A 54,314-nucleotide genomic window follows, 5' to 3' on the forward strand; every position below is an offset into this window, starting at 1 on the left:
AAGTCCAGAAACTCGGCGGCGCGATGACGCTTGTAGCATTTGCCGATCACGAACCCCGAAGCGATGTCGAGCGCTGCGAACAGCGAGGTCGTGCCGTGACGGACGTAACTGTGAGTGCGCCGCTCGGGTACTCCTGGCATCATCGGCAGGACCGGCTGCTCTCGATCGAGCGCCTGGATCTGGCTCTTCTCGTCGACGCTGAGCACCAACGCGCGGTTAGGCGGGGAGAGATAGAGCCCGACAATGTCGCGGACCTTTTCCACGAACAGGGGATCGCTCGACAGCTTGAACGTCTCCGACCGATGCGGTTGCAGCCCAAAGGCCGACCAGATGCGCCGGATCGTCGTGTGGGAGAAGCCGGTCGCACCCGCCATCGAGCGTATCGACCAGTGGGTCGCGTCAGTTGGCGTGGAGCGGAGTGTGCGCTCGATCACGGCAGCAACCTGATCATCGTCGATCGTTCTCGGTCGTCCGGGCCGAGCCTCGTCCATCAGTCCCTCAACTCGGTCCTTCAGGAAGCGCCGTCGCCACTTACCGACTGTGTGCTCGTGCACGCCCAACTCAGCAGCGACAACCTTGCTCTGAATACCGTCCGCACAGCGAAGGATAATACGGCACCGCTCCGACATCGAGCGAGACACCCGCCGCCGGCGAACCTGCCGCTCCAGATAGTCCCGCTCCTCCGCCTCCAACACCAGAGGCATCGTCGGTCGGCCGCCCGCGTTCGCCATGCCAAGCTCCTCATCAGCGGAGCCAGCATACAATGCGACTTACTTCAGTTCCAGGTGACTAGGGTCAGGACTCGTTGATCACAGCCAGAAGATGACGGTGGCAGCGAGGGCGATTGCGGAGAAGAAGGCGGTGGGGCAGCGGTCGTAGCGGGTAGCGACCCGGCGCCAGTCCTTGAGGCGGCCGAACATGATCTCGATGCGGCTGCGACGCCGATAGCGGCGCTTGTCGTACCGGATCGGTTCGTTGCGCGACCTGCGGCCTGGGATGCAGGGTTGGATGCCTTTAGCCTGGAGGGCGTCCCTGAACCAGTCGGCGTCGTAGCCGCGATCACCAAGCAGCCACTGCGCCTTCGGCATGTCATCGAGTAGCGCTGCCGCGCCGGTGTAGTCGCTGACCTGGCCCGCGGTCATGAAGAAGCTCAAGGGGCGCCCGTTCGCATCGGCGATGGCGTGAAGCTTGGTGTTCATGCCGCCTTTGGTGCGGCCGATCAGGCGGCCAAGATCCCCTTTATGGATGGCTCGCCCCTTATCTGAACCGTTGTTGCTTCACGACAGCGGGTCGTTTGCGGAAGGAGCGAAGGTCATGGACATTTCTGTGCTCGGGATCGATCTTGGCAAGAACAGCTGCAGCGTGGTTGGGCTGGACGCAATTGGCAAGGTTGTCGTCCGCCGACGAATGCGGCGCGAGACAGTCATCACCTACGCGGCGACCTTGCCGGCCTGCGTTGTGGCGATGGAGGCCTGCTGCGGTGCGCATCACATGGGACGTGCCTTGGCGCGACAAGGCCATGCGGTACGATTGATGTCGCCGGAATACGTCCGCCCTTACGTCAAGGCGCAGAAAAACGATGATCGTGATGCCGAGGCGATCGCCGAGGCGGCGACACGGCCGACTATGCGGTTTGTCGAGCTAAAGACCGAGGAGCAACTCGACATGCAGACGCTCCATCGTATCCGTGACCAGCTTGTCGGAGACCGCACCTCCCTGATGAACCAGATCAGGAGCCTCCTCCTCGAACGCGGTTACATCGTCCCACAGGGGCGTGCAAAGCTTGCCCTTCGGCTGGGTGAGATGCTGGATGGTGACGAACCGGTACTCGGCTCCCGCATTCACCGGCTGGTGAGCGACATGCGCCTGCGCTGGAGCGCGCTCGACGAACGGATCGCAGATCTCGATGCCGAGTTCACCGATGCGGCTCGGGCGGATGAACGGACACGGCGATTGCTGACCATTCCCGGCATCGGTGCGCTTAATGCCACTGCGCTGGTGGCAGCGATCGGGGATGCCCGGACCTTCGGGCGCGGGCGCGACCTTGCCGCATGGCTGGGCTTGGTGCCGCGGCAGGCAACGACCGGAGGCAAGCCGCGGTTGCTCGGTATCACCAAACGTGGGAGCCGTTACCTGCGCAAGAACCTGATCCAAGGTGCGCGTGCGTCCCTGCCGGTCATGAGCAAGAGCGATACGCGACTTGGCGCCTGGCTGCGCGGTCTCCTCTCACGTTCTCATCACAACACCGTCGTGGTGGCATTGGCCGCCAAGATGGCGCGTATCGTGTGGGCGCTGCTGCGACACGAGCGCACCTACGATCCGGTTGCACAAGCAGCCTGAACAAGCTCGGCCGGCGCGCCTTGCGCCAGCTAAATGATGTCTGCGGGAGGTGAGTGAAAGATGGCCTGACAGTCGACCGGTGTCCCGGAACCCTATGGCTAAAAATGGCACTCGATGCCGGCCCCTTTATGAGGACCAGGACGCGCGGATCTCCATCTTGGCCAACAACCTCGTGTTGGAAGGCCGGATACGTTTTCGCAGACTGCTCAGAACATCAGACACAAACCGCTTGCCGACGGGGCGAGCCATACGTTTTAACCCGCAGGCTCGATGCCGTGCGGTGAGCCTTCAGGTAGGTTGCGTCGATCATGACCGTCTGCGGCTCGGCGCCGGCTGCAGCCAGACCTTCCATCATTCGCGTGAACACACCGGCCTCGCCCCAACGCTTCCACCGATTGTACAGCGTCTTGTGCGGGCCGTACTCGCCGGGTGCATCTCGCCAGCGCAGCCCGTTGCGATTGACGAATACGATGCCACTCAGCACCCGCCGATCGTCTACCCTCGGCCTCCCGTGGCTCTTGGGAAAGAACGGCCGCAGCCGCTCCATCTGCTCGTTCGTCAGCCAAAACAGGTCACTCATCCCGGTCTCCTTGCGGAGCCTGAATCAGATCGCGACGCTCACATCAATGGGTCCTGACCCTAGAGCAGCGGCATTTCCTACCGATCGTCTATAACAGCCCGTTCGTGGAAAACGGCTATCACCACACATTCTCGCTTGGCTTCGCGCGGATGTTCGAAGGCGATTTTATATCCGCGGCGAATATCCTCATTCCCCAGCTTGAAAACGCCATTCGCTATGTCCTGAAGAATGCCAATGTGCATAGCGCAAAGATGATGTCTGACCTCACGCAGGACGATCGATCCTTGAGCGGTCTCCTCGTCCACATGCGCAAAGAGATGGAGGGCGTTTTTGGCGTGGATCTCGTTCACGAGATCGACTTGCTGTTTAACTACCGCCCCGGTCCTGCCCTTCGCCACGAAGCTGCGCATGGCAAACTCACGGATGGTTTGAGCTTTAGCGCGGATGCAATCTATGCGTGCTGGCTAATCTATCAAATGACGGTCGCCCCGCTCGTGCCCTATTGGAAAGAGCACATCGCACCGCAAATTGAGCAGTATGCATTTTAGGCGGAGACTACCGATCTCGGTGCTTCGACCAAGATAGGTAAGGCCTGACAGACTGCTTACGCCGCTGTGACTTCAGGAGCAGACCGTCGGCAAACGGCCCAATCATAGCCGCCCGCGCTCACCACCTGACACCCTCCGCCGCCTTCGCGCGTTCAGCATTGCTTCAATGCCGGTAGGGAACGGCACCGGGTGCCGGTGCGATGGGTCGCTGCCGGCGGAACGGGTTGGAGAAGGATGCGCATGGGATCGCCACGACGACCGATCGATGTTGCCAGCCGGGACCGGGCGGGCCTGCGGCCGGGGCTTGCCGCGCTTGGGGCTGCGGTGGGGCTGCTCGCCGGGGTGCCGGCCGTCGCGGGCGACTATGCGACGCGCGAGGTGGGGGCCTGGACGGTGGCGGCGAGCCGGGACGGCAAGGGCTGCTTCCTGACGCGCGAATATGATCGCGCCGGGCGGACGACACTGCTGCTGGGGCTGGAGGTCGACGGCACCAACCACCTGACGGTGCTCAACGCCAACTGGTCGATCAAGCCGAAGGACCGGCTGGAACTCACCTTCCGCCTCGCCAAGGCGAGCTTTCCCAAGCATTTCGCGGTGGGCATGGCCTCTGGCGGGAAGCAGGGGTTCGTCACCGATTTCGGCGCGAAGTTCCCGGCGCACTTCGCCGCTTCCCCCACGCTGCAGATCTTTCGCGGGAACGTGCCCGTCGAGCGGCTGAGCCTGGATGGAAGCGGCGCCGCGGTCGCCGAACTGCGCCGCTGCGTCGAGGGCCAGCGCGGCAAGCCCGCGGGCGGTGCGCGCGAAAAGGAACCGTCCAACGGGATCCCGATCGACCCCTTCTCGGCAGGAGCCGGACGCAAGGGCAAAAACTAGCCGCGATCTTGGTTGTGATGTGCAGAGATGAACAGCCGTTCAGCTAGATGAACAACAGTTCAGGTAGATGAATAGATGTTCAGGAAAGTGTTGAAACGGTGCAACACTGTCGGTTGATCTGACGCAATGCACATCCGAACCCAATCGGGATTGTTGAACTTTCCTCCGTCAGCTTGGTTGTTCCGGCAGATCAACGAGTGAAAGAACTACGATGTCATTCAATGCCTCTAAATTCGCACCTGCCCTGATCGTCCTGGTGGCTGGTGTGGGGCTGAGCGGCTGTGCGACCAAGTCGTACGTCCGCGAGCAGATCGCGCCGGTGAGCCAGCGGGTCGACACGCTGGAGGCGCGACTGCAGGAGACCGACGGCACCGCCAAGGCGGCGCTGGCCGAGGCGCAGGCGAACGGCCAGCGGATCGACCAGATCAACGGCCGCGTGGATGGCGTGGAGCAGCGGCTCCAGGCGCAGGAGGCTCGGCCGAAGCGCCCGCGCCACTGATCGCACCGCCCGTCAACAGCATCCGGTCGTCCCTTACGGGACGGCCGGATTTCGAGTATCTGCATTTGATGACCTTTTTTCTCCGGGTGCTGGCCGGCATCGCACTGGCCGCTCCCGCCGCAGCGGTTGCGCAATCCCAGGAAGCACCGGCTCTGGAAGCCCCCAGCTTCGAGGCCGAGGCCGGGACGGTTCGTTCGGCCGACGCCAGCCGCGTCGCCGACTGGGTGACGGCATCGGGCGACAACCACGGGCTCCCGTTCGCGATCATCGACAAGCCCAATGCCACGATGCTGCTGTTCGACGCGAAGGGCGAGCAGCTGGCGCAGGAGCCGGTGCTGATCGGCATCGCGCTGGGCGATGATGCCACCGCGGGCGTCGGCAGCAAGAAGCTGGCGGAGATCGGCCCTGCCGAGAAGACCACGCCGGCCGGGCGCTTCCTGGCGAAGTTCGGCATCCCGTTCCGCAAGGAGCGGATCCTGTGGGTGGACTATGCGACCTCGGTGGCGATCCACACGATCCCGGCGGATGCGGCCAAGAAGGAGCGCCGCCGCGAGCGGATGCTGTCGCCGACGGCGGAGGACAATCGCGTCACCTTCGGCTGCATCAACGTGCCCCGGGCGTTCTACGGCAAGCTCCTGCGGCCGCAGTTCGCCAAGAAGGGCGGCTATGTCTATGTGCTGCCCGACAGCAAGCCGCTGGAAGAGGTGTTCCCGCGGTTGCGCGTGCACGAGTTGCGGACCGCGGCGGTTCGCTAGCGCCTCCTGTTGAGCCGCCCTGCGACCAAGGTGGACCTCGCGCCGGGGCGCGGGTTCGCTACAAGGGGGCGACAGGGGGAGAAGGCGATGAAGGCGATCCTGCGGCTATTGGCGGTGCTGGTCTGGGGGCTGATGCCGGGCACGGCGTCGGCCGAGGACCAGTTCAAGCTGCTCGTGATCGCGACGCCCAGCACCTATCACTATGAATACATCCCGGTCGCGCGCGAGAGCCTGGAAAAGCTGGCGCGGCTGCACTCGATCGGGCTGACCTGGACGAGCGACCCGGCGGTGTTTGACGGCGACCTCAGCCCCTATGCGGCGGTGCTGTTCCTGAACACGCCGGCCGAGCAGCTGAGTGCGACGCAGCGCCAGCGGTTCGAGGCCTATATGCGCGGCGGCGGCAACGCGATGGTGGTGCACCGGGCCGCGATCGTGCCGCCGGGGGCGTGGCCCTGGTACGAGCGGCTGGTCGGCCGGTCCTTCGTCAACCACCCCAAGATCCAGACGGGCGTGGTCACCGTCGCCGACAAGGGCTTTCCCGCCAGCTTCGGCCTGCCGGATCGGTGGATCTGGAGCGACGAGTTCTACGTGACCGAGAACCCGCACCGGGTGGCGGTGAACCCCGTGCTGGAGGTGGACGAGGCGAGCTATGACCCGACGCGGATCTGGCCGGGGCAGGTCGGCCGGCGGATGGGCGCGCACCACCCGGAGGCCTGGTACCACCGGCATGAACAGGGGCGCGTGTTCGTGACGCTGCTGGGGCACCAGGCGGAGATGTACCGGGACGAGCGGTACCTGCAGCACCTGCTGGGCGGCATCTATTGGACGGCGACGGGGCTGGGGCAGGTGGGGGCGAAGCAGCGGTGAGTGCGCCTTCTCCCCTCCCTCTTAGGGAGGGGCTGGGGGTGGGTGCCGCCGAGGTACTCGGCGGCGTTCCGCGTTGCCGGATGGCGGCGGGCTTTCCGTTGGCGCCGCGCCGCACGGGGCTGGCGTTGAGCGGCTTCGCTTCGCTTGCCAACCCACCCCCCGGCCCCTCCCTTGCAGGGAGGGGTGTTGGTTGGTGCCAATTCCACCGGCGGCGGAATCGCTCTACAGGCTCGGCGCATGACCCTTACCACCCGCTTCGCGCCGAGCCCCACCGGGCGGCTCCACCTCGGCAACCTGCGCGCGGCGCTGATCAACTGGCTCTATGCCAAGGCGAATGGCGGCCGGCTGCTGCTGCGCATCGACGATACCGATGCGGCGCGATCCGAGGAGCGGTTCGTGGACGCGATCCGCGCCGATCTCGCCTGGCTGGGGATCGACGTGGCGGGCGAGGAACGCCAGTCGGCACGGTTCGATCGCTATGAGGCCTGCCTTGCCGATCTGGTCGCGGCGGGGCGGGTGTATCCGGCGTACGAGACGCCGGAGGAGCTGGACCTGCGGCGCAAGGTGCTGCTGGGGCGCGGGCTGCCGCCGGTGTACGACCGTGCGGCGCTGGCGCTGACGGACGCGGACCGCGCGCGGCTGGAGGCCGAGGGGCGGCGGCCGCATTGGCGGTTCCGGCTGGACCACGACGCGCCGATCGGCTGGCAGGACCTGGTGCGGGGCGAGCAGCGGTTCGAGGCGGCGCGGCTGAGCGATCCCGTCGTGCGGCGCGCGGACGGCAGCTGGCTCTATCTGCTGCCCTCGGTGATCGACGACATCGACATGGGCGTGACGACGGTGATCCGCGGCGAGGACCATGTCTCCAACACCGCGACCCAGATCCAGATGTTCGAGAGCCTGGGCGCGGAACTGCCCGAGTTCGCGCATGTCGCGCTGCTGACCGGTGCGGAGGGCAAGCTGTCGAAGCGGCTGGGGGCGACCGGGGTCGACGAGTTCCGCGCGATGGGGATCGAGCCCGAGGCGGTGGTGGCGATGCTGGCGCGGCTGGGCACCAGCGATCCGGTGGAGCCGCTGGTCGACCGGGCGCCGCTGATCGCCGGCTTCGACTTCGCACGCTTCGGGCGGGCGCCGGCGCGGTTCGACGAGGCGGAGTTGCAGGCGCTCAACGCGCGCATCGTCCACCAGCTCGACTTTGAGCGGGTGCAGGCAGAGCTGCCCGAGGGCATGGACCGAACGGGCTGGGAGGCGATCCGCGCGAACCTGTCGACCGTGGCCGAGGCGGCGGACTGGTGGCAGGTGGTGACCGGGCCGATCGCGGTGCCGGCGCTGTCGGACGAGGATCGTGCGTTCGTCGCCGAGGCCGCTGGGGTGGCCGAGTCGATCGACTGGGCGGAGCCGAGCTGGGCGGCGCTCACGGGGGCGCTCAAGCAGGCGACCGGGCGCAAGGGGCGGGCGCTGTTCCTGCCGCTGCGGCTGGCGCTGACGGGGCGCGAGCATGGGCCGGACATGGCGGCGCTGCTGCCGCTGATCGGGCGCGACGCGGCGATCGCACGGCTGCGCGCCGCGGGGTAGGTGGAGGTCGGCTAGGGCGTATCCTCCGCCGTGGCAGGGGCTGCCTTTGGTCATCCGTATTCCTGCGCAGGCAGGAATCCAGGGCCAAGCAGAGCAACGACGTGCGGTGCTTGGACCCTGGGCTCCTGCCTTCGCAGGAGCACGTCAGCGCTTTGCAGAGGTTTCGCCTGCGGCGGTATAGGAGGCCGGGAGGGTGGAGTGCTCCCGAAGTGGCGCGAAGACGCGCGCCATTGCGTCTGCAGTGTTATGATGTACCATCGCCTGCTCGGCCCTTGGAGGGCCCGAACGAGGAGAAGCCGATGTACGCGAATCGCTATGCTTCCGAACGCCGCTTCCACCCTGCCAGCATGGGCGTTGCCTTGGCGATCAACGGCGGCCTGCTCGCCGCGATGCTGCTGGCCGGATCGGTCTCCGTGGTCCGCTATGAGGACCCGGCGCTGAACACGACCGCCATCCCGCTGCCGCCGACGCCGCCGGAGGTGAAGCCGGAGCCGCAGCCGGTGGAAAAGACGGTTCAGCCCCCGCCCCAGACGCTTCCCTTCCTGCCGAAGCCGCTCATCGACCTGCCGCGGCCTGACGAAACGGTGATGGCGAGCGATCCGACCCTGCCGATCACCCCGCCGCCGACCACGACGGGGACGCCCGGCGGGACGGGCACGGGGGTCGCCGTCGACCCGCCCAAGCCGATGCCGGTGCTGGTCGATGCCGCGCCCGACCCGCGGTACAAAGACGCATTCCAGCCGGCCTACCCGCCCGCCGAGCGCCGCGCCGAGCGGGACGGCGTGGTCACGGTGCGGGTGCGGATCGGCGCCGATGGGCGGGTGACCGCGGTCGAGCCGGTGCGCGCCACCAGCGACGCGTTCTGGGAGGCGACCCGGCGGCAGGCGCTGTCGAAGTGGCGCTTTCGTGCCGCGACGCGCGACGGCGTCGCCGTCGAGAGCTGGCGGGTGATGACGGTGCGTTTCGAGATGGAGAACTGAAGGGACGGCGCAGGGGCTGGTGGCCGAGGGCGGTGACGCCTATCTGGAAGGCCCATGAGAATCCTGCGCCACCTGTCGCCGCTGCGTGCGTACCATGACCTGCGACTGTTCCTGTCGCACCGGCGGCCGCATCAATGGGCGTTCCTGGCGCTGGCGGTGACGATCACCGGCCTGTGGATCTGGGCCTTCGTCCATGATTCCCACTTCGAGCGGCCGTACAAGCGCGAGATCATCTACGTCCAGGATTGGCGGCTCGACCGCACGGACGAGGAGATCCGCGCCCAGCAGAAGATCGACGAGGCCAAGCGCCAGAAGGAGATCGCCGAGCTGGAGAAGCGGCGCGCGCGGATCCAGGCCGAGTTCAAGAAGCTCGACGACGGCATGACCGCCTGGGGGCTTTGACCTCCTTGGCCCACACGACCGACGATGTACGCTGGATGGGCGAGGCGGTGGCGCTGGCCGAGCGCAGCCGCGGCCAGACCGCACCCAACCCCAATGTCGGCTGCGTGATCGTCGCCGAGGGTCGCGTGGTCGGGCAGGGGCGGACCCAGCCGGGCGGGCGCCCGCATGCCGAGGCGGTGGCGCTGGCTGAAGCGGGCGAGGCCGCAAAGGGCGCGACGCTCTATGTGACGCTGGAGCCGTGCGCGCATGTTTCCGCGCGGGGACCGGCCTGCGCGGACCTGATCGTCGCGGCACAGCCGGCCCGCGTGGTGGTGGCGCTGACGGACCCCGATCCCCGCACCAATGGGCAGGGCATCGCCCGGCTGCGTGCTGCCGGGATCGCGGTGACCGAGGGCGTGTGCACGGGGGAGGCGCGGCGCAGCATGGCGGGGTTCCTGACCCGCCTGGCGCTGGGGCGACCGCATGTGACGCTGAAGCTTGCGACCTCGCTCGACGGGCGGATCGCGCTGCCCTCGGGCGAGAGCCGCTGGATCACCGGGCCGGAGGCGCGCGCGGACGTGCATCGCGAGCGTGCCCGGCACGAGGCGATCCTGGTCGGGCGCGGTACCTATGAAGCGGATGCGCCGCGGCTGGACGTGCGCCTGCCCGGGCTGGAGCATCGCAGCCCGCGCCGGCTGCTGCTGACCCGCGGGACGGTGCCGGAAGGGTGGGAGGCGCTGCACGATCTGGCCGATCTGGGCGCGCTGGACGGTGTCGATCATCTGCTGGTGGAGGGCGGGGCGGGTGCGGCCGCTGCCTTCCTGACCGCCGACCTGGTCGACCGGCTGCTCTTCTATCGGGCGCCGATCCTGATCGGCGCGGGGACGTCGGCGGTGGGCGACATCGGCCTGTCCAGCCTGGCCGAGGCCCATGGCCGATGGCGGTTTATCGAGGCGCGTTCGCTTGGCAGCGACCGGCGCGAAGTCTACGAGCGCGAGCGAGATTGATATGTTCACCGGAATCGTCACCGACATCGGCACCATCGAGGCCGTAGAGCAGACGGGCGACCTGCGCGTCCGCATCGCCACAAGCTATGACACCGCAACCGTCGACCTGGGCGCGTCGATCGCCTGTTCGGGCGTGTGTCTGACCGTGGTCGACAAGGGGCCGGGCTGGTTCGCGGTCGACGTGTCCGGGGAAACCGTGTCGCGCACCGCCCGCGACCAGTGGACCGCCGGCCGCCGGCTGAACCTGGAACGCGCGCTGAAGCTCGGCGACGAACTCGGCGGGCACATCGTCACCGGCCATGTCGACGGGCTGGGCGAAGTGACCGAGGTTACCCAGGAGGGTGGGTCGCATCGCGTCACCATCCTGGCCGGCCCCGAGATCGCGCCGTATCTGGCCGCCAAGGGTTCGGTCACGGTCGATGGCGTGTCGCTGACCGTCAACAGCGTCGAGGACGGGCCGGAGGGGACGCGCTTCGGCCTCAACATCATTCCCCATACGGCCGAGGTCACGACCTTTGCCGACATCACCGAGGGGCAGGCCGTCAATCTCGAGATCGACGTGCTCGCCCGCTATCTCCAGCGCATGGAGCGCTATCGTGAAAGGACGCAGCATGGCGCTGCCTGAACCCGGCTCCCTGGAACCCGCGCGGCTCCGCCACGGCTTCCTCTCCTCGCCCGAGGAGATCATCGACGAGGCGCGCAACGGGCGCATGTTCATCCTGGTCGACGACGAGGACCGGGAGAATGAAGGCGACCTGGTGATCCCGGCGCAGATGGCGACGCCGGAGAAGATCAACTTCATGGTGACGCACGGCCGTGGCCTCGTCTGCCTGGCGCTGTCGAAGCCGCGGGTCGAGGAACTCGGCCTGGAGCTGATGAGCCGCAACAACGGCACCCGGCACGAGACCGCCTTCACCGTCTCGATCGAGGCGAAGGAAGGGGTGAGCACCGGCATTTCCGCGGCCGATCGTGCGCGCACCATCGCGGTGGCGGTCGATTCGACCAAGGGCGCGGCCGACATCGTCACCCCGGGCCATGTCTTCCCGCTCATCGCGCGCGACGGCGGCGTGCTGGTGCGCGCCGGCCATACCGAGGCGGCGGTCGACGTGGCGCGGCTCGCCGGGCTCAATCCCGCGGGCGTGATCTGCGAGATCATGAACGAGGATGGCACCATGTCGCGCCTGGACGACCTTGTCGGCTTCGCGCAGCTGCACGGCCTCAAGATCGGGACCATCCGCGACCTGATCGCCTATCGCCGCCGCCATGACCATCTGGTCGAGAAGCGGGCGGAAAGCCGCTTCACCAGCCGCTGGGGCGGCGAGTGGACGGCGATGACCTTCTGGAACAAGGCGACCGGCAGCGAGCAGGTCGCGCTGGTGAAGGGCCGCATCGACCCCACCAAACCCACCCTCGTCCGCATGCACGCGATGTCGCCCTTCGCCGACATCTTCGGCGAGACGGGGCGCCGCGCGGAGCTGCTCAGCCGGTCGATGGAGATCATCGGCGAGGAAGGTGCGGGCGTGATCGTGGTGATCAACAAGCCGCGGCTCGACCAGTTCACCGTTGCCATGCAGGCGCGCACCGGCGAGCTTGCGCCCACCGACATGGACCAGCTGCGCGACTATGGCGTAGGCGCCATGATCCTCAACGAACTGGGCGTCGCCGAAATGGTGCTGCTCACCAACACCCATCACACCCTCGTCGGGCTCGACGGCTATGGCCTGTCGATCGTCGGCGAGCGTCCCATCGACACGGAGCGCTGACATGGCCCGCATCTTGATCGTCGAAGCGCGCTTCTACGACCACCTCAACGACCTGCTGCTCGACGGCGCGCGCACCGCGCTGCAGGAGGCAGGGCAGGATTACGAGATCGTCACCGTGCCGGGCGCGCTGGAGATCCCGGGCGCGGTGGCGATGGCGGCCGAGACGGGCCAGTTCGACGCCTATGTCGCGCTGGGCGTGGTGATCCGCGGCGAGACCTATCATTTCGAGATCGTCGCCAACGAAAGCGCGCGCGGGCTGATGGCGCTGGCGATGGACGGCCTGCCGATCGGCAACGGCATCCTGACCGTCGAGAACGAGGCGCAGGCGCTGGCCCGCGCCGATCGCAACGACAAGGACAAGGGCGGGGAAGCCGCCAAGGCGGCGCTCGCCATGCTGGCGCTGCGCCAGCGCTTCGCCTGATCCGGCGCCGCGGCTGAGCCGATGACGTCGGAGAGCCGCGGAATGGGGCTGGCGGCCGCGGTGGTCGCCAACCTGACGCTGGCGATGGGCCCGTGGCTGGTGCGACTGGCCGAGACCGGGCCGGTCGCCGCCGGCTTCTGGCGGCTGGCGCTGGCGATGCCGGCGCTGCTCGCCTGGTCGGCGATCGCCAATCCCGGGGCGTTGCGGCGGGGGCTCGCCTTCTGGCCGGTGCTGCTGGTGGCGGGGCTCGCCTTTGCCGCGGACCTCGCGACGTGGAACGTGAGCATCCACCGCACGACGCTCGCCAACGCGACGCTGTTCGCCAATTCGGCGACGCTGATTTACCCCGTCTATGGCTTCCTGATCGCGCGCGCCTGGCCGAGCCGACCGCAGGTCGCAGCGCTGCTGCTGGCGATGGTCGGTGGGGGCATGCTGCTCGGCCGGTCGGCGGAGCTGTCGCACGCGCATCTGGTGGGAGACCTGCTCGCGCTGTTCGCGGGGCTGGCTTACGCGGTCTATTTTATCGGCATGGCGCGGGTGCGCGCGGCGGTGCCGCCGATGCCGGCGCTGGCATTGTCGGGAGTCGCGACCATGGCGCCGCTCTTGGTGCTGGCGATTGGGCTCGGCGAGCGGCTGGTACCTTTGGACGTGGCCGGCTGGGGGCCGCTGATCGGGCTGGCGCTGGTCAGCCAGGTGTTCGGCCAGGGGCTGATGATCTATGCGCTCGGCCGCCTGCCGCCGCTGGTGATCGGCATCACGCTGCTGCTCCAGCCGATCGTGGCGGGCGGGATCGGCTGGGCGGTCTATGGCGAGCGGCCGGGTATCCCCGACCTGATCGGCGCGCTGCTGGTCGCCGCCGCGCTGGTGCTGGTCCGGCGCGAGCCGAAGGTTGCGCCTGCCGCCGGGCAGACTAGATCGGTGGCCTGATCCCATGAAGGAGGCCGCGATGGCGACCGCAGCATTCGAAGACGCGACGCTGGACGAACTGCGCGCTGCGCTGGCGCCGGTGGTGGCCGCGAACGCCGCGTTCGACGGCTGGGCGCCGGCCGCGGTGACCATGGCGGCCGAGCAGCTGGGTATCGACCCGGACGTCGCCCGCGCGGCGATGCCGAGCCCCCTCGACATGATCGACGCCTGGTTCGCGCATATCGACCGGCTGATGATGGAGCGGCTGCCCGCGGACACGCTCGCTGCGATGAAGATCCGCCAGCGCATCACCGCGCTGGTCGAGGCGCGACTCGCGGCGGTCGCGCCTCAGCGGGAGGCACTGCGCCGGGCGCTCGCCATCCTGGCGATGCCGCAGAACCTGGCGCGTGCCACGCGGCTGGGCTGGCGCAGCGTCGACCTGATGTGGCGGCTCGCGGGCGACACCGCGACCGACTATAACCACTATACCAAGCGCGCGACGCTGGGGGCGGTCTATGGCAGTACGGTCACCGTGTTCCTGGACGACGAGAGCGAGGGCTGGGCGGATACCCGCGCGTTCCTGTCGCGGCGGATCGACAACATCATGCAGTTCGAAAAGGCCAAGGCGCAATGGGTCGGCCGGGCGTCGAGCGAGCGGCGGCTGAGCCTGTCGCGCTTCATCGGCCGGCTGCGCTATCCGGCCGTTTGAAAACGAAAAAGCTGGCCTTCCGCGTCAACTATTGATAATCACTCGCAATGCTTTCGCCCAACGCCAGCCTCTCGCACCTCGCCCAGCGCCAGCATGCGCGCGTGGCGGGGGTGGATTGGGATGCGCTGCAGCCCGCCGAGGCGCGGCGGCTGCGCGAGTTCGGCCTGGACGAGGGCGTGGAGATCGAGCTGCTGCACCGCGCATGGCTCGGCGGCGGGCCGGTCGCCTGTCGCATCGGGCGGATGATGGTGGCGCTGCGCCCCCATGTCGCCGCCGCCATTCGCGTCACCCTGGCCGTCGACTGAGGCCTTTTCGGACAGGATCATGAACCACCCACCGCTGGTCGCGCTCGTCGGCAACCCCAATGCCGGCAAGAGCGCCTTGTTCAACGCGCTCACCGGCGCGCGCCAGAAGGTGGGCAATTATCCGGGCGTGACCGTGGAGCGCCATTCCGGGCGCATGGCGCTGCCCGACGGCCGGCCGGTCGAGCTGGTCGACCTGCCCGGCACCTACAGCCTCGACCCCTCCAGCCCCGATGAGGCGGTGACCCGCGACGTCGTGCTCGGCCGCCAGCAGGGCGAGCGGCTGCCCGACGTGCTGGTGGTGGTGGCGGACGCCACCAACCTCGACAATCACCTGCGCTTCGTCCTCCAATTGAAGGCGCTGGACCGGCCGATGCTGGTCGCGCTCAACATGGTCGACATGGCCGAGCGCGACGGGCTGAAGTTCGACCTCGACGCGCTGTCGGCCGAGATCGGCTGCCCGGTGGTGCCGACGGTGGCGGTGCGCAAGCGCGGGCTCGATGCGTTGCGCGACGCGCTGGCCGAGGTGCTGGCGGGTGCGCCCGCGACGCTGCCGCCGCCGCTCGACAGCTTCGACGCCGACATCCGCCATTTCCAGCGCGAGGCGCGCCGCGTCGCAGGCGTCGCGATCACCGAGCAGCCGCGTGCGCGTGCCGTGACGCGATCGATGGACGCCATCGCGCTGCACCCGGTGTTCGGGCCGATCATCCTGCTCACGCTGATGTTCGTGATGTTCCAGGCCGTGTTCAGCTGGTCGGAAGCGCCGATCGGCTGGATCGAGGGGCTGCAGGGCTGGCTCGCCGACACGGCGGTGGCGACGCTGCCGGAGAATTTCCTACGCGACCTTTTGGTCGAGGGCATCATCAACGGCGTCGGCTCCGTCGTGGTGTTCTTGCCGCAGATCCTGATCCTGTTCCTGTTCATCCTGGTGCTGGAGGCATCGGGCTACATGGTCCGCGCCGCGTTCCTGATGGACCGGCTGATGGCGAGCGTCGGGCTGTCGGGGCGTGCGTTCATCCCGCTGCTCTCCTCCTTTGCCTGCGCGATCCCCGGCATCATGGCGACGCGCGCGATCGACGATCCCAAGGAGCGGCTGACCACCATATTGATCGCGCCGCTGATGACCTGTTCGGCGCGCTTGCCGGTCTATGCGCTGATCATCGGCGCGTTCATCCCCGCGCGGCAGGTGGCGCCGGGAGTCGGCTTGCAGGGGCTGGTGCTGTTCGTCCTCTACCTCGCCGGCATCGTCGGCGCGGTGCTCGCCGCCTTCGTGCTGCGGCGGACGCTGGCCAAGGGCCAGGGCGGCGGCTTCATGATGGAGATGCCGCGCTACCAGATGCCGTCGCTGCGCGACGTGGCGCTGGGGCTGTGGCATCGCGGCTATGTGTTCCTGCGGCGTGCGGGCACGACGATCATGACCGTCACGATCGCGCTGTGGCTGCTCGCCTCCTATCCGGTCGCACCGGAGGGCGTGAAGCAGAGCGAATATTCGGCCGCCGGGCGGATCGCGTCGGGGCTGGAGGTCGTGCTCAAGCCGATCGGCTTCAACCACGAGATGTCGCTGGCGGTGATCCCGGCGATGGCGGCGCGTGAGGTCGCGGTGTCGGCGCTCCAGACCGTCTATGCGATCGATGCGGCCGACGAGGAACAGGGTGCGCAGGAACTGGGCGGGCGGCTGTCGGGCCGGTGGAGCCTGCCGACCGCGCTCGCCTTCCTCGCCTGGTTCGTGTTCGCGCCGCAGTGCCTCTCGACGATCGCGGTCACCCGGCGGGAGACCAACGGGTGGCGGGTGCCGGGGCTGATGCTCGCGTACCTGTTCGGGCTCGCCTATGCGGCGGCGGGGATCACGTACTGGAGCGCGGTGGCGCTGGGGTTGTAGCCGTATCCCCGCGCAGGCGGGGATCCAGGGTCCAGCAGAGCAACGACGGGTAGGTTCGGAACCCTGGGCTCCCGCCTTCGCGGGAGCACGAAGGATCGCGAAGCATAGCGTGGGTCGTACCCCGGCAAAGGCCGGGGTCCAGTTGCGATGGAATTTGAAGCGGCGCGCGCCCTTACAGCCAGCTTTCCAACTGGGCCCCGGCCTTCGCCGGGGTATTGGGTTGGGGATTACTCCGGTGTTTCGTCGCGCCTCGCCCCGTCGAGGGTGCGCTCGGCCCGGTCGCGGTCCTGCGCTTCCGCCGCCTTCTGCGCATTGGTGCGGCCGAAGCGGTGGCGGTTGGCGTCGGCCTCTGCTGCCTTTTCGGCGCGGGCGCGTGCCTTGCGCGCGCGGTTCAGGTTGATGATCTCGGCCATGCCGCCTAGTCTAGCGCACCCGCGCCGGCCGGCATACGTCGCTGCGACCGATTGCCCCGCGCGCCCGCATTTTCAAAGTTAATGGAGACATCATGGCCGGCAGCGTCAACAAGGTCATTCTGGTCGGCAACCTGGGCCGCGACCCGGAATCGCGCAGCTTCCAGAACGGCGGCAAGGTGGTGAACCTGCGCATCGCCACGTCCGAATCGTGGAAGGACCGCAACTCGGGCGAGCGCAAGGAAAAGACCGAGTGGCACTCGGTCGCGATCTTCAACGAAGGCCTGGCGAACGTCGCCGAGCGCTTCCTGCGCAAGGGATCGAAGGTCTACATCGAAGGCCAGTTGCAGACCCGCAAGTGGCAGGACCAGAACGGCCAGGACAAATACTCGACCGAAATCGTGCTGCAGGGCTTCAATTCGGTGCTGACCATGCTCGACGGTCCGGGCGGCGGCCAGGGTGGCGGCGGCGGTAGCCGCGGTGGCGACGACTTCGGCGGTGGTGATGACTTCGGCGGCGGCTCGGGCGGTCGTGGTGGCAGCTTCAACAGCGGCGGCGGGCGTAGCGGTGGCGGTGGTGGTCGCTCGGGCGGCGGCAGCAGTGGTGGCGGCTTCGGCGGCGGCTTCGGCGACGACCTGGACGACGACGTGCCGTTCTGATCGCGATTCCGATGCGAACGAAAAGGGGGCCGCGCGGCCCCTTTTTTGTGCGTGCGATACGCCCGGCAAGAACCGTACCCCTGCGCAGGCAGGGATCCAGGGCCAAGCAGGACAACGGCTGTTGGCGCCCGGGACCCTGGGCTCCTGCCTTCGCAGGAGCACGTGAGAGGGGAGGCAGGCGGGTGCCCCAGTCGGGCGACACCGCAACTGGGCCCCGGCCTTCGCCGGGGTTTGAGTTACGTGTGGAGCGCCCTAGTCACCTGAATCTAAAGTTCGCCGCATAACGTACGGTCTGCGGCTTGGCAGAAGCGCTTTACGGAGGCGAGTATCTCGTCGGCGGACTTGGTCCATCGGTAGGGCTTCGGGTTCTCGTTGTGGCGCTCGATGAAGGCACGGATGTCCTGCTCGAGCTGATTGGTGGAGGTATGGACGCCGCGGCGCAGTTGCTTGCGGGTAAGTTCGGCAAACCAGCGCTCGACCTGGTTGATCCACGAAGCCGAAGTCGGCGTGAAATGCACATGATAGTGCGGCCTGCGGGCGAGCCAGGCCCGGACGAGCGCGGTTTTGTGGGTCGCGTAATTGTCCATGATGATGTGGACATCGAGATCGGGCGGCACCTGGGCGTCGATCTGCTTAAGGAAGTCCAGAAACTCGGCGGCGCGATGACGCTTGTAGCATTTGCCGATCACGAACCCCGAAGCGATGTCGAGCGCTGCGAACAGCGAGGTCGTGCCGTGACGGACGTAACTGTGAGTGCGCCGCTCGGGTACTCCTGGCATCATCGGCAGGACCGGCTGCTCTCGATCGAGCGCCTGGATCTGGCTCTTCTCGTCGACGCTGAGCACCAACGCGCGGTTAGGCGGGGAGAGATAGAGCCCGACAATGTCGCGGACCTTTTCCACGAACAGGGGATCGCTCGACAGCTTGAACGTCTCCGACCGATGCGGTTGCAGCCCAAAGGCCGACCAGATGCGCCGGATCGTCGTGTGGGAGAAGCCGGTCGCACCCGCCATCGAGCGTATCGACCAGTGGGTCGCGTCAGTTGGCGTGGAGCGGAGTGTGCGCTCGATCACGGCAGCAACCTGATCATCGTCGATCGTTCTCGGTCGTCCGGGCCGAGCCTCGTCCATCAGTCCCTCAACTCGGTCCTTCAGGAAGCGCCGTCGCCACTTACCGACTGTGTGCTCGTGCACGCCCAACTCAGCAGCGACAACCTTGCTCTGAATACCGTCCGCACAGCGAAGGATAATACGGCACCGCTCCGACATCGAGCGAGACACCCGCCGCCGGCGAACCTGCCGCTCCAGATAGTCCCGCTCCTCCGCCTCCAACACCAGAGGCATCGTCGGTCGGCCGCCCGCGTTCGCCATGCCAAGCTCCTCATCAGCGGAGCCAGCATACAATGCGACTTACTTCAGTTCCAGGTGACTAGCGCCGGAGCAGGAAGACGGCGTGTTCGGCGCGGAAGTTGGCGGCGGCGGCGCTGGTGCGGCGGTCGCCCTTCAGGAACCAGGCGTCCTCGACGGTGATCCCGCGCGCTTTCACGAATGCGCGGAAGTCGTCGATGGTGACGTGGTGGATGTTCGGCGTCTCGTACCACGGCACCGGCAGCAGCCGCGTGACCGGCATGCGCCCGCCCCACAGCAGCGATGCGCGCACCCGCCAGTGCGCGAAGTTCGGGAAGGACACGAACGCGCGGCGGCCGATGCGCAGCAGATGGTCGAGCACCACGTGCGGGCGCATCGTCGTCTGCAGCGTCTGGCTGAGGATCGCATAGTCGAAGCTCGCGTCCGGATAGCCGGCGAGATCCGCGTCCGCATCCCCCTGCACCACCGACAGCCCGCGCGCGACCGCGGCAGCGACGTTGCCGGCATCGATCTCCAGCCCGCGCGCGTCTACGTGGCGGCTGTCGCGCAAGGCTGCCATCAGCGCGCCGTCGCCGCAGCCGACGTCGAGCACGCGCGCGCCCTCTGCCACGTTGGCGGCGATGACGGCGAGGTCGGGGCGTAGCGCGGTCATGCGTTTGCTACGGCCAGCGGTGCGGCGTTGGCTGGCCGCTCCATATAGCGGGTGGCATCGTCGAGCGGCGCGAAGCCGAGCGACTGGTAGACGCCGTGAGCGTCGCGGGTGACCAGCATCCAGCGGCGCAGGCCGGCAAGCTTGGGCAGCTCCACCAGGTGCGACACCATCGCACGGCCGACGCCCTGGCCCCGCGCCGCCTCGTCCACGAAAACGTCGGCGAGCCAGGCAAAGGTCGCGCCGTCGGTGATGGCGCGGGCAAAGCCGATCTGCGTGCCGTCGCAATAGGCGCCGGCACAGGTCGAGCCGGCGATCGCGCGCTCGACCAGATCGCGGGCGATGCCGGGCGACCAGTAGGTGGTGGAAAGCCAGCCGTGGATGCGGTCGAGTTGCAGGCGGCTCTTGTCGATGGAAATGTCGGTCATGCGCGACCCCAGGTCAGGAAGCCGCGCACCACCCGGTCGAGCTCGGGCGATTCGAGCAGGAAGGCGTCGTGGCCGAAGGGGCTGGAGAGCTCGACGAAACTGGCGCGGGCGCCGGCGGCGTTCAATGCCTGGACCATCACGCGCGACTCGGCGGTCGGGTAGAGCCAGTCGGTGTCGAAGCTGACGATGCAGAAGCGCGTGGCGGTGTCGCGAAACGCGTTGGCGAGCATGCCGCCATGCTCCTCGGCGAGGTCGAAATAGTCGAGCGCGCGGGTGATGTAGAGGTAGGAGTTGGCGTCGAACCGGTCGGTGAAGGCGAGGCCCTGGTGGCGCAGATAGCTTTCGACCTGGAAATCGGCGTCGAAGCCGAAGGTCTTGGCGCCGGCTTGTCCGTCGGGGCGCGCCTGGAGGCGGCGGCCGAACTTGGCGGTGAGTCCGGCCTCCGACAGATAGGTGATGTGCGCGGCCATGCGCGCGACGGCGAGGCCGGCGGCGGGCGGGTCGCCGCTCTCGTAATAGGCGCCGTTGCGCCATTTGGGGTCGGCCATGATCGCCTGGCGCCCCACTTCGTGGAAGGCGATGTTCTGCGCGGAATGGCGCGCGGTGGCGGCGATCACCACGGCGGCCTCGACGCGCTCGGGGAAGGTGGCGGCCCAGGACAGCGCCTGCATGCCGCCCATCGACCCCCCGACCACCGCTGCCAGCCGGCCGATGCCGAGGTGGTCGAGCAGCAGGGCTTGTGCGCGCACCATGTCGCGGATGGTGATGACCGGGAAGGCCATGCCCCACTGCTCGCCCGTCGTGGGATCGACCGACGCGGGTCCCGAGGAGCCCATGCAGCTGCCGAGCACGTTGGAGCAGATCACGAACCAGCGATCGGTGTCGATCGGCTTGCCGGGCCCGACCATGCGCGTCCACCACCCAGGCTTGCCGGTGACGGGGTGGTCGGAGGCGAGATACTGGTCGCCGGTCAGCGCGTGGCAGACCAGCACCGCATTGTCGGCCGCGGGCGACAGCGTGCCATAAGTCTCATAGCCGATCTCGACTGCGGGCAGCGACGCGCCGCCGTCGAGCGGCAGCGGGCCGGCAAGCAGCGCGCGGCGGCGCAGACCGAAGCGTTCGTCCGACATGCTAGCGTAGCTGGCTCACCGGCCGCTCAGCGCGTCCAGGGTGGGACGGATACCGGACAGGTCGTAGCCCGCACCCTCGGCCTTCGCGACCAGCTCGGCCGGGTCGCCGCCGGCCTTCGCCTCGGCCAGCGCCCACAGGTTGCAGGAGCGCGTGCCCGAGCGGCAATAGGCGAGCACCGGGCCATCTGCGGCATCGAGCGCGGCGCGCATCGCGTCCAGCTGGCCGTGGCCGAAGCCGGCGTGGGTCACGGGAATGGCGGTGTAGGCGAGGCCGGCGGCTTCGGCCGCCGCATGGATCTCGGCTCCGGAGGGCTGGCCCGGCTCTTCGTCATCGGGGCGGTTGTTGACGATCGCGACGAAGCCGGCGGCGGCGATGTCCGGCATCTGCTCAGGGAGGATCTGGGGGGCGACGGAGACCTTGCTGTCGATGGTGCGGATCATGCTGCCTCGCGGATGACCTGGAGAAAGGCGTCGCCATACGCCTCCAGCTTGCGCGCGCCAACGCCGGTGATGCGGCCGAGCGCCTGAAGGCTCGACGGGCGCATCGTCGCCATGTCGCGCAGGACGGAGTCGTGGAAGATGACGTAGGGCGGCACCGACGCCTCTTCGGCAAGCTCACGACGGCGGCGGCGCAGCGCCTCGAACAGCGGATTGCCGATCGGGTTGGGGGTAGCGCCGGCAGCACCGCGGCGGCGGCGCTCGCGCTTGGGCGGGAGGACGAGCTTGAGGGTCGCCTCGCCTTTCAGCAGGCCGCGCGCGCCGGGGCCGAACTCGAGCCCGCCGTGCGGATTGGCGCGGATGGCGTCGCGCAGCAGCAGGGCGCGGGCGACGGGTTTGAGGAGATGCGCTTCCTCCGCCTCGACGATGCCCCATACCGACAGCGCCTCATGGCCGTTGGTCATGCTGCGCTCGGTCGACTGGCCCTGGAGCACCTGCTCGATATAGCCGACGCCGAACATCTGGCCGGTGCGGAACACCGCCGACAGGAACTTGCGCGCCGTTTCCGTGGCGTCGACGGCAGCGGGCGGGTTGAGGCAATTGTCGCAGTTGCCGCAGCTGTCGGGCGGCGTCTCACCGAAGTGGGCGAGCAGGATCGCGCGGCGGCAGCCAGCGGTCTCGACCAGCGCGCCGAGCGCATTGAGGCGCGCGCGTTCGCCGGGCTGGCGCTCGGGCTCGACCTCGCCGATGCGCTGGCGGGCGCGCGCGAAGTCGTCGGCGCCCCAGAACAGATGCGCGACCGCCGGGTCGCCGTCGCGGCCGGCGCGGCCGGTTTCCTGGTAATAGCCCTCGATCGACTTCGGGAGCCCCGCGTGCGCGACGAAGCGGACGTCGGGCTTGTCGATGCCCATGCCGAAGGCGACGGTGGCGACCATCACCATGTCCTCGCTCGCGACGAAGTCCGCCTGGTTGCGCTGGCGGACGGCCGGGTCGAGGCCGGCGTGATAGGCGCGCACCTCGCGCTTGGGGGTCGAGAGTGCGGCGGCCAGCCGCTCGGTCGCGGCGCGGGTCGGGGCATAGACGATGCCGGGGCCGGGATGCTCGGCGAGGATGTCGGCGATCTGGCGCGTGGTGTTGTCGCGCGGGGTGATCGCGTAGCGGATGTTGGGCCGGTCGAAACCGGCGACGATCATCCCCTCTTCGGGAATGCCCAGCTGCTCGAGGATGTCGGCGCGGGTGTGGGCGTCGGCAGTGGCGGTGAGCGCGAGGCGTGGCACCTCCGGGAACTGGTCGAACAGCGGGCGCAGCAGGCGATAGTCGGGGCGGAAGTCGTGACCCCATTCGCTGACGCAATGCGCCTCGTCGATCGCGAACAGGCTCAAGGGCGCCTGAGCGAGCAGGTCGCGGAAGTGGCCGCTGGAGGCGCGCTCCGGGGCTACATAGAGCAGGTCGAGCTCGCCGGCGCGGAAGCGGGCGATCGTCTCCTGGCGGTTTTCGTCGACGGAGGTCAGCGTGCCGGCGCGGATGCCGACCGCGGTCGCGGCACGCAGCTGGTCGTGCATCAGCGCGATGAGCGGCGAGATCACCACGCAGGTGCCGTCGAGCACTACCGAGGGCAGCTGGTAGGTAAGCGACTTGCCGGCGCCGGTGGGCATGACGGCGAGGGTGCGCTGGCCGGCGAGCACCCGCTCCACCACCTGGCCCTGGACACCGCGAAAGCCGGGGAAGCCGAAGGTCGACTGGAGAACGGACACGGGATCGGCGGGCATGGGGGCGCTGTAGCGGGCGGGGTCGGGGCGTGTCGAGGTTTTGGGGTGGGTGTCGGGGTCCGTTCTCTTCTGCTTCGTACCCCGGCGGAGGCCGGGGCCCAGGTGGGGAACGGTAGCGATGGAGCTGGGACGTCTCCCAACTGGGCCCCGGCCTCCGCCGGGGTACGAAAGAAGGGCAGGCGTACCGCTCAGGCGGCGCCGATCGCGGCTTCGACAACCGCCGGCCGCGCCTCTTCCTCCAGCTGTTCGAAGGTGCATTGGGCCGGTGCCTTGTCGGGGCGCCAGCGCAGCAGGGCGGTGCCGTGGCGGAATCGGCGGTCGGTGATCTGGTCGTAGCGGACCTCGACCACCAGCTCGGGGCGGAGCGGCTGCCATTGGGCGGAGCGCTCGGTCGACCAGCGGCTGGGGCCGCCGGGCGCGTCGCCGGTGAAGCCGGGCGCCTCGACCAGCGCCTCCAGCCGCGCGGTGAGCTCGGCGCGCTCGGCCGCCGGGATGCCGCTGGTGAAGCCGACGTGGTGGAGCAGGCCGGCATCGTCGTAGAGGCCGAGCAGCAGCGAGCCGGCCTCCTGCTTGGCGGTGGCGTAGCGGAAGCCGCCCACCACGCAATCGGCGGTGCGCAGGCGCTTCACTTTGACCATCGCGCGCTCGCCGGGGCGGTAGGGCTCGGCGAGCGGCTTGGCGACGACGCCGTCGAGTGCGCTGCCGGTGCCGCCGAGCCAGCGCCGCGCGACGACGGGATCGTCGGTGACGGGCGAGAGGCGCAGCGTCGGCGAACGGTGGCGGGCGTGGAAGCGCTCCAGGGCGGCGCGGCGTTCGGAGAGGGGGCGGTCGGCCAGGGTCTCGCCGTCGACGGCAAGGCAGTCGAACAGCATCAGGCGGGCGGGGGTCTCTGCCGACAAGCGGCGGATGCGGCTTTCGGCCGGGTGGAGCCGCAGCTGGAGCGCGCCGAAGGAGAGGGTAGGGCCGACGGGGATCAGCAGCTCGCCGTCGAGGACGAAGTCGCCGGGAAGCTCGGCGAGGGCGGCGGCGACTTCGGGGAAATAGCGGGCGAGCGGCTTGCCCGACTTGGACCAGAGCAGCACGGCCTCGCCCTGCTTCACGGCGAGGCAGCGGAAGCCGTCCCACTTGGGTTCGAACTGCAAGCCGGGGCCGTCCGGCAGATCGGCGGCGAGCTTGGCTTCCATCGGTTCGAGCGGGGCGGGATCGGCCATGAAGCCACAAACGCAGCAAGGCGCGGAATCGTCCAAGTCTCCGCGTCGTTTCGGCTGGCGTCCCGCCATTCTCCCGCTAGTCTGTTGGGAAACGGGGGGAAATGATGAAGCATTCGCGGTGTGGGTTGGCGTTGAGCGTGCTGGCGTTGCTGTCGGCCTGTGGCGGTAACGACGGCGGCGTCTTGGGCGGATCGGTGACCACGCCGGCGCCGAGCCCCACGCCGACCCCGACGCCAACGCCCACCCAGACCGCGGGCTGCTCGCTGCGGGAGCGGCAGGACTGGGCGGCCGCGCAGCTCAACGAATGGTACCTGTTCCCCGAGACGCTGCCGGCGCGGCTGGACCCGACGCCCTATGCGAGCGTCGATGCCTATGTCGACGCGCTGACCGCGACGGCGCGGGCGCAGGGACGCGACCGCTTCTTCACCTATCGCACCTCGATCGCGGAGGAGGATGCCTATTATGAAGCCGGGTCGAGCGCCGGCTATGGCTTTCGCCTGGGGCTGACCAGCGACGGGCGGCTGTTCGTGACCGAGGCGTTCGAGGACGCGCCAGCACTGGCCGCGGGGATCGACCGGGGCACGGAGATCGTCGCGATCGGGACGAGCACGGGCACGCTCCGGACGGTCGCCAGCCTGATGAGCAGCGGCGGGACCGATGCGCTCGACGAGGCGCTGGGGGCGAGCGCGGCGGGCACCCGGCGGGTGATGCAGGTCCGCGACGCATCGGGCACCCGCAACGTGACGGTGGCCATGGCCGACTTCGAGCTGCAGCCGGTGTCGAACCGCTATGGCGCCAAGGTGCTGAACGACGGCGGGCGGCGGGTCGGCTATCTGAACCTGCGCACCTTCATCAACACCGCGGACCCGCAGCTGCGCCAGGCCTTCGCCAGCTTCCGCGCGCAGGGGGTCACCGAACTGGTGGTGGACCTGCGCTACAACGGCGGCGGGCTGATCAGCATCGCCGAACTGATGGGCGACCTGATGGGTGCCAACCGCCGGACCAGCGAGGTGTTCACCAAGGTGAGCTTCCGCGCCTCCAAGTCCGAGAACGACGAGGCCCGCACCTTCGCGCCGCAGCCCCAGTCTATCGCCCCGACCCGCGTCGCCTTCATCGGCACCGGCGGCACGGCATCCGCCAGCGAGATGGTGATCAACGGCTTCGTGCCGTACCTGGGCACCGGCATGGCGCTGGTGGGGACCAACACCTATGGCAAGCCGGTCGGCCAGATCGCGCTCGACCGGAGCGCCTGCGACGACCGGCTGCGAGTGGTCGCGCTGGCGGTGCAGAATGCCGACGGCAACGCCAACTACTACAACGGCCTCGCCAACACGGTGCCTGCCACCTGCGAGGCACCGGACGACATCAGCTATCCGCTGGGTGACCCGCGCGAGGCGTCGCTGCGCCAGGCGCTCGACTTCCTGGCCGGACGCAGCTGCAGCCCGATCCTGGGCATGGCCGCGACGGCAAGCGGCCAGCGCACCGCCGGGCTGGGCCGAGCACCCGAGCGGCAGCTGCTGCGGCCCGCGCGGCCGACGCCGGCACAGCGCGAGGTGCCCGGACTCTTCTGAGGCCCCTCTTGCGAGGAGCCTCGTCCGAGCCGGGACCCCGCGCCGCTGGTTACGAGGCCTGCATCTCCGCGGCGCGGTTGATGCGGGCTTCGGCGAGGTCGGTGAGCTTGGCGTCGGTCGCCTTTTCCTCGGCGAGGTTCTCGTCGAGGACGGCGGCGCAGTCGGAGCGGCCGAGCTCGCGCGCCCAAGCGATCAGCGTGCCGTACTGGGCGATCTCATAATGCTCGACCATCTGCGCGCCGAAGGCGAGGGCGGCGTCGAGCACCTGCTTGTCGTCGATGTCGGCCGCGGTCGCGTTCGCCGCCTTGATGATGCCGTCGATCGCGGGGCATTTGGTCTCGTCCGCCTCGACGCCGTGCATGCGGAACACCTGCTCCAGCCGCGTGCGCTGGCCCTCCGTCTCGCGCAGATGCTGCTGGAAGCCGGCCTTCAGCTGCGGGTCGGTCGCCATCTCGATCATCTGGGGAAGCGTCTCCAGGATCTGGCGTTCGGCGTAATAGATGGTCTTGAGGCCGTGGACGAACAGGTCGTCGAGCGTGTGGGTATCGGCTCCGAAGAGGCTCATGGCGAAAGCTCCTGGGGTTTGTGGGACGCTCCCTGCACATTTGCCGAGGGGGCGTGCCGGGGAAACGCACGGACGTGCCGGCGGTGCCGTTGAAATCATGCGGTTTTTCGCACGGCTGGGCGATGCTGCGGCGCGGAAGGTTAGGCAAAGGTTAGGCCAAGAACAGGCGCCGCTTACGGTGCGGGATCGCGGCGGCGGCCGGTGCGATCCCGCCGCCCGCCAGCGAGCGGTGCGGGGCGAGCGAGCGCAGCCGGGATGGCCGGCTCGCGCGCAGCCGGCACGTAGCGCTTGCGATCGAGATCGGGATAGGCGCGATAGAGGTCCGCCATGGCGCCCGCGCTTTCGAGCGCCTGTGCCAGCCGATCGGGCGACATGCGCAGGTGCGGATCGGCCGGCGGCACCGGGCCGAGCGCGGCCATCGCCTGGGCAAGCGCGGGCGGGGTGCGGGGCGCCGCGGCGGGGGCGGCAGGGCGCGCGGGCGGGGTGCGCTGCGGCCGCTCGACGCCGCCGAACCGCTCCGGCCGATAGGCGCGCAACAGGAACATCAGCAGGCGATCGTTGACCTGGCGGCGCGCGCCGATGCGGCAGCCGTCGCGGTCGAACACCGGCACCTCCACCCCTTCGAGCGCGCGGGAGAAGGCGACGGCGGCGAGATGGTCGGCGGCGGCATCGAGCGCGGCGTCCCAGGCGCGCGCGAAGCTCTCCGCGCCGGGTGCGCGGCGCAGGCGATAGGCGCTCTGCACCGACATATCGACCGCCTCGCACGCGGCGGTGACGAGGCCGGTGTCGGCCAGCGCCTCCACGAAGCGGCGCTGCACGTCGGGCGACCAGCCGTCCGCGCGGGGGCGGCGCGCGACCGGGCGCCATTCATAGTCGTCGGGATCGAAGCCGTGCGCGTCGCGCGGTGGTCCGGGCGGCTGGGCTGCGGGCTGGGTGGCGAGGGCATCGCAGGCCGAAGGGCCGGCGGATGCGGCGGGCGGGGTGGCAGGGTCGCGCATCCAGGAGGATACACCAGAAACGCCGCCTGTAGGACAGGGCTCGCGTTGACATTGGACAGGACGTTGCCCAACTTCGGTGCATGCAGGCAGTCAGCTATTCCGAAGCACGCGAGAATCTGAAGGCGATGATCGACAAGGTCGTCGCCGACCGCGCGCCGCTCGCCATCACCCGCCAGCGCGGCGAGGGGGCGGTGCTGATTTCGGCAAGCGAATGGGCGTCGATCGAGGAGACGCTCTACCTGCTGCGCTCCCCGGCCAATGCCAAGCGGCTGCTGGAGGCAGTGCGCGGTTTCGAGGCGGGTGAGGAAGGCGTGCCGCTCCCGTGAAAGTCTCGTTCTGGCCGACGGCGTGGGACGACTATCGCCATTGGCAGGAGCATGACGCGAAGCTGACGGACAAGATCAACGCGCTGATCGAGGAATGCTGGCGCCATCCGTTCAAGGGTACGGGCAAGCCCGAGCCGCTGGGCGGCAATCTGGCCGGCTGGTGGTCGCGCCGGATCAGCCACGAGCATCGGCTGGTGTATCGGATCGCTGGGTCCGGCGCGGAACAGGTGCTGCAGGTGGCGCAGTGCCGCTATCATTATTAAGCTCGCCACTGCGCTGACGCGCTAGCGGACCTGGCGGACCTCCAGGCTGCCGGGGGCAAGCGGCTGGCAGAGCTCGGCGGCGGGGACGGCGGGGTCGAGCCAGCGGGCGCAGCGATCGAGCGGGAGCACCACGACCTGGCGGTGGTGATAGGGCGCGACGTCCGGGCCGGGCGGGCAGGTGAGCATCGACCAGGCCTCTCCCACCTGGGGATCGCTGCGCCAGATGCCGGCGATGCAGAACCAGGGCTGGTCCCGCAGGGAAAAGGCCCATTTGGACTTGGGCGCGCGCTTGGGCTTCTTCTCGCCGGGCGGGGGTGCGGGCGGATCGGTGAATTCGAAGAAGCCGTCGACCGGGATCAGGCAGCGGCTGGCCTGCGCGATCTGCCGCCCGTCGGAGCGGAAGTTGTAGACCGGCTTGCCGCCGGGGCCGGGCCAGCTCCAGCGGCGGGTGACCATCTCCGCTTCGTTCGGCGCGTCGGCGGCGGGGCGGATGATTTCCACCCGGTCGGTGATCTTGAAGCCTTCGAGCGGCGCGAAGTTGGGAATGCCCTCCGGGAAGCGCAGGGGCACGCGCAGGTCATGCCAGTCGTCGCGGAGCTGGCCGATCTGGGTGCGGCGATAGGCTTCGTTGCACATGGGGGTGGCGTGGTGGGGTGGAGTGAAAAGCAGCTCGGGTTACAAAAATGTTACTATTCGGCGCCTATCCCAGACGACTTCACAGAGTTCTTTGTATCAAAAAAACCCGCCAGCTACCCGTTTCACTGGTTCCGCTGTCTTGCGCTCACTCAAAATATCGAGCCAAATTGCGTAAGTCTCATCGATCATCTTTGAGAGTTCCGAAGGCGAGTAGAGGTCATCATCAAGCAACGCGTGGTCAACGATGGAGCGCCCGCTCTTCCATTGCGGGAACTGAAGTATCAAGAGGCTTGCGTCGTGCAGATCAGGATCGGAGACCCTGATCTGCTGATGCATCATTGAAAACACGAACTTGCGAGCGGCTTTTGTAAGTCCCTTCTGTCGCCGATAATCTATGAATAAGAAGGTGTTCTGATCCCGCACGCGCGCAAAAAAGTTTTCCCAGTACCTGACGAGTCCAAGCGAACCGATTGCCATCGAAGGTATCGCGCGTTCAACAGCACCTGTTGCGTTTCGGCGGTACCACTCTTCGAAAAGATCGACCACCTCTAGGCAGCTGTCCTCCTGCGCATCACACGTGCACCGATTCGCAATGAGCTTGCGAATGGCTTCCATCGAGGGGCGCTTGGACAAAAGACCTAACGGGCTGACGGGGTTTACGATGTTGAAGTTCTGAGCACGTGCCGGATCATAGGACCAGCTACCACCACCAGAGGTGAAGGATTTCAACGCCTTGCGCTTCTCGTCAGCCGCCAGCGGCGCGATCCTTGCGAGGTCAGTCTCCGGCAAACGGCGCAGCTTCATCGAACCTCTCTTGTGGCTGCGAAGATCGTAGCGCGATCTTCAACTTTCCAAATGTAGCTTTGGTTAATTCATCGTCAATCCGGTTCCCGAGTGTAGCACCTGTTTTGGCTTTGTTCCAGACGATTGACCAAGCTCCCCCGGGCACATGGGAGAGGCTTATCAACTGACTAGGTGACAGTCCGCCCAGAGCCCTCATAACGTTTTCCAGGTGCCGAACGGCTAGGTCATCCTCCAGCGGCGGAAGGTCAGACACCACGCCAGTGTAGGGGTCTCTGCGCTTAATCGGAGCGGTTACCTCGTCTCTGCCGTAAGCTTTGAGTGCGTCGTAAATTGGCCGGCAAACGGGCCCGTACTCCCAAGCTTCGAAAGCTCCTCGAATGAGCGGGCGCCGGTGGTGGGCAAGGTATGCGGCGTGAGCGAAATAAAGCAGCTTCTGAAGCGAAACATTGCGGACAGGGATCTGCATGCTTTGCGCACACTCGATTAGCGCATTGACGACCACGCGAGGGTCATGCCCCACGCCAGTTTCGATCCCGCTACCGCTGCCCATTACGCATGCCGATGCGCCTCTGATTCTACCTCGTCAACGAAGTTGCGTTCGAAAGAGAGTGCGACGAGTCGAGGTGCATGCACGATGCGATGCGAGACGAATTTATCAAGACGCGACGTCGTAGCCCTGCCAGTGTTTTCGCGGGTAGCAAAAATACGGCCCCTGCTAAATCTCACTCGATATAAACCCCACCACCTTCCAGCTCCCGCCTTCGCGGTCGAGCGACACGGTTTCGGTCGCGCCGCGCTTGTTGGCAAACTCGGTCCGGAAGCGGACCAGGTGGTAGCCGTGCGGGGTGCCGGAATGTCCTGGGCGCTGAGCAGCTGGCGCGACAGCATGCGGCCGAGCGGCACGCGCGCCTGTTCGGAGGCGGCTTGCCCGCCGGCGGCGGTGTTGAGCGACCGGAGAAACTGGCCGGTCGCGAACCAGCTTTCCTGCCATCTGCCTGCATCGAGCAGGCCGAGCCAGTCCGACGCTGTGCGGCGGCGGTGTCACCGGCGAGATGCGCCGGTACATCCCCAGGGTTGCGACCGGCGTGGACCTGCGTGGCTTCCTCAAGGGAACGAAGCGCTCCCCAACATTGTTCGGGTCGCTGTCGTCACGGAAGTGCGAATGGAGAGGGAGAAACATCATGGTCCATGCATCGGCTATTTTCGACACCCACGCGGAAGCAGAGCGCGCGGTTTCCGAACTGCGAACTGCTGGCGTGAACGACACCGATCTTTCGATCATCGCTCACCATGGCGGCACCACGACCGCCACGTCGGGTGAAGGCGAGATCACGGACGAGCATCATCGCAACGTGCTGCGCGGCATCCTGGGTGGCGGCGCGCTGGGCGCCGGCCTCGGCGTTGCGGCACTCGCCATTCCCGGCGTGGGCCCGCTTGCGGCAGCGGGCGCGATCGCTGCTTCCGCGGTGCCGGAGGCGATGGCGATCGGCGCCGGCCTGGGCGCATTGACGGGAACGTTCAACGAGGTGCTGACCAAGCACGGCGTCAGCGAAGACGATGCCAGCTATTATGGCGGACGCATGAAGGATGGCGGCGTCGTCGTGACCGTCGGCGGATCGGGGATCGACGGCGATCGCGCTCGCGAGATCCTGTACCGGAACGGCGGACACAATTCGACGCAGGCTCGCGCCTCCGCATACTGACCAGCAAAGGGCCGGGGCGTACGCCTCGGCCCTCCCCTTGCCGCGCGGCAGGGACGCGTGACAGGCTTCGGCCGTTACCGGACGCCGCGGCGGATGCGTTCACGACCCGGCGAGCACGCCTTCGCGCTCACTGGATATAGATCCCGACCACCTTCCAGCTGTCGCCTTCGCGGTCGAGCGAGACCGTCTCGGTCGCGCCGCGCTTGTTCTCGAAATCGGTGCGGAAGCGGACCATGCGGTAGCCCTTGGGCGGGGCGGGCACGTCGGCTTCGCTGAGCAGCTGGCGCGACAACATGCGGCCGAGCGGCACGCGCGCCTGTTCGGAGGCGGCTTGCCAGGCGGCGACCGTGTTGAGCGACTGGAAGGACTCGCCGGTCGCGTCCCAGCTTTCCTGCCAGTTGCTCGCGTCGAGCAGGGCGAGAAAGGCGGACGCTGCGCGGGTGACGGGGGTCTCGGTTACGGGCGCGGCGGCGACGGCCAGTGGCGTGCCGGCTTGCGGCGCCTGGGTGGGGGCGGACAGGGCGAGCAGGGTGACCAAAAACGGGATCATGGCGAGTCCTCCGATGGCCCAGGCCGTCTTCGGGGGCGAAGGCGGCTCGGTGCTGGGCTGGCCGGACTGCTGGTCGATCGGCGGGGGCGGGGCATCCCCGAACCTTGTGTCCCCGAGGCTTTGGGGGGCGGCTTCGCCTTGGCGGAGCAGGCGGGCGGCCTCCTTGCTGGTGGAGACGGAGAGCTTGCGGCGGGCGTCGCGCAGGCGCTCGTTGATCGTGTGCACCGACAGATCGAGGTGGCGCGCCATCGACTTGGCGTCATGCCCCTCCAGCAGCAGGCGGAGCGTCTGCTTCTCCTTTTCGGTGAGTGCCTGGAGCCCGTCGGCCATGACCGCCATTTCCTGTCCTTTCGCGGGCGGATGCTAGGGCGCGGGCGGGGTGCGGGTCACCCCAAAATCCTTGTACCTGCGGTGGGGCGTCGTGCGATCAGGCGGCGGGCGCGTGGCCATAGAAGTGCAGAAGGGCGAGCAGTCGCTGCGCGGTGACGCCCTCATGCTGGGCGATCGCGAGCGGGTGGGAGTCGTCCTGCACCAACAGGGTGGGACGCTGCCGGCCGGGCTGCGGAAAGACGAGGAGGGCGAGCGGTTCCTCATCCGTGAAGTGCTCGAGCCGGTTGCTGAGCCAGCCGGACCACGGGCCCCCGTCGGGGAAGCGGCCGTCGTCGAAGCCCGCAAGGTAAAGGTCGAAGTTCGCACGGGACAAGGTGGACCAGCACCCGAACCCGAACTTTTCCGCGAGGCCGTGCACCGGAATCTCCAGCACCGCGCGAACGAAGAAGTAGCGCCCCTCAAGCACGCAGAAATCTTCCGAAAGGAAGTCTCCGTCGAAGCGGATTGCGCCGTTGGGCTCGCGATCGCCGTCGTGCGGCCACGGGTCTGGAGCGGCCGCGGCGAGATCCATCAGCCCGCTGTGGCGTTCGCCGCAACCCGCGCAGCGCCACTCGCCCGCTAGGGAGGCGAGCGGCGATGCGCGCTTGCGGCGGAACCAGCTCACTCGGCGGCGGGGAGGTAGACCTCGCTGCCCTTTTCCCGGAAGCGCTCGCTCATTTCGGCCATGCCGGCTTCGGCAGAGGCTGCGTCCAGCGGTGACACCCCTCCACCATGCTTCGCATGGTCCCACGGCTCGCCGTGCGAGCCGGCTTCGCGGCTGCGACTTGCCCCCGGCAAGTCGCTGCTCGCCGCTTCGCCCCCTTGCAGGGGAGGATGGGCGGCGACGAAGGTTTCGACGGGGGCGTTCTGGCGGGCGGCGAACTCGCGTACTTCCTGGGTGATCTTCATCGAGCAGAACTTCGGCCCGCACATCGAGCAGAAGTGCGCGGTCTTGGCGCCTTCGGCCGGGAGCGTCTGGTCGTGGTAGCTCTCCGCCGTGTCGGGATCGAGGCTGAGGTTGAACTGGTCGCGCCAGCGGAACTCGAACCGCGCGCGGCTGAGCGCATCGTCGCGCAGCTTGGCCGCGGGATGCCCCTTGGCAAGATCGGCGGCGTGGGCGGCGAGCTTGTAGGTGACGACGCCGACCTTCACGTCGTCGCGGTCGGGCAGGCCCAGATGCTCCTTGGGCGTCACGTAGCAGAGCATCGCGGTGCCGTACCAGCCGATCATCGCCGCACCGATGCCGCTGGTGATGTGGTCATAGCCCGGCGCGATGTCGGTGGTGAGCGGCCCGAGCGTGTAGAAGGGCGCCTCGCCGCACGCCTCGAGCTGCTTGTCCATGTTCTCCTTGATCTTGTGCATCGGCACGTGGCCGGGGCCTTCGATCATGACCTGGACGTCCTGGTCCCAGGCGCGCTTGGTGAGCTCGCCCAGCGTGTAGAGCTCGGAGAACTGGGCCTCGTCGTTGGCGTCGGCGATGGAGCCGGGGCGCAGGCCGTCGCCCAGCGAATAGGCGATGTCATACGCCTTCATGATCTCGGTGATCTCGTCGAAGCGCTCGTAGAGGAAGCTCTCCTTGTGGTGCGCCAGGCACCATTTCGCCATGATCGAGCCGCCGCGGCTGACGATGCCGGTGACGCGCTTGGCCGTCATCGGGATGTAGGGCAGGCGGACGCCGGCGTGGATGGTGAAATAGTCGACGCCCTGTTCGGCCTGTTCGATCAGCGTGTCGCGGAAGATCTCCCAGGTCAGTTCCTCGGCGATGCCGCCGACCTTTTCGAGCGCCTGGTAGATGGGGACGGTGCCGATCGGCACGGGCGAGTTGCGCAGGATCCACTCGCGCGTGTCGTGGATGTTGCGGCCGGTCGACAGGTCCATGACCGTGTCGGCGCCCCAGCGGATCGACCACACGAGCTTGTCGACTTCGGCCGCGACGTTGGAGGCGACGGCGGAGTTGCCGATGTTGGCGTTGATCTTGACCAGGAAGTTGCGGCCGATCGCCATCGGCTCGGATTCAGGATGATTGACGTTGTTGGGGATGATCGCGCGGCCGCGGGCGACCTCGTCCCGGACGAACTCGGGCGTGACGAAGTCGGGAATGGCGGCGCCCCAGCTGTTGCCGTCGCGGGTCGCCGCCTCGTGCATCGCTGTGCGGCCGAGGTTCTCGCGGGCGGCGACATATTCCATCTCGGGCGTGACGATGCCGCGGCGGGCATAGTGCATCTGGCTGACGTTGGCGCCGGGCTTGGCGCGCAGGGGCCGGTGGATGCGGCGCGGGAATTGCGGCACGCCGCCGGAGCGGTCGGGGCCGAGCTGGCCATTGTCCTCGGGCCGGATCTCGCGCGCGTCATAGGCTTCGACGTCGCCGCGCGCTTCGATCCAGGCGCGGCGGAGCTGGGGGAGCCCGGCCATGATGTCGATCTCTGCGGCGGGGTCAGTGTAAGGCCCGGAGGTGTCGTAGACGCGCAAGGGCGGCTCGCCCGAGCTCGGATCGAGGTCGATCTCGCGCATCGCCACGCGGATTTGCGGGTTGCCGGGGGCGGGGACGTGCACCTTGCGCGAGCCGCGGATGGGGCCGGTGGTTACGCCGATAGAAGTCTTTGCCGGGATGTCTGCCATGGTTCCACTCCACATGGAGGAAACGGGCGTTGGCCGACCGCTCCCTCCCTACGCCGGTGTCAGCCGGATCAGGTTCAGCGGGTCATGGGCTCCTGCCCACCTCTCAACCGCGGCATAGCGGTCCCCCGGGGATGGCCATGGTGTACGCGGGTTCGGGGCGGACGCCAAGCGATAGTGGGAGCGGCCCATCCCGACGCGAAAACGGCTGGCGTCGACGCGCGCGCTTTGCTAGGCGCATCCACCGGCCGGCACCCGTAGCTCAGCTGGATAGAGCGCTGCCCTCCGAAGGCTCACGTCCGACGCGAGAGCAGTGATTTTATACAGGATTTTCGAGGGCTTAGGAAGACGGAAGAAAGGACGGACGAAAAAACTCACCAGAAACTCACCGCGCTCGGGTAAGCCGATTCCGATCGCGGATTGACCTTCATCGGCGTAAAACTTACGGCTCACGCCACACGCACCCATAGCTCAGCTGGATAGAGCGTCGCCCTCCGAAGGCGAAGGCCAGAGGTTCGAATCCTCTTGGGTGCGCCAAAATATCTCAATAAAATCAGTGAGTTAAGACTGCCGCAGCGCCCTTGGTGCGCCGCCTCTCAAAGTCGGAAACTCACCACGCTCGCGGCGGCACAACGCGAAACCCTTGGATTTCCGCAGAAAACTCGCCGAACCAAACTCACCATGCCCTTTTGCGGTCGTGATGACCCGATGGGGGCGTCCAACTATGGGCTCGGGGGGACGTCGGTCATTAGCCAGTCGATACCGACGGATTGCGGCCGGAACAGCGGACCATGGGCGCGGGCTAAATGCTGTGTTGGCGAAGGGCAGAGGGGGCAGTAACGACCCCTTGTACGAATTCGCGTTACACAGCGAATCACCGACGCTAGATTCCTTAAAAGTTCTCCAAACCCGAGGCGGAATTTTGAACTGACCTATGACAACCGCGCGCCACATCGTTGCACTGCTGCAAAGCCATATCGACGGGGATGAAGATCGCTTCCTCTCCGTGGCGACGCAGCTTGCCGCGCATGAGGCGAGGCAAGGGCATGGGAAGCTCGCTCAGGAGCTGCGCGAACTGGTCGACGCCGCCAAGGGTAAAAGCGCGACGGTGGCGCGGCGCGGGGCCGGCCCCGTGCCAATGGCGCAGCCGAAGGGTGAACTCGCCGGGCTTCTGGAAGCCCGCTATTCCGATGTCCGGTTGTCGAGCATGGTGCTCAAGCCGGAACTTGAGGAGCGGCTTGCGCGCGTGCTTCGGGAACAGCGCCAGCAGGAGCGGCTTCGCGCGCGGGGGCTCGCGCCGCGCCGCAAGCTCCTGCTCGTCGGCCCTCCTGGCGCAGGCAAGACAATGACCGCCGCCGCCCTGGCCGGCGAGTTGAAGCTGCCCCTTTTCACGGTCCTTTACGACGGCCTGATCGGCAAGCTCATGGGCGAGACCGCCACACGGCTGAGACTTGTCTTCGACGCCGTTGCCATGCAGCGCGGTGTCTACTTCTTCGACGAGTTTGACGCGATCGGTGCGCAACGGGCCGGGCCGAACGACGTCGGGGAAATTCGCCGGGTGCTCAATTCCTTCCTCCAGTTTCTGGAGAATGACGATGGCCCGAGCCTCATCGTCGCCGCGACCAATCACCCCGAATTGCTCGACAAGGCGCTTTATCGCCGGTTCGACGATGTCATCAGTTACGATCTTCCCGATCCCTCGGTTGTGCAGGGCATCCTCGAAGCCCGGCTCGCGACCTTCGATCTCAAGCCGATCGAATGGGGGCCTGTTCTCGAATCCGCTGCCCATCTCTCCCAGGCCGAAGTCGCCAGAGCTGCCGACGAGGCGGCAAAAGTCGCGGTGCTGGATGGCCACGACGGCGTGACGACCGCGACGCTGCTGACCGCTCTGACGGAGCGGCGCGCGGCCATCCTCTAAGCAACGAGGCCCGATGGCTGTACCTCCCCGCGACCGCCCCCATTTCCACGTCGAAGGCGGCGGCCAAAGCGAGGCTTACACGTCACCGCGCCTGGTCATAAGCGGCCTCCCTCCCGCGCGGGCGCGAGCCGCGCACGCCGCACGATTGGAACAGGCGATCGGAACGGCGCTGGCCGCCGGCCGCCAACGGCTCGCCGATCGGGAAGATGGCGTAGCCGAGGGCCAGCCAGGCTTTTATCTAGAGTTCGATATTCCTATCGCCGAGCGCGCCGCTGTCGAAGCCCTGGAGAACAAGCCGAAGGCTATCGAACTGGTAGCCGTGCGGCCCACTGCGGAGGGCGACGAAATGGTCTCGGCCACTGTGTTTGTCCCGGAAGCCGCTGCCGATTTCTTCGTCAAGAAGATCGAAGCCTATCGCGACGAGGAGACGCGCACCGGCAAGCCCAAGAACGAGGCCCTGATCGCTCGGATCGACGATATCAGGGTCGCGGTCGCTCGCTCGCTATTCACCGATGAAGCGCAGCACTTTCCCGCCGACGGCCGTCAGGTGTGGTGGGAAGTCTGGCTTCGGGATGGCGGTCTCGCAATCTTCCAGTCTGTCGCTGCCAAGCTCGATGTCGCGATCAAGGATCACGTCATCAGCTTTCCCGAGCGCGATGTCGCGCTGGCGCTCGCCGATGAAGCGACGATGGATCGGCTGATACGCAATTCCGATGTCGTCGCTGAACTGCGCCTCGCCAAGGACACGCCGTCGCTCTTTCTCGAAATGCGCACGGTCGATCAGGCCGCTTGGGCGAACGACTTGGCTGATCGGATCGCACCGCCGTCCCCCTTGGCACCGGCGGTCTGCATACTGGACAGCGGAGCGACCCAGGCCCACCCCCTGCTCGCGCCTGGCCTCGATCCTGCCGATCAGCATAGCTACGACGGTGACTGGGGTGTCGGCGACAGCGCCTTCTGGAATGGTCACGGCACCTCGATGGCTGGTGTCGCGCTTTATGGCGATCTCGAAGCGGCGCTTTCCCACGGCGAGCCGGTCGCGCTTGGTCATCGCCTCGAAACGGTGAAGATCCTGCCGCCAACCGGGCAGAACGAGCCGCGACTTTACGGGGCGATCACGGCAACCGGCATCGCCCGCGCCGAAGACCATGCTCCCCGTCGCCGGCGCGTGTTCTGCATGGCCGTGACCAGCGACGTCGGCCTGGGCCGAGGCCGGCCGTCCTCGTGGTCCTCGTCAATCGATCAACTCTGCTATGGCGGCGGTGACAGGCGACGCCTCATGGTCCTGGCGGCGGGCAATCTCCGCGGGGACATCAATCCGGCCGACTATCCTGACCGCAACGACCTCGAAGAGGTCGAAAGCCCGGGGCAGGCGTGGAATCCGCTCGTCGTTGGGGCCAGCACCGACAAGATCATGATCACCCATCCCGACTATGACGGATGGACGCCCGTCGCCCCGGCCGGCGACCTCTCACCGGCAAGCCGAACGTCCGCAATCTGGGATCGGCAATGGCCGATCCGTCCGGATGTCGTGTTCGAGGGCGGTAACTTCGCGCATGACGGCGCCAACCCGGCCTCGGCGATCGACGACCTCCAACTCCTCACGACCCACTATCGTCCCGCCATGCGCCTGTTTGAAGCGTTCGGCGACACCAGCGGCGCTGCCGCGCTCGGCGCGAATCTTGCCGCCGGCATTATCGCAGCGCGTCCGACACTCTGGCCGGAAACGGTACGCGCGCTCATTGTCCATTCCGCCGAATGGACGCCGGCGATGCGCCAGCGCTTCGACGCGGCCGGCTCGCAAAGTCAGAAGCTGGCCATGCTGCGCCGCTACGGTTGGGGCGTGCCTGACCTTGGCCGGGCGCTGATGAGCGCGTCCAACGACGCGACTTTGATGGTCGAGGACGCCCTGTTGCCGTTCCGCAAGGATGGCTCGGCGATCAAGACGCGCGACATGAATCTGCATCGACTGCCCTGGCCGCGCGCCGAACTGGCCGCGCTTGGCGATCTCGATGTGGAACTGCGGATCACCCTGTCCTATTTCGTCGAGCCCAATCCCGGAGAACGGGGCTGGACGCGGCGCCACCGCTACGCTTCACACAATCTCCGCTTTGCGGTGAAGCGGTCGCTCGAAGGTTTGGAAGCGTTCCGGCAGCGGATCAACAAGGCGGCTCAGGACGAAGAGGCTGGCGCTGTCGGCGCTGTCGCAGGCGGCGACTCCTGGGTTCTGGGGACGATCCGTGACCGCGGTTCGATCCATAGCGACATTTGGCGTGGGAGCGCGGCAGCCCTCGCCGAGCGCGACGCGATCGGCGTCTTTCCCGTCAGCGGATGGTGGAAGGAGAAGCCTGGTCTCCAGCGCTGGGATCGTTCCGCCCGCTATGCATTGTGTGTGTCGATCCGCGCGCCCGAGACCGACATCGACCTTTATACCGCCGTCGCCAATCAGATCGCGGTTCCGATCCCGGCAGCTTAGCGGGCCGCGCGGTCAGTCGAGCCACGCGGCATAGGCACCCACATCGATCATCGGAACCGTCGCGCTCGCCTGGAGGCGAGCGATAAGGTTGAGCAGGAAGCGCGTCGCCGCTCGCACGCCGACCTCCGCTTGCGAGCAGCCGTCCGTGTCACAGCCGAACACCCCATGCGCCGCGACGCATCCAATATCGAGGCGGTGCTGCCCATCGAGGGCTGCGAGCGCATCGGTCAGCGGTTGGCCCAGCGGCGGATTCCATACGCTTTCGAACGTAAGCAATCCGCCGATAATGTCCGGCAGCGGTCGCGGATCGTAGACACCGCCGGCGTAGGGTATCGGCAGGCTCGTCCGATGGAGCGCGCGAACACTGGCCACCTTGTCCGCTGCATAAGCGACGTGCTGGGCATTGATCGCCTGCTTGGTCTCGAACACGGCATAGACGCTCTCTGCCGGTACGATGAACTGGCCTTTGAAATTGAAGATAAAGGGCGAATATTGCCGATCGAAAATGACGATATCGATCTGGTGGCTGAAGGCGCCCTTGCTGTCGACGACATGGGCGCCGGCAGCGCGATACCGTTCCGGCAAATAGGCCTGCAACAGCTCTAGCCAAACAGCTTCGCTGGCGTCACCCTTCGTTCCGCCGTGGCCGAAGCTACCGCGCGCGATGCCCAGCTTCGCTTCGATCTCGTCGTGCAGGCTTTGCAGCAGAGTTTTGAGGGACCAGTCGGTCATTGGACGAAACCGCTCCAATTGCCGCTCAGCGCAGCTTCCGCCAATCGCCGCACCGCTTGCTTCTCCGTGTCGGTGAGATCGTCCGATATGACGTTGTTGCCATTGGCGGGATCGACCACCCGTGCTGCGGCGAACCTGTCTCGGAGATACTCCAGCACCTTCACAACATTCTGCGCCAGATCCTGCGATTGCCTACCGTGCAAGGCGGCGATCACTGTCAGCTCCAGGTAGAAGGACGGGAATTCGAGCCGCTTCTGGTTGCGCCATAGCTTCAGGAGCCGCGACTCGCGCTGATGGCCGGCCATGACGACGGTGTTGATATGTGTCGTCACATTTGTCTTCGTCCAGGTATCGGCTTTGCGACGGTAAAGGCTGTGATCTGTCGTCCAGGCGGTCTGCCGTTTGCCAGGGACGAGATCGACATCGAAGCCGCCGATCGTCGCGTTGATCGACACATTCTGCCGTTTTGGCGCATAGCCGGCACCCGCAATGGCGTTGAAGAGCGAGCCGCAAATATCCTTCAAGGTTTCGGGCGTGTCTTCGTGCAGAGAAATGAAAAGGTCGATGTCGGTGCCGCTTCGATTGGCCGTGCCCTTGGCAAAAGAACCGCTTGGAGAGATCGACAGCAAGAAACGGTTTGCCCATCGTTGAAGCACGGGCGCGATAATTGTTTGGACCTGCCGAACAGGGGAGAATGCGCTGGTATCGACAGCCTCCCGAGCCAGAATCGCGTTTAAGTAGGCTGTGCTCATCACATATGACTAGCGCTGCAATCAGACTCCCGGAAGCGCCGAAGCAACCGTAATTACAGGATGACGTCACCGACCGGTTGGGGAAGGACTTCCCCTACTGACGAGCCACGCGGGTCTCGTCAGACCCCTTCAAGCGGGGGCAACCCCGCAACGCCCCAAACGTCGGCGTATCCACGCCGATCGGCAAATCCGCCGTGGCGGATTCCAGCTTTTCCAGACTGCGGAGATCGGGCCAGGGCGTGCGCCGTCCCGATCGCTTTGTTGGGTCGCTACGCTCCCCTCCCGCGGGGTGGGCGTCGCTTCCCTTTAGGCCCGCCGCGCCGGGCCGCAACGCGCGTTGCGCGTCCTCCTCTTCTTTCCGGCCCCTTGGGTGCTGCCCGGCTCCGCCGGCGGGCCTGCCGGTCGCTCTTTCGCCGCCCACCCCGCTCCGGGGTGCGTGTGCTTTTGAAGGAGTGAAGACAATGAACGCTGTTACCCAAACCGCAGCCGCCGAGCCTGTGTCTGGCGTCGAGATTTTCGTGCCGCTCGCCAAGCTCAAGAAGTCCCCGCGCAACGCGCGCAAGGTGCCGCATGGGGAAGCCGCTATCGAGGCGCTGGCCGCTTCGATCCAGCATAAGGGGCTGATCCAGAACCTTGTCGTGGAGCCGGAAACCAAGGAGGACGGGACGCCGACCAGCTACTATCTCGTCACCGCTGGCGAGGGCCGCAGGCTGGCGATGCTGCTGCGCGCCAAGCGCAAACAATGCAAGAAATCCGAACCTGTCCGGTGCTGGCTGGATACGGCGAATGATCCCGCCGAGGTAAGCCTTGACGAAAATGTCACCCGCACCCCCATGCACCCCGCCGACCAGTTCGAGCGGTTCGCCGAGCTTTCCAACGACAAGGGTTGGGGCGCGGAAGAGATCGGGGCGCGGTTCGGCGTGTCGGCCTCCGTGGTGAAGCAGCGGCTTCGCTTGGGCGCTGTCAGTCCGAAGCTGTTGCAGGTCTATCGCGAGGACGGCCTTACGCTGGACCAGCTTATGGCCTTCGCCATCACCGAGGACCATGCCCGGCAGGAGCAGGTGTTCGAGGGCCTGCATCACAATCGCGAGCCGTGGATCATCCGGCGTGACATGACCGCGAGCAATGTTCCGGCGACCGACCGACGCGCGGTGTTCGTCGGGGCCGACGCCTATGTCGAGGCGGGCGGCAATATCATCCGCGACCTGTTCAGCGAGGACCGGGGCGGCTTCTTCGAGGATGCGGGCTTGCTCGACATGCTTGCGGTCGAGAAGCTGCGCGAGGTTGCCGCGACGGTGCAGGCCGAAGGCTGGAAATGGGCCGAGGCGCATATCGACTACCCCCACGCCCACGGGATGCGGCGCTTCTATCCGCAATCCGTTTCGCTGTCCGATGAGGACGAGGCGCGGTTGGACACCCTGTCCGCAGAGCATGACGCGCTTGCCGAAGGCTATTCGTCCTACGACGAAATGCCCGAGGACGTAGCCGAGAAGCTGGAGGCGATTTCCGACGAGATCGACGCCATTTCCGAGAAGCGCCATGCCTATGACGCCAACGTGATCGCCTACGGCGGCGCGTTCGTGGTGCTGCACCATGACGGCGCGGTCAGGATCGAGCGCGGCTTCATTCGGGCCGAGGACGAGGCGCTGGCCTTCCCGCAGCCCGAGGATGAGGTCGACGGCGAAGGGATCGACCCGGAGGGCGTGGAGGACGAGCAGGCCGAGGATGAGCCCGAAGCCGAGGACGTGGAGGACGAGGAACCGGGCAAGCCGATTTCCGACAGCCTCACGTGCGACCTGTCCGCCCATCGGACCTTGGCGCTCCGCGTGGCGCTGGCCGAGCAACCCGATATGGCGTTGGTCGCCTTGACCCATACGCTCACGGCGCAACTGTTCTACAGCTACGCCGAGGCCGGTTGCCTTGAGGTTCGTCCGACCGTGACGCCGCTTGGCAGTCATGCGGACGGGATCGAGGACACCCCCTTGGCGGCACGGGCGAGCGAGCAACACGAGGCATGGGCCGAACGGATGCCGCGTGACGTGGCGGACCTGTGGGGCTTCATCGTGGCGCTGGACTGCGAGAAGCGGACCCTGCTGCTGGCGCATTGCGCGGCCCGCACCGTCAACGCGCTGCGCCTGCCGTGGGATCGCAAGCCCCTGTCGCTACAAACGGCGGACAGGCTGGCGACCGCGCTGGCGCTGGACGTGGCGAAGGACTGGACGCCGACCGTGGAGAGCTACCTCGGCCGCGTCACCAAGGGTCATATCGTCGAGGCCGTCACTGAAGGCGTGTCCGAGGATGCCGCCCGCCGTATCGCCGACATGAAGAAGCCGGACATGGCGCAAGCCGCCGAGCAGCTTCTGGCCGGGACCGGATGGCTGCCCTCGATCCTGCGGACGCCCGAGCCGGAGACCGAGCAGCCCGCGTCGGTCGAGGACGAGGATACGGGGACCGTGGAACCGTCCGAGGCGGAGGCTCCCGAAGCGCAGGCTGAGGATGGCGAAGCCGCCTACGCCGTCGCCGCCGAATAGCGGCATCGGGCCGGGGCCGCGTCAGCGGTCCCGGCTTCACCCGCACCTTCGCGCCGGCCTTCGGGGCGGCGCTCTTGCTGCAAGGAGGCCGTCATGCGCCGCCTGTTCCGCGTCATCGCCCGCCGCAACAACCAGCCGGGCACGTTGTGCTGCATCCGCTGCGGCAAGCCGATCAACGACTTTTCCGACGATCAGATCGTCACCCACGATTATGTCCTGCACGGTTGCGCCGCCTTCGTGGTCGAGCATCGCGCCTGTGTAGACCGCCCGCTGTTCAGCGCGGCGGCGGCCCGGCGCTGGCGCGAAGCGCAGCGCTGATCCGCACAGCCTTTCGCAATCGGCCCCAAAAAATCGCGGCCGCGCCCCAATCGGGCGCGGCCGCTTTGTCGTTTGAGTCTGCAGCTCGCCGGGGCTTGCCCGGCTCGCCACTTACACTTGAAATTGTAAGTGCTTTGGACAACAACAGCCGCAGGCTTACAGGCAGAGTTGTTATCGCGCATCGCGATATAAGACACCGATGTTAGGCAGTGATGCTTCCATCTACCCTTATTGCAGCATTTCCGCTGAGCGGACGATCTGATCGTACGCATAGGAGTGCCTGTAAGCCGCCTGTTAGGGGGGTGGGGTGTCGAGTCTGGCGAAACTACAAGCGGCAAAGTCGCTCGACGATCTAGCTGCGATCCTGGGATATAAGCCCGCCGCGCTTGCCTACCTGCTCTATCACCTCCCAGACGCGCAGAAATATACCGCGTTCACGATCCCGAAGCGCGACGGCACGCCGAGGGCGATTCTTGCCCCGACGCCCAAGCTGAAGCTGCTGCAACGGCGTCTAGCCAATGTCCTCTACCTGGCGCTCGCCGACATCGACAAGGTGGGTTCACCGCGCCGGCAGCTCTCCCACGGCTTCGCCAAACATCTGTCCATCGTAACGAACGCCGCGGTCCACAAACGGCGGCGCTACGTGCTGAATCTCGACATCAAGGATTTCTTCCCGTCGATCAATTTCGGCCGCGTGCGCGGTATGTTCATTAAGGACAAACGGTTCGCCCTCGATCCGAAAATCGCGACTTTGATCGCACAGATCGCCTGCCACGATCATGTCCTTCCCCAAGGAAGTCCCTGTTCCCCGGTCATTTCAAATGTCGTCGGGCATCTACTGGACATCCGGCTCGTGCGCTTCGCCAAGGCGCAGAAATGCACCTACTCACGCTATGCCGACGACATCACCTTTTCCACGAACGCCAAGGCATTCCCTCCTGACATCGCCGCCCCGGTCGCAGGCTCGGAGCATGACTGGACACTCGGCGCCGCGCTCCTGAAGGAGATCGAAAAGGCCGGGTTTGAGGTAAATCCTACCAAGACTAGGATGCAATATCGCGGGTCACGACAGGTCGCCACCGGCTTGCTCGTCAACGAGAAGCCGAACGTCCGTCCCGAATACTACCGCACGGTGCGGGCCATGTGCTGGTCGCTGTTCAACAGCGGAACCTACTATCGGATGGTCCCTGCGGCGCTGGCGGGCGGCAAAGCAGGCGATCCCGATGTGCCGGAGCCGGCAACATCCCTCGCGCCGCTGCAAGGGATGCTCGGCCACGTCTATCATGTGCGCGATCAGGTCGATACGCGACCTTCCGCTGACAAAAAGAAGGACGCGACGGCCACGGCGACCCGTAAGCTCTACATCCGGTTTCTGTTCTACCGAAACTTCGTTGTGGCGCCCAAGCCCCTCATCATCCCGGAGGGAAAGACGGATACCGTCTATCTGCGTGCGGCGATGGAGAAGCTCACTGCCTACCATCCCAGGCTGGGCGCGATGGACAAAGGCAAGTTTAAACCCGCACTCAAGTTCATGAAGTTCTCCAGCACGATCCATGACGTGTTGCAGCTCGGGAATGGCGCAGGCGATCTTTTCCACTTTATCCGCCGCTACCCTGACGCCCTCAAGCGTTACCGACATCGCCCGCTGCCCAACCCCATCATCGTGCTCATCGACAATGACGACGGAGCGAAAGAGATTTTTGGTGCCGCCAAGGGCCTCGGCGCCGCGCATATAGCTCGGACCTCCACGGACCCATTCTATCGGCTCGCACCCAATCTTTATCTTATCAAAACACCGGAAATCGGTGCGCAAGGCATAAGTTGCATTGAGGACTTGTTCGATCCCGCGCTTTTGAAAACCGTCATTGATGGTAAGGTGTTCGACCCCAACAAGAAGCACGGAGAGGCCGGGAAATACGGCAAAGCCAGGTTCGCCGAGAAGGTTGTGCAGCCGCAGAAGGACACGATCGATTTCTCGAAATTTGCCGGGTTACTCGACCGGATCGTGGCTGCGCTCGACGATTACGTTGCCAATCCGCCGCCACCCTGAAGGGATCAGGTACGCGGTGGCATCATAGAGGTATCGAGCCTGCGATGGATCAGCGATACGAGCGTCAGCAGATCCTCGGCGTCGGTCTTGGTCATCGGCCAGTGGATGCGCGCCTCGTGGGCAGTTGGGTTGCGGAACATGCCGAAGACGCCTTTGACGAGATTGGCGAAGCCGCTCTGCTCGCTGCGCTCGCTGACCGTGCTTCGCGGATTGATCGCCAGCATCGGCGGCTCGCCGCCGAGCACGCGGTCTACCAGCGTCCCCCCGTCATCGGTGAGGCCAGTCCGCACGCGCATCTTGTCGGCGATGCTTTTCACCGCTTCCTGGACCGCATGGAAATAGTCGTCGGCCAGCAGTTCGGCCCGGCAGAAGCGCAGCACGTCGGCATGGACGCCGCGCGTCTCCAGATCGGTGCGCAGTTCCTTCGCCCGGCGCTGCGCTTCCGGCAGCGTCGTCGCCTGTTCGACCGCTTCGATCTTCCCGGCCTCGCTGACCACAAGGCCGGCGAAGGCGAGTGCCTGGTTGAGACTGGCACGCATCGGCTCGTAGCGATGCGGCTCGCGGCTGTATCGCGCAGGACGCATCGCATGGCGGATGAAGCCGAGGATGCGGGTGCGGTCCTGCCGCGCGTTCTGGCTTTCGGCGAAGGCGTTGTAGATGCGGTGCCGCTTGGTCATCTCGCCGGGATCGGCCATTTGACAGGTCGCGATCAGCATCGCGATCTCGGTTCCTTTCAGCCCGGTTTCCGTATCGCCAAGCGCACCGGCTATGGCTTCGAGCTGATCCTGCGAAAACAATTTCGTCACGTCCTTCCCCCGAATCCTCACGTCCCCATGTGGCTGAAGCAGCCGCACCTTGGAACGTAGAATGAACATCGCGCAAGGCTGCTGGCGGGGTTGCCGACACAAACGGCAGGCATAGCGGAAATCTCATCCCTCGGAGCCGAGCGCCCCGGCGGCCTCTCAATGGCGTGATCTGACCGAGCGACGGCTTCGCCTCGATTGTCTTCGCAACGGCTATGGCCCGCTATTTTCCGCCGCGCGTGCCGCGCTTTGCATCGCGAACCAAAATAACGGGCCGCCGCCATCCTCCGCTCACGCTGCGGCCGCTTTGCGGTGCGCGGCCAATCGCCCCCGGCCTGCCGATCACCATCGAGGCCGCGAAGGGCGTGGCCCGAAAGAACGGAGATTACGACATGGCTACGATCGGCACCTTCACCGCCAACAGCAAGGGCGAGTTCACCGGCGTCATCAAGACGCTCACTCTCAACACCAAGGTCATCTTCCGTCCGGTCGAGAAGGACGGCGAAAAGTCCCCCGACTTCCGCGTCAGCACCGCCGACATGGATATCGGCGCTGCCTGGAAGAAGACCAGCCGCGAAGGCCGCGAATACACCTCGGTCAAGCTGGACGATCCGAGCTTCCCGGCTCCCGTCTACGCCACGCTGTCCGAAACCGACACCGCCGGCCAATACGCCCTCATCTGGTCGCGCTGACCGGACGACGCGCCCCGCCTTTCGGCGGGGCGCCTTCCTCGATCAGACGGTCATTCGCACTTGCCGATGACACGGCGTCAGGCTAGTTAAGAATCATTCGCAAAAGCGAAAGGGGCCAAGTCTAGGAAGGATCGACACGTGACCCGCCATTTTTCGCCGCCCACACAGGATGCGATCGCCGTTCCGGCGATGCTGGTTGATGCGGCGCGGTGCTGGCGGAATGCGCGGGACAGTGGAGCGTCGGTGCAGCCCCGCTTGGCGCACACGCTCGACGCCCATGACTGCACCATGCTCGCGCCGGTGCTCGACAGTCTATGCCTCTTCTATGAAACGGCGCTCGGCCGGCCGATGATCGTCGGCGAAGGACCGGGCCTGTCCGACGACGAGCATCTGCTGCTCGGCCTGGTCGATGGATCCAGCCCGCGCTGCCTCGACTGCCCTCAGAACGCGGCGAACGCGCTCGACTGCGCGCTCTGCTCGACACGGATCATGCTGGCGCTCACGCTCGGCCAGCCCGTGCGGACACTGCAATGAGCGGCGCGGCGATCACCACCGTCGCCGAGCTGGAAAGCGTGATCGGCAGGACTCCGCCGCCGATGCACCTCAAGGTGATCGACCATCTCGATGTCGGCGCGCTGCGCTGGATCTCCGCATCGCAATTGATGTTCGCCGGCTTCGGCGATGGATCGGGCGTCGGCATCACACTGGCCGGCAGCGCGCCGGGCTTCGCCAGCGGCGATGCCCAGGAATTGCGCGTTCCGCTGGCGCTGCTCGACGATCCCGCTCTCGCGCAGCCGGGCGCGGCGTTCGGCGCGCTGTTCCTCCTCTCCGGCATCGGCGAGACGCTGCGCGTCAACGGCCGGGTCGCCGGCATCGACGCCGATCATGTCCGTGTCGCCGTGGACGAATGCTACGGTCATTGCGCCAAGGCGCTGATCCGGTCCGAACTATGGGCGGCGCAGCCGGCCCACGCTCCTGACGATTCTGCCGCCTTCGTTGCCGCAAGCCGTTTCCTGGCGCTGGCGACGATCGGCGCGGAAGGCCGCGCCGATCTCAGCCCAAAGGGCGATCCGGCCGGTTGCATGGCGCAGCTCGATGGGGACGTGCTGTGGTTCGCCGACCGGCCCGGCAACCGCCGCGTGGATAGCTTCCGCAACGTCGTCGAGCAGCCGAATATCGCGCTGGCGCTGCTGATCCCCGGCGCGAACCGGATCGCCGTCGTGCGGGGGCAAGCCCGTCTTACTACTGACGCGACGGCGCGCGAGCGCTTCACCGTCAAGGACAAGACTCCGCTGCTGGCGATCGGCGTGGAGATCGAGACGCTCGACCTGCGCGAAAGCCCGGCGCTGGCCCGCGCGCGACTCTTTCCGTCCCCGGCGTGACCGGCCTGCTCAAGAAGGGCTTGGACAAGGACTATCGCGACAATCTCTATTGAGCGCCGCGAACTGGAGCTCCACCCGGCGAGCCGGGCGAAGCGCCATCCCCCATAAACTCAGCCGTTGAGCTTGTCCTTGACCGCTTTGGCGGGCGTGAACACCAGCTTCTTCGACGCCTTGATCTTGATCGTCTCGCCGGTCGATGGATTGCGGCCGTCGCGCGCTGGGCTGGCCTTCACCTTGAACTTGCCGAAGCCGTTGAGTGAGACTTCCTCGCCCTTGGCGGCTGCGTCACCGATCGCGGCGAACACCGCATCGACGAGCTTCTTCGCATCGGTCTTGGTGACGCCGTGGGCGGCAGCCAGTTGTTCGGCCAGGTCGCTGTTGTTCATTATTGTCCTTCCAGGTCTTCGGTTCTTGATCCGCGCCCGATTATGGGCGGGGCACTATTTGCGAGTTGCTCGCAGGTATCTCTAATCCAGATGGGCCGATCAAGCATCCTTGATCGTCGCGCTGGTCGCAGCGCGGCTGGCGCCGCGCGGTTGCTAAGGGCGTTGCCCTCGCGCCGGGCAAGGGAAGTGGAACCGTCCGGGGCGGTATCCCCAGCCTTCCGCGCTTCGCTTGTGCAGGCCGGGTGATCCCCCTCCGCCCCGGCCGCCCTTGCCCTTTGCTACCCCTGGCTCGCCGCCGGGCAGGGTTTCAGCGCGGCGCTTCGCTGCGCGAAACCCAGACCCAAGGAAGGACAGACTCATGAGCATCCATCATCTCGCTACCCGGTTCGGCCGCAACGCCCACCAGATCAGCGGACGTGAACCGCTCGACAACGAGGCGCTGTATCGCCACGTGCCATCCATCTTCGCCCGCGAGGCGCACGACAGCCGTTCCGAGCGCTATGTCTATGTCCCCACCATCGACATCGTGGAGGGGCTGCGCCGCGAAGGATGGTTCCCGTTCTTCGCCGTGCAGTCGGTCCCGCGCGACGGCAGCCGCCACGGCCACGCCAAGCATATGCTGCGCTTGCGCCGGGATGACGGTATCGGCAAGCCGGAGGCGGCGGAAGTCATCATCGTTAACAGCCATGACGGGACCAGCGCCTATCAGATGTTCGCTGGGATGCTGCGCTTCGTCTGCACCAACAGCATGATTGCGGGCGAGCGGTTCGAGGAGGTCCGCGTGCCGCACAAGGGCAACATTCAGGACGACATTATCGAGGGCGTTTATACCGTGGCGGAAGACTTTCCGCGACTGATCGACGCCAGCGAGACCATGAAGGGTGTGCAGCTTTCGCGAGACGAACAGCGCTTGCTTGGCGAGGTAAGCCTTGTCGCCCGCTATGGCGACGATGAAAGCCCGCTTCGCCCCGAGCAGATCATCGAGCCGCGCCGCCGCGAGGATGTAGGCAACAGCCTGTGGAGCACGTTCAACGTGATTCAGGAGAACGTCATTCGGGGCGGGTTGCATGGCCGCAAGCGTAACGCTGAGGGCCGTATCCGCCGCAGCCAGACTCGCGCCATCAATGGCATCGACCAGAATGTGACACTCAATCGCGCGCTCTGGACGCTAGCCGAAGGGATGCAGCGCCTAAAAACGGGTTGACCGTTTCGAGCCGCAGGGCTGGACCGCCCGGCTCTGCGGCTTCGCTTCCCATCGCCCACACGACGCCGCCGACCCGCTCCCCGGATCGGCGGCGGCCGCGCATCCCGATGGTCTGCGCGGCCGCTCAAAGGGCGCGCTCGCCGGGTATTCACCCAGCTCGCGATCAGGATATTCCAATTCCCCCAAGACGACTATAATAGTCGTTTCCGTAGCGAACGACCCGAAGGTTGTGGAGGTGATCTTGCATGATCACTTCCCGCCAGGTGCGGGCCGCTCGCGCACTTCTTGGCTGGACACAGGAGACGCTCGCCGAGAAGGCCATTATTGCTCTGACCGCGCTGAAGCGGCTGGAATCGGAGAGTTATAAGCCGGTGAACGACAATACCCGGCATCAGGTGATGAAGGCGCTTGAGGCGGCGGGGATTGTCTTCCTCGATTCGGATCGAGGCCGAGGCGTGTTGCTCGTGACCGATTCAAGTCCCGAACAGCGCAAGTAGCCGGCAACGGAGCGGGTCCGACTGTTCGCGCAGTATCAGAGGGCCATAGCAAAGACGGTGCGATTACTTCGATCCATTATGGTGTATAGGCGATGAATCAGCAGGCGCAGGGGGCTATGGCTGAAAGCGGAACGAGGCGATGGCAATAGCCGCTTTCGAGGATCGCGCCCCGGACGCGCCCCATGTCACCGACTATGATGAGCATCATCATCGGACCTATTGGCGACTGCTCGATGCGGCCGACGAAAATGCCGACTGGCGCGAAGCCGTTCGCATCATCTTCGGGATCGACCCTGCCGCCGAACCGGAACGCGCCCGCTCCGTCTATGACTCGCATCTCGCCCGCGCGCGCTGGATGACCGCGACCGGCTATCGCCACTATCTGCGCCCGCCGCCGAACTGAGAGCGGCCCCGGAACACGCGCAGCGGTGCGTATAATCCCTTCAAAATGCTGACTTGAATCCGCTATGCGGCCGCCTGCCCGGCAGGGCTTCTCGGCAACGGCGGCGGTGAGAACATCTTCCAACGCGCCCCGCAGAGGGCCATGCTTGGGAGGGTTACGATGCCGCCTGAGAGGGACTGGCGCGCGCCCCTGAACGAGACCGGGGACGACGCGCTGCAATATACGGACATCGCCATCGGCTATCTCGGCCGCAATACCCGCTATCGCGCCGAATACCAGCGCGCGCTCGGCCGCGTGAAACGTGGCGCGATCTCCGCCGACGACGCTACCGCCGCCCTGGTGGATCGCTGGGGGATCAGCTACCACGCCGCGCCCGGCGCGGCCTTCGACCGCAAGCTGGCGGTCGCGCGCCCCGACCTCTCGCCGGCGAGCATCATCCTCGCGCCCGCGGTCGCCGGCATCGGCGCCGGCCCGCTCGACTTGGCGGCGCTGGGCGACATTCGCGCCCGGATCAGGATGGGCGACGTCCTGCATGTCATCCTCGCCGATCCCGATGGCGATGAGCATCTGTGCGTGTGCGGATCACGTCACGACGCGATGGCCTTGATGGTGCCGATCGAACCCGCCCCCTTCGCGCGCCTCGCATCGGCCGAGCGCCTGTGCCGCCGCCTCAGCGGCATGGCGGCCGGCCCGCCGGCGCTACGCCCGCCGCCCTTCCGGCGCGAACATCTCCTCACCCTGCTGCAAGTGCTCGACGGTCGCCGCGCGGGCGCCAGCCAGCGAGAGCTGGCCGCCTCGCTGATCCACCCCAAGGTCCGTCACTACACGCCTACCGAATGGACGGACAGCGCGGAACGCAAGTGCATCAGACGCTGGCTCAAGGAAGCCGTCGAGCTGCGCGACGGCGGTTACATCCGGTTGCTGCGGGGCGGCTGAGGGGGACATTGGCGACCCGGTCGCCCGCGTCCCCTTCTCCACATAGGGGGCATTTCGCCATCATTCCCTCCTGTCCGCCGGACCCCTTTTTCGGGGCCGGCCGTCACCAGGAGGATCATCATGGCCGAGCTTGTCGCCGCCACAACGCCACGCTATCTCAAGACGCCCGACGCGGCGATCCACCTCGGCCTCTCGGCCCGCACGCTGGAAAAGCATCGCTGCTACGGCACCGGCCCCGTGTTCCGCAGGCTCGGCGGTCGGATCGTCTATGCGATCGACGATCTCGACGCCTGGGCCGCGCTCGGCACCCGCCGGTCCACGTCCGATCCGGGCAGCGGCGTCGTCCATCCCGCCAAGCGCCTGCCCACCGATTGCGTGCGCCGCTGAGCACCGATGCCCACCGCACGCTCCCTTTCCGGCCGGTCGAGCGCCGAGCGCACGCAGCTTGAACTGTTCCGCTCGGTCCCCGGCGACCTTGCGGCCCGCGACGCCCAGAACTTGATGGCCTGGCCGTTCTTCTCGCTCGCCAAGGCCCGCCGCACCGCGCCCATCGACTTCCGCGTGGGCGCGACATGGATCTCGGTCGAGGCCGTGCCCGAGCACGGCATGGCGACTATTTGGGACGCCGACGTGCTGATCTGGGCGGCGAGCCAGCTCATCGAGGCGCGCGACGCCGGACGGCCGACCTCGCGCCTGATGGTGACGACGCCGCACGAGATACTGGCGTTCACCCGGCGCGGCACCGGCAAGGCGAGCTACGAGCGGCTGAAGGCCGCGCTCGACCGCCTGCAATCCACGACCGTCGCCACTTCGATCCGGCAGCAGCACCAGCGCCGCCGCCATCGTTTCTCATGGATCAACGAATGGCGCGAGCTGGCGGACAGTAACGGCCGTGCGCTCGGTATCGAGCTGATCCTGCCCGACTGGTTCTATGCCGGCGTGCTCGACCGCGCGCTCGTGCTGACCATCGACCGCGCCTATTTCGACCTCACGGGCGGGCTTGAACGCTGGCTCTACCGCATCGTGCGCAAGCATGGCGGGCGGCAGGAAGGCGGCTGGAGCTTCGACGTTCCGCACCTCTACCTGAAATCCGGCGTGCTCTCGCCGCTGCGCCGGTTCGCGTTCGAGCTGCGCGCCATCGTCGCGCGCCAACCGCTCCCCGGCTACGTCCTCACGCTTGAACATGCGCTCGGCCGCGACCGGCTCAACTTCACCCCTATCCCCGTCGATCCGTTCGACGCGGCCATGCGCCGTGTCGGCCTCAAGCCTGTGGAGAACTGGCCATGAGGCTCGGACTATCGGGAACGGCCGGATTCGGACGATCGGGAACGCGAGACTCGGACTTTCGGGAACGCGCGGTCCTCGCAAACCCGCAGAAATCCTCGCGGAATCGGCCCCCTTCTAACGATGCTAATAGAAAAGAATCCTTCGGATTCTTGCTAACGGCGCGCGCGGCTCTGGACGCCGCTGCCAGTCAGCACGCGCGGCACACCCCCGGAGACCTCCCATGATCGATGACCGGCCCCCGGCCGTGCGCGGCAGCGGCGCATTCAGCGCGCTCGCCCGCGACGGCCTCACCCATGTCGAACTGACCTGGATCGAGAAGAAGCTGGAGCACTGGATACGCTTCGGCCGCATCGCCCAGGACCGCATCCTGACGCGCCGAACCCGCGTCGTCGGCTTCCGTCCGGGCGCCGTCTTCGCGTTCGTGCGCTGGGCGGCCAACGACTTCGGCACGATCGTCTCGCGCATCGACGTGGTGCGCGCGGTCGCGGCCAACGAAGCCTACACGACGCTGCCGTTCGTGCGGCCGGGCGGCGACATCCTGCTCAAGATCGAGGGCTGGCCCAAGGTTAGCCAAGTGCTCGCCGCGATCGACGCGGTGGAAGCGGCCGGCGTCGATCCCTGCGATGCGGCTGCCGACCATTGGCGGCACGTCCACAACCGCATCGCCGCCGGCCAGCAGCCGCGCCTCTACACGATCGAGCGCCATCACGCCTGGCTCAAGCGCCGGGAGATCGAAGAATGACGCGCCGTCGCTATGCCATCGCGACGGCTATCACTGCGTCCGCCTTCGCCACGGCCTTCGTCGCCATCGCCGTCGCCGATCCGCTCCCGCGCGTCATCTGGAACGCCAGCGCCAGCGCGCCGATCGGGCTCTATCGCATCCATCCCGATCGCGATCCAAAACTGGGCGATCTGGTCGCTGTCGCGCCGCCCGAGCGACTTTCCCGCTGGCTTTCGGCGCGCGGTTATTTGCCCGAGGGCGTGCCGCTCCTGAAGCATGTCGCCGCGAAGACCGGACAGCGAGTGTGCCGCATTGGTGCTGTGGTGAGCGTCGATGGCCAGTTCGTCGCCAGCGCCCGCGCGCGTGACGGGCGGGGCCGCCC

General features: G+C 66.9%; 59 protein-coding genes, 1 tRNA gene, 3 pseudogenes and 1 riboswitch (2 of these 64 cut by a window edge). Of the genes and pseudogenes, 39 read left to right on the forward strand and 24 right to left on the reverse strand.

The features are described 5' to 3' along the window. Both EDF69_RS02710 and EDF69_RS02715 read right to left on the reverse strand, forming a co-directional pair. Positions 1–731: the 5' portion of an IS630 family transposase gene (locus EDF69_RS02710; protein ID WP_132884640.1), read on the reverse strand. It extends 373 nt beyond the left edge of the window; 731 of the gene's 1,104 nt are visible here — the first part of the coding sequence; it begins with the start codon at positions 729–731; its stop codon lies beyond the left edge, outside the window. 78 nt (positions 732–809) lie between these two features. Next, a pseudogene (locus tag EDF69_RS02715) lies at positions 810–1,247 on the reverse strand (IS5 family transposase); the annotation flags it as partial. A gap of 67 nt (positions 1,248–1,314) precedes the next feature. On the opposite strand from EDF69_RS02715, the gene EDF69_RS02720 reads away from it, so the two are divergent. Further along, positions 1,315–2,340: an IS110 family transposase gene (locus EDF69_RS02720; protein WP_132884636.1), complete on the forward strand. Its 1,026-nt coding sequence runs from the start codon at positions 1,315–1,317 to the stop codon at positions 2,338–2,340. A gap of 235 nt (positions 2,341–2,575) precedes the next feature. Here EDF69_RS02720 and EDF69_RS02725 read toward each other — a convergent pair. After that, positions 2,576–2,920: pseudogene (locus EDF69_RS02725) on the reverse strand (transposase); the annotation flags it as partial. A gap of 104 nt (positions 2,921–3,024) precedes the next feature. On the opposite strand from EDF69_RS02725, the gene EDF69_RS02730 reads away from it, so the two are divergent. The 16 genes from EDF69_RS02730 (at position 3,025) to feoB (ending at position 16,382) form a co-directional block, all read left to right on the forward strand. Further along, on the forward strand, positions 3,025–3,468 hold the full coding sequence (locus EDF69_RS02730; protein WP_132884549.1) for a DUF4209 domain-containing protein: 444 nt from the start codon (positions 3,025–3,027) through the stop codon (positions 3,466–3,468). A 240-nt stretch (positions 3,469–3,708) separates the two neighbouring features. Continuing rightward, a complete protein-coding gene (locus EDF69_RS02735; RefSeq protein WP_239555260.1) occupies positions 3,709–4,341 on the forward strand; it encodes a hypothetical protein in 633 nt (210 codons plus the stop codon). A 211-nt stretch (positions 4,342–4,552) separates the two neighbouring features. Further along, positions 4,553–4,840, forward strand: a complete 288-nt coding sequence (locus EDF69_RS02740; RefSeq protein WP_129342666.1) for a hypothetical protein — start codon at positions 4,553–4,555, stop codon at positions 4,838–4,840. A 68-nt stretch (positions 4,841–4,908) separates the two neighbouring features. Then, positions 4,909–5,595 (forward strand): L,D-transpeptidase, encoded by a 687-nt coding sequence (locus EDF69_RS02745; RefSeq protein ID WP_132884551.1) that lies wholly within the window; start codon positions 4,909–4,911, stop codon positions 5,593–5,595. 87 nt (positions 5,596–5,682) lie between these two features. Then, complete coding sequence (locus EDF69_RS02750; RefSeq protein ID WP_132884552.1) at positions 5,683–6,462, forward strand: ThuA domain-containing protein; 780 nt, start codon at positions 5,683–5,685, stop codon at positions 6,460–6,462. Between the two features lie 237 nt (positions 6,463–6,699). Then, positions 6,700–8,034, forward strand: a complete 1,335-nt coding sequence (gene gltX, locus EDF69_RS02755; RefSeq protein ID WP_132884553.1) for a glutamate--tRNA ligase — start codon at positions 6,700–6,702, stop codon at positions 8,032–8,034. A 299-nt stretch (positions 8,035–8,333) separates the two neighbouring features. Further along, on the forward strand, positions 8,334–9,014 hold the full coding sequence (locus tag EDF69_RS02760) for an energy transducer TonB (RefSeq protein ID WP_239555262.1): 681 nt from the start codon (positions 8,334–8,336) through the stop codon (positions 9,012–9,014). Positions 9,015–9,068: 54 nt separating this feature from the next. Continuing rightward, positions 9,069–9,416, forward strand: coding sequence for a hypothetical protein (locus EDF69_RS02765; RefSeq protein WP_125962472.1), 348 nt, complete (start codon positions 9,069–9,071; stop codon positions 9,414–9,416). Between the two features lie 5 nt (positions 9,417–9,421). After that, positions 9,422–10,402: a bifunctional diaminohydroxyphosphoribosylaminopyrimidine deaminase/5-amino-6-(5-phosphoribosylamino)uracil reductase RibD gene (gene ribD, locus EDF69_RS02770; protein WP_425336573.1), complete on the forward strand. Its 981-nt coding sequence runs from the start codon at positions 9,422–9,424 to the stop codon at positions 10,400–10,402. A gap of 1 nt (position 10,403) precedes the next feature. Beyond that, complete coding sequence (locus EDF69_RS02775) at positions 10,404–11,027, forward strand: riboflavin synthase (protein ID WP_132884554.1); 624 nt, start codon at positions 10,404–10,406, stop codon at positions 11,025–11,027. Further along, on the forward strand, positions 11,014–12,165 hold the full coding sequence (gene ribB, locus EDF69_RS02780) for a 3,4-dihydroxy-2-butanone-4-phosphate synthase (protein ID WP_132884555.1): 1,152 nt from the start codon (positions 11,014–11,016) through the stop codon (positions 12,163–12,165). The genes EDF69_RS02775 and ribB overlap by 14 nt, the downstream gene beginning before the upstream one ends. Before the next feature lies 1 nt (position 12,166). After that, positions 12,167–12,586, forward strand: a complete 420-nt coding sequence (gene ribH / locus EDF69_RS02785) for a 6,7-dimethyl-8-ribityllumazine synthase (protein WP_239436535.1) — start codon at positions 12,167–12,169, stop codon at positions 12,584–12,586. Between the two features lie 21 nt (positions 12,587–12,607). Further along, entirely contained in the window at positions 12,608–13,513 is a 906-nt protein-coding gene (locus EDF69_RS02790) for a DMT family transporter (RefSeq protein ID WP_132884556.1), read from the forward strand. A 19-nt stretch (positions 13,514–13,532) separates the two neighbouring features. Then, positions 13,533–14,201: a COQ9 family protein gene (locus EDF69_RS02795; protein WP_239555264.1), complete on the forward strand. Its 669-nt coding sequence runs from the start codon at positions 13,533–13,535 to the stop codon at positions 14,199–14,201. A 47-nt stretch (positions 14,202–14,248) separates the two neighbouring features. Next, positions 14,249–14,506 carry a FeoA family protein gene (locus EDF69_RS02800; protein WP_125962466.1) on the forward strand — a complete coding sequence of 86 codons (258 nt, stop codon included), beginning with the start codon at positions 14,249–14,251 and terminating at the stop codon, positions 14,504–14,506. A gap of 19 nt (positions 14,507–14,525) precedes the next feature. Beyond that, positions 14,526–16,382, forward strand: a complete 1,857-nt coding sequence (gene feoB / locus EDF69_RS02805) for a ferrous iron transporter B (RefSeq protein ID WP_132884558.1) — start codon at positions 14,526–14,528, stop codon at positions 16,380–16,382. 227 nt (positions 16,383–16,609) lie between these two features. Here feoB and EDF69_RS02810 read toward each other — a convergent pair whose 3' ends face one another. Continuing rightward, positions 16,610–16,795, reverse strand: a complete 186-nt coding sequence (locus EDF69_RS02810; RefSeq protein WP_132884559.1) for a DUF4169 family protein — start codon at positions 16,793–16,795, stop codon at positions 16,610–16,612. Positions 16,796–16,887: 92 nt separating this feature from the next. Here EDF69_RS02810 and ssb point away from each other — a divergent pair, with 92 nt between their 5' ends. Continuing rightward, the gene (gene ssb / locus EDF69_RS02815; RefSeq protein ID WP_125962463.1) at positions 16,888–17,451 is read left to right on the forward strand and encodes a single-stranded DNA-binding protein; all 564 of its coding nucleotides are present in this window, start codon (positions 16,888–16,890) and stop codon (positions 17,449–17,451) included. Positions 17,452–17,717: 266 nt separating this feature from the next. Here the strand turns inward: ssb and EDF69_RS02820 are convergent, their stop codons facing one another. The 7 genes from EDF69_RS02820 to EDF69_RS02850 all read right to left on the reverse strand — a co-directional run bounded on the left by EDF69_RS02820 (position 17,718) and on the right by EDF69_RS02850 (position 24,443). Further along, on the reverse strand, positions 17,718–18,821 hold the full coding sequence (locus EDF69_RS02820; protein WP_132884640.1) for an IS630 family transposase: 1,104 nt from the start codon (positions 18,819–18,821) through the stop codon (positions 17,718–17,720). Positions 18,822–18,879: 58 nt separating this feature from the next. After that, positions 18,880–19,470, reverse strand: a complete 591-nt coding sequence (gene metW, locus EDF69_RS02825; RefSeq protein WP_132883885.1) for a methionine biosynthesis protein MetW — start codon at positions 19,468–19,470, stop codon at positions 18,880–18,882. Then, positions 19,467–19,895, reverse strand: coding sequence for a GNAT family N-acetyltransferase (locus tag EDF69_RS02830; protein WP_132883886.1), 429 nt, complete (start codon positions 19,893–19,895; stop codon positions 19,467–19,469). Before EDF69_RS02830 ends, metW begins: the two co-directional genes overlap by 4 nt. Continuing rightward, on the reverse strand, positions 19,892–21,025 hold the full coding sequence (gene metX / locus EDF69_RS02835; RefSeq protein ID WP_132883887.1) for a homoserine O-acetyltransferase MetX: 1,134 nt from the start codon (positions 21,023–21,025) through the stop codon (positions 19,892–19,894). Before metX ends, EDF69_RS02830 begins: the two co-directional genes overlap by 4 nt. A 15-nt stretch (positions 21,026–21,040) precedes the next feature. Then, entirely contained in the window at positions 21,041–21,466 is a 426-nt protein-coding gene (locus EDF69_RS02840; RefSeq protein ID WP_132883888.1) for a TIGR01244 family sulfur transferase, read from the reverse strand. Then, complete coding sequence (gene recQ, locus EDF69_RS02845) at positions 21,463–23,232, reverse strand: DNA helicase RecQ (protein WP_132883889.1); 1,770 nt, start codon at positions 23,230–23,232, stop codon at positions 21,463–21,465. Before recQ ends, EDF69_RS02840 begins: the two co-directional genes overlap by 4 nt. 188 nt (positions 23,233–23,420) lie before the next feature. Beyond that, positions 23,421–24,443, reverse strand: coding sequence for an ATP-dependent DNA ligase (locus tag EDF69_RS02850; protein WP_132883890.1), 1,023 nt, complete (start codon positions 24,441–24,443; stop codon positions 23,421–23,423). Positions 24,444–24,544: 101 nt separating this feature from the next. On the opposite strand from EDF69_RS02850, the gene EDF69_RS02855 reads away from it, so the two are divergent. Further along, on the forward strand, positions 24,545–26,014 hold the full coding sequence (locus tag EDF69_RS02855) for a S41 family peptidase (protein ID WP_132883891.1): 1,470 nt from the start codon (positions 24,545–24,547) through the stop codon (positions 26,012–26,014). Positions 26,015–26,063: 49 nt separating this feature from the next. On the opposite strand, the gene EDF69_RS02860 is transcribed toward EDF69_RS02855, so the two are convergent. Continuing rightward, a complete protein-coding gene (locus tag EDF69_RS02860) occupies positions 26,064–26,579 on the reverse strand; it encodes a YciE/YciF ferroxidase family protein (protein WP_132883892.1) in 516 nt (171 codons plus the stop codon). Between the two features lie 173 nt (positions 26,580–26,752). Continuing rightward, complete coding sequence (locus EDF69_RS02865) at positions 26,753–27,577, reverse strand: hypothetical protein (RefSeq protein WP_132883893.1); 825 nt, start codon at positions 27,575–27,577, stop codon at positions 26,753–26,755. An 80-nt stretch (positions 27,578–27,657) separates the two neighbouring features. Between EDF69_RS02865 and EDF69_RS02870 the strand changes: the two genes are divergently transcribed. Together EDF69_RS02870 and EDF69_RS02875 are read left to right on the forward strand one after the other, a co-directional pair. Further along, positions 27,658–27,903, forward strand: coding sequence for a type II toxin-antitoxin system Phd/YefM family antitoxin (locus tag EDF69_RS02870; protein ID WP_125962036.1), 246 nt, complete (start codon positions 27,658–27,660; stop codon positions 27,901–27,903). Further along, on the forward strand, positions 27,900–28,166 hold the full coding sequence (locus EDF69_RS02875; RefSeq protein ID WP_132883894.1) for a Txe/YoeB family addiction module toxin: 267 nt from the start codon (positions 27,900–27,902) through the stop codon (positions 28,164–28,166). Before EDF69_RS02870 ends, EDF69_RS02875 begins: the two co-directional genes overlap by 4 nt. A gap of 21 nt (positions 28,167–28,187) precedes the next feature. On the opposite strand, the gene EDF69_RS02880 is transcribed toward EDF69_RS02875, so the two are convergent. The 4 genes and pseudogenes from EDF69_RS02880 to EDF69_RS19925 form a co-directional block, all read right to left on the reverse strand. Further along, on the reverse strand, positions 28,188–28,802 hold the full coding sequence (locus EDF69_RS02880) for an SOS response-associated peptidase family protein (protein WP_132883895.1): 615 nt from the start codon (positions 28,800–28,802) through the stop codon (positions 28,188–28,190). A 96-nt stretch (positions 28,803–28,898) separates the two neighbouring features. Next, positions 28,899–29,606: a type VI toxin-antitoxin system SocB family DNA replication inhibitor toxin gene (socB, locus tag EDF69_RS02885; RefSeq protein ID WP_132883896.1), complete on the reverse strand. Its 708-nt coding sequence runs from the start codon at positions 29,604–29,606 to the stop codon at positions 28,899–28,901. Then, positions 29,578–30,156, reverse strand: a complete 579-nt coding sequence (gene socA, locus EDF69_RS19920; protein WP_132883897.1) for a type VI toxin-antitoxin system SocA family antitoxin — start codon at positions 30,154–30,156, stop codon at positions 29,578–29,580. Before socA ends, socB begins: the two co-directional genes overlap by 29 nt. 165 nt (positions 30,157–30,321) lie before the next feature. After that, positions 30,322–30,620 (reverse strand): annotated as a pseudogene (locus tag EDF69_RS19925) (DUF4019 domain-containing protein); the annotation flags it as partial. Between the two features lie 167 nt (positions 30,621–30,787). On the opposite strand from EDF69_RS19925, the gene EDF69_RS02900 reads away from it, so the two are divergent. Beyond that, positions 30,788–31,309 carry a hypothetical protein gene (locus EDF69_RS02900; protein ID WP_165890043.1) on the forward strand — a complete coding sequence of 174 codons (522 nt, stop codon included), beginning with the start codon at positions 30,788–30,790 and terminating at the stop codon, positions 31,307–31,309. A gap of 127 nt (positions 31,310–31,436) precedes the next feature. Here EDF69_RS02900 and EDF69_RS02905 read toward each other — a convergent pair whose 3' ends face one another. From EDF69_RS02905 to thiC, 3 genes are all read right to left on the reverse strand, one after another. Further along, positions 31,437–32,189 (reverse strand): helix-turn-helix domain-containing protein, encoded by a 753-nt coding sequence (locus EDF69_RS02905; protein ID WP_239555266.1) that lies wholly within the window; start codon positions 32,187–32,189, stop codon positions 31,437–31,439. A 97-nt stretch (positions 32,190–32,286) separates the two neighbouring features. Beyond that, a complete protein-coding gene (locus EDF69_RS02910; protein ID WP_204991294.1) occupies positions 32,287–32,853 on the reverse strand; it encodes a DUF2199 domain-containing protein in 567 nt (188 codons plus the stop codon). Next, positions 32,850–34,847 (reverse strand): phosphomethylpyrimidine synthase ThiC, encoded by a 1,998-nt coding sequence (gene thiC, locus EDF69_RS02915; RefSeq protein WP_132883902.1) that lies wholly within the window; start codon positions 34,845–34,847, stop codon positions 32,850–32,852. Before thiC ends, EDF69_RS02910 begins: the two co-directional genes overlap by 4 nt. A gap of 28 nt (positions 34,848–34,875) precedes the next feature. Then, a riboswitch (TPP riboswitch) is annotated at positions 34,876–34,985 on the reverse strand. Between the two features lie 319 nt (positions 34,986–35,304). Here thiC and EDF69_RS02920 point away from each other — a divergent pair. The 3 genes from EDF69_RS02920 to EDF69_RS02930 all read left to right on the forward strand — a co-directional run bounded on the left by EDF69_RS02920 (position 35,305) and on the right by EDF69_RS02930 (position 39,238). Further along, a tRNA-Arg gene (locus tag EDF69_RS02920) sits at positions 35,305–35,381 on the forward strand. A gap of 397 nt (positions 35,382–35,778) precedes the next feature. After that, the gene (locus EDF69_RS02925) at positions 35,779–36,762 is read left to right on the forward strand and encodes an AAA family ATPase (RefSeq protein ID WP_119081673.1); all 984 of its coding nucleotides are present in this window, start codon (positions 35,779–35,781) and stop codon (positions 36,760–36,762) included. A 145-nt stretch (positions 36,763–36,907) separates the two neighbouring features. Then, positions 36,908–39,238 (forward strand): S8 family peptidase, encoded by a 2,331-nt coding sequence (locus EDF69_RS02930; RefSeq protein WP_204991295.1) that lies wholly within the window; start codon positions 36,908–36,910, stop codon positions 39,236–39,238. A 12-nt stretch (positions 39,239–39,250) separates the two neighbouring features. Here the strand turns inward: EDF69_RS02930 and EDF69_RS02935 are convergent, their stop codons facing one another. Then, positions 39,251–39,970, reverse strand: a complete 720-nt coding sequence (locus tag EDF69_RS02935) for a DUF6602 domain-containing protein (protein ID WP_132883904.1) — start codon at positions 39,968–39,970, stop codon at positions 39,251–39,253. After that, entirely contained in the window at positions 39,967–40,722 is a 756-nt protein-coding gene (locus tag EDF69_RS02940) for a nucleotidyltransferase domain-containing protein (protein WP_119081678.1), read from the reverse strand. Before EDF69_RS02940 ends, EDF69_RS02935 begins: the two co-directional genes overlap by 4 nt. A 461-nt stretch (positions 40,723–41,183) precedes the next feature. Here EDF69_RS02940 and EDF69_RS02945 point away from each other — a divergent pair, with 461 nt between their 5' ends. From EDF69_RS02945 to EDF69_RS02955, 3 genes are all read left to right on the forward strand, one after another. Next, positions 41,184–43,253: a ParB/RepB/Spo0J family partition protein gene (locus EDF69_RS02945; protein WP_066549564.1), complete on the forward strand. Its 2,070-nt coding sequence runs from the start codon at positions 41,184–41,186 to the stop codon at positions 43,251–43,253. A 93-nt stretch (positions 43,254–43,346) separates the two neighbouring features. Continuing rightward, on the forward strand, positions 43,347–43,571 hold the full coding sequence (locus EDF69_RS02950; protein ID WP_066549563.1) for a hypothetical protein: 225 nt from the start codon (positions 43,347–43,349) through the stop codon (positions 43,569–43,571). Between the two features lie 307 nt (positions 43,572–43,878). Continuing rightward, on the forward strand, positions 43,879–45,621 hold the full coding sequence (locus EDF69_RS02955) for a retron Ec67 family RNA-directed DNA polymerase/endonuclease (protein ID WP_132883905.1): 1,743 nt from the start codon (positions 43,879–43,881) through the stop codon (positions 45,619–45,621). Between the two features lie 5 nt (positions 45,622–45,626). Here the strand turns inward: EDF69_RS02955 and EDF69_RS02960 are convergent, their stop codons facing one another. Further along, positions 45,627–46,427 carry a TIGR02391 family protein gene (locus EDF69_RS02960; protein WP_066549560.1) on the reverse strand — a complete coding sequence of 267 codons (801 nt, stop codon included), beginning with the start codon at positions 46,425–46,427 and terminating at the stop codon, positions 45,627–45,629. Between the two features lie 212 nt (positions 46,428–46,639). Here EDF69_RS02960 and EDF69_RS19930 point away from each other — a divergent pair, with 212 nt between their 5' ends. From EDF69_RS19930 to EDF69_RS02975, 3 genes are all read left to right on the forward strand, one after another. Next, positions 46,640–47,116 (forward strand): DUF736 domain-containing protein, encoded by a 477-nt coding sequence (locus EDF69_RS19930; RefSeq protein ID WP_425336576.1) that lies wholly within the window; start codon positions 46,640–46,642, stop codon positions 47,114–47,116. Positions 47,117–47,254: 138 nt separating this feature from the next. Then, positions 47,255–47,650: a hypothetical protein gene (locus EDF69_RS02970; protein ID WP_066549559.1), complete on the forward strand. Its 396-nt coding sequence runs from the start codon at positions 47,255–47,257 to the stop codon at positions 47,648–47,650. Continuing rightward, a complete protein-coding gene (locus EDF69_RS02975; RefSeq protein ID WP_204991296.1) occupies positions 47,647–48,498 on the forward strand; it encodes a pyridoxamine 5'-phosphate oxidase family protein in 852 nt (283 codons plus the stop codon). Before EDF69_RS02970 ends, EDF69_RS02975 begins: the two co-directional genes overlap by 4 nt. Positions 48,499–48,608: 110 nt before the next feature. Here the strand turns inward: EDF69_RS02975 and EDF69_RS02980 are convergent, their stop codons facing one another. After that, on the reverse strand, positions 48,609–48,884 hold the full coding sequence (locus tag EDF69_RS02980) for an HU family DNA-binding protein (RefSeq protein WP_066549557.1): 276 nt from the start codon (positions 48,882–48,884) through the stop codon (positions 48,609–48,611). A 358-nt stretch (positions 48,885–49,242) separates the two neighbouring features. On the opposite strand from EDF69_RS02980, the gene EDF69_RS02985 reads away from it, so the two are divergent. The 8 genes from EDF69_RS02985 to EDF69_RS03020 form a co-directional block, all read left to right on the forward strand. Continuing rightward, on the forward strand, positions 49,243–50,088 hold the full coding sequence (locus EDF69_RS02985) for a DUF932 domain-containing protein (protein WP_066549556.1): 846 nt from the start codon (positions 49,243–49,245) through the stop codon (positions 50,086–50,088). Between the two features lie 245 nt (positions 50,089–50,333). Beyond that, positions 50,334–50,585, forward strand: coding sequence for a helix-turn-helix domain-containing protein (locus EDF69_RS02990; protein WP_066549555.1), 252 nt, complete (start codon positions 50,334–50,336; stop codon positions 50,583–50,585). Positions 50,586–50,724: 139 nt separating this feature from the next. Next, on the forward strand, positions 50,725–50,988 hold the full coding sequence (locus EDF69_RS02995; protein WP_066549553.1) for a DNA -binding domain-containing protein: 264 nt from the start codon (positions 50,725–50,727) through the stop codon (positions 50,986–50,988). A 159-nt stretch (positions 50,989–51,147) separates the two neighbouring features. Further along, positions 51,148–51,924, forward strand: a complete 777-nt coding sequence (locus EDF69_RS03000; protein ID WP_119081683.1) for a DUF2285 domain-containing protein — start codon at positions 51,148–51,150, stop codon at positions 51,922–51,924. Positions 51,925–52,044: 120 nt separating this feature from the next. Further along, entirely contained in the window at positions 52,045–52,311 is a 267-nt protein-coding gene (locus EDF69_RS03005) for a helix-turn-helix transcriptional regulator (RefSeq protein WP_066549548.1), read from the forward strand. A gap of 6 nt (positions 52,312–52,317) precedes the next feature. Continuing rightward, positions 52,318–53,211, forward strand: coding sequence for a replication initiator protein A (locus EDF69_RS03010; protein ID WP_119081684.1), 894 nt, complete (start codon positions 52,318–52,320; stop codon positions 53,209–53,211). Between the two features lie 220 nt (positions 53,212–53,431). Then, positions 53,432–53,953 carry a DUF2840 domain-containing protein gene (locus EDF69_RS03015; RefSeq protein WP_119081687.1) on the forward strand — a complete coding sequence of 174 codons (522 nt, stop codon included), beginning with the start codon at positions 53,432–53,434 and terminating at the stop codon, positions 53,951–53,953. Further along, positions 53,950–54,314, forward strand: partial view of a S26 family signal peptidase gene (locus EDF69_RS03020; RefSeq protein WP_132883906.1) — the 5' portion only. The gene runs 196 nt beyond the window's last position; the window shows 365 of its 561 coding nt (coding positions 1–365); it begins with the start codon at positions 53,950–53,952; its stop codon lies off the right edge, out of view. Before EDF69_RS03015 ends, EDF69_RS03020 begins: the two co-directional genes overlap by 4 nt.

Source organism: Sphingomonas sp. JUb134 (assembly GCF_004341505.2).
In the GTDB taxonomy this organism is placed as follows: domain Bacteria; phylum Pseudomonadota; class Alphaproteobacteria; order Sphingomonadales; family Sphingomonadaceae; genus Sphingomonas.

Bases quoted from the DNA above. Each gene is read 5' to 3' on its own strand.
- EDF69_RS02720 (WP_132884636.1), top strand. From the start codon at position 1,315: ATGGACATTTCTGTGCTCGGGATCGATCTTGGCAAGAACAGCTGCAGC.
- EDF69_RS02735 (WP_239555260.1), top strand. From the start codon at position 3,709: ATGGGATCGCCACGACGACCGATCGATGTTGCCAGCCGGGACCGGGCG.
- EDF69_RS02740 (WP_129342666.1), top strand. From the start codon at position 4,553: ATGTCATTCAATGCCTCTAAATTCGCACCTGCCCTGATCGTCCTGGTG.
- EDF69_RS02745 (WP_132884551.1), top strand. From the start codon at position 4,909: ATGACCTTTTTTCTCCGGGTGCTGGCCGGCATCGCACTGGCCGCTCCC.
- EDF69_RS02750 (WP_132884552.1), top strand. From the start codon at position 5,683: ATGAAGGCGATCCTGCGGCTATTGGCGGTGCTGGTCTGGGGGCTGATG.
- gltX (WP_132884553.1), top strand. From the start codon at position 6,700: ATGACCCTTACCACCCGCTTCGCGCCGAGCCCCACCGGGCGGCTCCAC.
- EDF69_RS02760 (WP_239555262.1), top strand. From the start codon at position 8,334: ATGTACGCGAATCGCTATGCTTCCGAACGCCGCTTCCACCCTGCCAGC.
- EDF69_RS02765 (WP_125962472.1), top strand. From the start codon at position 9,069: ATGAGAATCCTGCGCCACCTGTCGCCGCTGCGTGCGTACCATGACCTG.
- EDF69_RS02775 (WP_132884554.1), top strand. From the start codon at position 10,404: ATGTTCACCGGAATCGTCACCGACATCGGCACCATCGAGGCCGTAGAG.
- ribB (WP_132884555.1), top strand. From the start codon at position 11,014: ATGGCGCTGCCTGAACCCGGCTCCCTGGAACCCGCGCGGCTCCGCCAC.
- ribH (WP_239436535.1), top strand. From the start codon at position 12,167: ATGGCCCGCATCTTGATCGTCGAAGCGCGCTTCTACGACCACCTCAAC.
- EDF69_RS02790 (WP_132884556.1), top strand. From the start codon at position 12,608: ATGACGTCGGAGAGCCGCGGAATGGGGCTGGCGGCCGCGGTGGTCGCC.
- EDF69_RS02795 (WP_239555264.1), top strand. From the start codon at position 13,533: ATGGCGACCGCAGCATTCGAAGACGCGACGCTGGACGAACTGCGCGCT.
- EDF69_RS02800 (WP_125962466.1), top strand. From the start codon at position 14,249: ATGCTTTCGCCCAACGCCAGCCTCTCGCACCTCGCCCAGCGCCAGCAT.
- feoB (WP_132884558.1), top strand. From the start codon at position 14,526: ATGAACCACCCACCGCTGGTCGCGCTCGTCGGCAACCCCAATGCCGGC.
- EDF69_RS02810 (WP_132884559.1), bottom strand. From the start codon at position 16,795: ATGGCCGAGATCATCAACCTGAACCGCGCGCGCAAGGCACGCGCCCGC.
- ssb (WP_125962463.1), top strand. From the start codon at position 16,888: ATGGCCGGCAGCGTCAACAAGGTCATTCTGGTCGGCAACCTGGGCCGC.
- EDF69_RS02820 (WP_132884640.1), bottom strand. From the start codon at position 18,821: ATGGCGAACGCGGGCGGCCGACCGACGATGCCTCTGGTGTTGGAGGCG.
- metW (WP_132883885.1), bottom strand. From the start codon at position 19,470: ATGACCGCGCTACGCCCCGACCTCGCCGTCATCGCCGCCAACGTGGCA.
- EDF69_RS02830 (WP_132883886.1), bottom strand. From the start codon at position 19,895: ATGACCGACATTTCCATCGACAAGAGCCGCCTGCAACTCGACCGCATC.
- metX (WP_132883887.1), bottom strand. From the start codon at position 21,025: ATGTCGGACGAACGCTTCGGTCTGCGCCGCCGCGCGCTGCTTGCCGGC.
- EDF69_RS02840 (WP_132883888.1), bottom strand. From the start codon at position 21,466: ATGATCCGCACCATCGACAGCAAGGTCTCCGTCGCCCCCCAGATCCTC.
- recQ (WP_132883889.1), bottom strand. From the start codon at position 23,232: ATGCCCGCCGATCCCGTGTCCGTTCTCCAGTCGACCTTCGGCTTCCCC.
- EDF69_RS02850 (WP_132883890.1), bottom strand. From the start codon at position 24,443: ATGGCCGATCCCGCCCCGCTCGAACCGATGGAAGCCAAGCTCGCCGCC.
- EDF69_RS02855 (WP_132883891.1), top strand. From the start codon at position 24,545: ATGATGAAGCATTCGCGGTGTGGGTTGGCGTTGAGCGTGCTGGCGTTG.
- EDF69_RS02860 (WP_132883892.1), bottom strand. From the start codon at position 26,579: ATGAGCCTCTTCGGAGCCGATACCCACACGCTCGACGACCTGTTCGTC.
- EDF69_RS02865 (WP_132883893.1), bottom strand. From the start codon at position 27,577: ATGCGCGACCCTGCCACCCCGCCCGCCGCATCCGCCGGCCCTTCGGCC.
- EDF69_RS02870 (WP_125962036.1), top strand. From the start codon at position 27,658: ATGCAGGCAGTCAGCTATTCCGAAGCACGCGAGAATCTGAAGGCGATG.
- EDF69_RS02880 (WP_132883895.1), bottom strand. From the start codon at position 28,802: ATGTGCAACGAAGCCTATCGCCGCACCCAGATCGGCCAGCTCCGCGAC.
- socB (WP_132883896.1), bottom strand. From the start codon at position 29,606: ATGAAGCTGCGCCGTTTGCCGGAGACTGACCTCGCAAGGATCGCGCCG.
- socA (WP_132883897.1), bottom strand. From the start codon at position 30,156: ATGGGCAGCGGTAGCGGGATCGAAACTGGCGTGGGGCATGACCCTCGC.
- EDF69_RS02900 (WP_165890043.1), top strand. From the start codon at position 30,788: ATGGTCCATGCATCGGCTATTTTCGACACCCACGCGGAAGCAGAGCGC.
- EDF69_RS02905 (WP_239555266.1), bottom strand. From the start codon at position 32,189: ATGGCCGACGGGCTCCAGGCACTCACCGAAAAGGAGAAGCAGACGCTC.
- thiC (WP_132883902.1), bottom strand. From the start codon at position 34,847: ATGGCAGACATCCCGGCAAAGACTTCTATCGGCGTAACCACCGGCCCC.
- EDF69_RS02925 (WP_119081673.1), top strand. From the start codon at position 35,779: ATGACAACCGCGCGCCACATCGTTGCACTGCTGCAAAGCCATATCGAC.
- EDF69_RS02935 (WP_132883904.1), bottom strand. From the start codon at position 39,970: ATGACCGACTGGTCCCTCAAAACTCTGCTGCAAAGCCTGCACGACGAG.
- EDF69_RS02940 (WP_119081678.1), bottom strand. From the start codon at position 40,722: ATGAGCACAGCCTACTTAAACGCGATTCTGGCTCGGGAGGCTGTCGAT.
- EDF69_RS02945 (WP_066549564.1), top strand. From the start codon at position 41,184: ATGAACGCTGTTACCCAAACCGCAGCCGCCGAGCCTGTGTCTGGCGTC.
- EDF69_RS02950 (WP_066549563.1), top strand. From the start codon at position 43,347: ATGCGCCGCCTGTTCCGCGTCATCGCCCGCCGCAACAACCAGCCGGGC.
- EDF69_RS19930 (WP_425336576.1), top strand. From the start codon at position 46,640: ATGGCCCGCTATTTTCCGCCGCGCGTGCCGCGCTTTGCATCGCGAACC.
- EDF69_RS02975 (WP_204991296.1), top strand. From the start codon at position 47,647: ATGAGCGGCGCGGCGATCACCACCGTCGCCGAGCTGGAAAGCGTGATC.
- EDF69_RS02980 (WP_066549557.1), bottom strand. From the start codon at position 48,884: ATGAACAACAGCGACCTGGCCGAACAACTGGCTGCCGCCCACGGCGTC.
- EDF69_RS02985 (WP_066549556.1), top strand. From the start codon at position 49,243: ATGAGCATCCATCATCTCGCTACCCGGTTCGGCCGCAACGCCCACCAG.
- EDF69_RS02990 (WP_066549555.1), top strand. From the start codon at position 50,334: ATGATCACTTCCCGCCAGGTGCGGGCCGCTCGCGCACTTCTTGGCTGG.
- EDF69_RS02995 (WP_066549553.1), top strand. From the start codon at position 50,725: ATGGCAATAGCCGCTTTCGAGGATCGCGCCCCGGACGCGCCCCATGTC.
- EDF69_RS03000 (WP_119081683.1), top strand. From the start codon at position 51,148: ATGCCGCCTGAGAGGGACTGGCGCGCGCCCCTGAACGAGACCGGGGAC.
- EDF69_RS03005 (WP_066549548.1), top strand. From the start codon at position 52,045: ATGGCCGAGCTTGTCGCCGCCACAACGCCACGCTATCTCAAGACGCCC.
- EDF69_RS03010 (WP_119081684.1), top strand. From the start codon at position 52,318: ATGCCCACCGCACGCTCCCTTTCCGGCCGGTCGAGCGCCGAGCGCACG.
- EDF69_RS03015 (WP_119081687.1), top strand. From the start codon at position 53,432: ATGATCGATGACCGGCCCCCGGCCGTGCGCGGCAGCGGCGCATTCAGC.